Genomic DNA, 57,662 nt, shown 5'->3' with positions numbered 1-57,662 from the left:
GCCCTATTACAATGCATCTCAGGTGATTGTATAATTGAATCAAGCTGTTACAAAAAATATTGCCAAAAACCTGTCAAGCATTTTCTTCATCCCCATAAATTATTTTTAAAGGGGGGGAAGCAGTTACTCATCAAGAATAAATTTAGCCTTACCGCCCCCATTACCACGCTTGGCCATCTCACTGAACAGCTCCGATGGTTTGAGGAAGTACCCAAGGCTTTCCAGTGCCTCTTCCTGTATGGCTGCAAGATATTCCTGCCCTTGCTCCGTGGCTTCATCGATGTCACCATAGGCGATCCCATCGGGCTTCAGCAGTTCATCCCCATAGAGGTGCATCTTTTCGGAGAGGTACTTGTAAAAAATGAATCCGAGTATGTAATCTCTGAAATCATCAGCGCCCATCTTACCCCGCAGGGTATTGGCGATATTCCAGAGCTGTTGTTCAAGTTTTTCTTTTGCTGTCATCTGCTCCCCTGCAAATAAAAAAATTATACAGAAAATCTGAAATCTGTAAATGCGGAACTATAGTAGTATTAATATGTTAGAGATACAAGAGTTTTGCTTTTCCCATTCAAGAGACAAGCACATTTCTCCCCCCATTAACAATGACGGAATCAATCGTAAACGACAGGTTGTAGAGAAATTCCATGGCGTTTTTCCTGATAGTGTGCTTTTCATCAAAATGCTGGAAGCTGCCGGAAATAGTGCCGGGAAAAGAAAAAGGGCCTACAGCTTAAAAACTGTAGGCCCCTTAAATCACTGGTGGACGAGGCGGGATTCGAACCCGCGACCTTCGGCTTCGGAGGCCGACACTCTATCCAGCTGAGCTACCCGTCCGGGGTGAGGTATTACTTGGATAAGTGAGAGCTAATTACCACCAATGCCTTACCAGTGCAAGGTTTAACTGAGGCGGAGGATAGGTATTTTTGTCATTGTCTCTTTTTCAACCGCAACCGTTGACCAGTTCAAACCCTTCATGAAATCCAGCATAAGTTCCATACTGTTTTCATATAATTTCACGTATTCCAGGTTGTTGTTTGCCCATCCCTGAAAGAGACTCCCGGTAAAGAATTGCCTACGATCAAACCAGAGGAAGAAAACGAAAAGCCCCACTTCTTGTGAGAGATATTACTCTTTTAACAACTGTAAAAGTTCAATACTATCTTCAACTCCAAGCCGTCCGTTACCGTCCAGATCTCCGTTCCTCTCCGGACATTGGCTGATGTCAGGTGTACCACCTGCAGAAATATCCAGCAGGTTTATGACATCTTTCAGGTCTGTTGCACCATCACAATTCACATCACTATCAGCGTATGTCGCCTCTATATCGAGGTAATTAATATAGCCGATCTGCTCATACTTACCCATGACCAGAGTGAGCTTTTTATCTTTGACCTCGACCTTTTTTGTCCGCGTAATCCAGCTGTTATTTGTCACTTCATCGTCCATAAAGACAACGCCTTCAATAACAATATTCTGGTATCTCGTGCTGCTTCTTGAGCCCGCACAGGCGGTGACGTTATACGTCCCGTTGGGAAGGTCAAACTCAAAGACATCCTCCCGTCCCCAGTTGTCAATCACGGAACTCCCAAGGAGGGTTTTAGGTTCCGGGTCAATCCACTGATCCCAAAATGGATAAAAATCTGAGTCAGGTACTTCGGCGGCCTTCATCCAGCCATACCCCTGCGACGCATCATAAAGGCCATCGCCAATTTTCATATACGTATGACCGTTATAGACGATATTTCCGGTGGGCTGACCTTGTGGGTCCTGAAAATTGATGTAGTAGTTTCCAGGAGTACCATCTGATCTTGGATGCACGGAAAGGGGTGCGAGGTCTTCGATAGAGTTACTCTCCCCTCCCAGCTTCATACCGATCAGGCGTCTGAGATTATACATGAACCCACTGTCTCTATTATAGGCAACGGCTGCGCCGATAATCTTATCCACCTGACTATCGGCCGGGTTAACCTGATCTGCCTGCGGCAGACTGCTGTTATTGAGGCGATAAAAGTATTCATAATCTTCCAGACCATCTCGCATAAGTTCAAGACGGATGGACGGAACAAATCTGTGGTTATTTGCCCCGTAACTGATATTGTCGTTTGTCACCGAAGGAGGATACATCAAAAACAGATTGCCATTTTGGCCCGAGTTCAGAGGCTGGGTCCATGGATTAGTCTCCCAACCGTTAAACGCATAATAGGCAAAACCACGCAGCCTGTATTTCCAGAGAAACCAGCCCATCAACTTGGCATCGGCCCCAGAGCGATCTATGGTGATTGGATTAAAACGTGGAAGACGGGTGCCATGCAGGAAATAGATCCAGGTCTCTTCGTCGTGATGAAGCATCCTGTCAAAGGACATCTCTGGATCAAACTGCAGCCCCAGATGGGCAAGCCAGATATCGATTTTTGAATCTGTAAAGCTTGGGTGGTTATAGATTTCAGGCTTCGGCTCCTCTGACACCATCAGCTTTAACTGTGGTGCTGCCTTTTTAAGCTCCTGGGAATACCAGGCCACCGCATCATAATCCGCCTGATCCTGGGGTTCATTGGCGATGTAATAGTAGGCCTCATCAAGATATCCAAGGCCCTGCAAATAGTCCTGCATTGAGGTCATGTAGGAGAACCATTTTTTATTGAAAACAGAATTCGGATTATTTCCCGAATACCAATCCGAAGCCGACCGTATTGTACCACAAAATGTATTTGGCCGCGGATCAAGCGAGGCATCATTATCTTGAAAAGTTGCTGCCATAAAAGAGGGAAAGCCAACGCCAGCATTAAAGGGCGTGGAGAAGGTAGTACCCATGAACCCTGTACCATCAAGATACCTGGACGCGGGTTCTTCAAATCCCCAGATCCCGTCACCATCTGTCCAGGTTCCTGCAGCACAGTCATAATCGATATAAGGAGCACCACCTGTCGAGGTGAGACCGCCGGACCAGAGGACACCTTTTGGTGTCATCCTATGATCGACCATAAATTGCTTTATCTTATCCACGTACGACCAGTAGTCAGCCTTTGTTCCCTGCACTCCATATTTTGAGAGGATTGCTTGGTGATCAACATTCATCTGAGATTTGACGTTCAGGGTCTCAGGCAGGCTAAAGTTGAAGACATGCAGACGAACAGGGATGGACGTTGAGCCTAGCTGAACGGAGCTTATATAATCGCCTGGGCTTGTATTTATGGGGACATGGACGGAAAACCAGAAAGCTGTATTTTGACCAGCCACAACACTTACAGTATCCCCGTTTGCAATGGGCCATAGGGGGTCTGGATTTTGACCCGTTTTTGACAAATAGTCGGTGGGCGTTGAGATATTTACATATTTTACCTGAAATATCTCTGTTGTAATACCCCCACCAAAATCACCCACACTGACGGCAACAGTACCCGAGGCCTTGGGATTTATGACAATCTGAAACGGTTCAAATTCATTGCCAGCGGCATACACCTTTACCTCTGATCCGGTTAAACTGGGGACAGCAGTATCCTTAAACACTTTTTCCGCCGGGAGAGTTGTCCAGAAGGTATGGTTGGCCGTGGATTGGCTCAGACGGTAGGTATAGGATTCAAAATCGGCTATGGCCAGGAAAGGACGAAACAAAGTGGTGAAGAAAATAGCAAATAAGAGATAGCCTGCCAACTGATGGCCCTTGTATTTAGAGTTCATCATATCTCCCCACCAATAGCCCGTGCTTATTTGATTGATTGTTGCTCCAGATATTCTTCCCACTCAAGAGGCATCATGCTCTTTTTCAGGTTGTTACAGTTTTTGCAGCAGGGCACCAGATTATCCTTTGTTGAGCGTCCCCCTCGGGCAAGGGGGACCAGATGATCCATGGTAATATTTTTGTAGGCGACCTTTTTTTTACAATAATGGCAGAGGCCAGATGACGTCTTCTGCTGCCACCATCTGGTCTTTCTCAGCGTCTTGGCTTTTTCCCGTTCTGCTCTGATCTCTCCGTCTGCGGGGGCATCAAAATCAAAAAAATCGCGGGACATTACACCAGCTCTCCACAGAGCATTTGACGAACAGCTCCAATAAGATAAAGAGAACCGCCCACCACGATGAGGTCGTCTTCCCTGGCAGCATCCTGAGCCGCCTGCAGCGCATCTTTCACTTCTGTGAACCCTTCAGTTCTCGCTCTCTGCTCCTCTGTCATCAGAGAGCAGAGATGTTCCGGGGTTGCAGATCGCTCAGAATCGGGCCGGGTAACAAACACTTTTGAGAACAGGGGCATCATGCAATCAAGGGTCCCTTTAAGATCCTTATCAACCATGGAGCCCCAGATTCCTATAAGCCTGGAGCCGAAAAAACGCTCTTCCAGAGTCTTTGCCAAATTATTGACACCAGCGACATTATGCGCCCCATCAAGGAGATAGGTAAGATTTTTCATGCTTTTCTGTCCATTTTTGGTATTGGGAGAAGAGTATTCCTTTTGAAAATACTCCATCCTTCCCGGCCATTTCATCCGGGAAATACCGGCAATTATTTCAGGCAGATCCACATAAAAATCAAACTTCTCCAGGAGAAGCAGGGTAGCTATTGCAACGGATTCGTTTTCCTGTTGCACAAGGCTTGGGCTGGAAGACAGGAGCGGACCGATATGCAGAGCATCAAACGCATCCCCGCCAACCCAGACCCAGGTACCATCTTCATTCACATCGTAATCAAATTCCTGGGTAAAGCTATAGAGTGGTGCATTGCGATTGTTACAAGTCTCCAGAATTACCGCGGCGGCAACCGGATCAATCGCAGCCGAAACAACGGGCACCCCGTTTTTGATAATGCCTGCTTTTTCTCTCGCTATCGCGGTAAGGCTATCCCCCAGATACATCTCATGATCCATACTGATACTGGTAATCACAGAGATTAGAGGTGTGACCACATTGGTGGCATCCAGGCGCCCGCCCATGCCGGTTTCCAGCAGAACAATATCAACATCTGATTCGGCAAACCAGAGAAGACCAAGGGCTGTGGTAAACTCGAAATAGGTTATCTGTTCTTCACCCAGAACCTGGCAAATCCTGGTGCCGATCTCGGCAAAGGTCTCTTCGCTGATGAATTCACTACCAATTTTAAAACGTTCCCGAACAGAACTCAGATGGGGAGAGGTGTATACTCCTACACGGTAACCTGCCAGCCCCAGGGCACTTGAAAGTGCAGCACATACAGAGCCTTTGCCGTTGGTGCCTGCAATGTGAATACACTTCAGAGTTTTTTCAGGTCTTCCCACCTTGGCAAGAAAATCCTGCATGGCCTCCAGGCCCAGTTTAATCTTGTGCATCTGCAAGGCATCAAGGTGGGCTAAAATCTCATCGTATCTCATTTTGTCGTCCAATCATCAAATGGATGGTACGGGATGCAAGTGTCATAAAACGCTTCATCCACAATCGTTATTACACAGGTTTAAAAAAACACATGTCACTGTTCATCGTGCATACTCTGATGCACCCCAGTAATTGCTTCTTATTATACCGTTACCTTTGGGCTTTTTCTTTATAAATTCAGGCCTCAACTGTGTTTGCCTGGGATTGCTAAATAATAGTCAATTTTGCATAGTCCAGGTGGAGCGTTTTCAGGCCATGACGATCAAAGTGAATGTCAAGAGACCGGGTTTTCGACAACTTCGTCACCACCCCGGGACCAAAAAACGGGTGGGAAACCCTTAACCCAACGCTAAAATCTGCCATATCGAGTTTCTTGACCTTCTTTTTTACCGGCGGCGGCCCATAGGATTCTGACCTTGTCTGATAGCTCTGGAAACTGTCGGTTTCAACCTCAGCAATTCGATCGAACAGACCACCGCTGAGTTCACTTAAAAACGGGGACATGCCGGTTCTTTTGAATTGTCGGTCCGGAGTCATCAGCTGCCGTGGATAGGTCAGATAAAGATATTTTTTGGCCCTGGTTGCAGCGACATACAAAAGACGTCTTTCCTCTTCCCACTGTTCACCATAGACCGCAGAGCCATGAGGAAATCTGCCATCGGCAAGGCCAATGACAAAAACAGCTTCAAACTCGAGCCCTTTGGAGGAGTGTATGGTGGAGAGGACCAACCGCTCACCAGCCACCTCACCGGCGCTTGCTTCGTCGGGTGGATCAAGGGTTGTATCATCGATAAAGCCCTGCAACTCTTCATACCCGTCCATAATGCCTTTGAGCTGATCGAGATCTTTTTGTCTCTTGGGCCAATCATCTGCATAAAGCTGTTCAAAGATCGGCTGGTAATACTGCAGGGCGCGCTCAAAGAGTACAGCAGGTTTTTGATTGCCCGAGAGCAGGTCCTCAAACAGCGTGATCAGTCTGGCATACGCGGGCTGCCAGGCCTTTCCGGCGGAGTAATTCTTCAGGGCGGCAAACCAGTCCTCTGTGGCTGCAATAGTGTTCGATATCTTCTGGGCGGTGGCCGGGCCAACTTTTTCAAGCTGCAGGAGAATTCGATTCCATGACAAAGAGTCCTGAGGATTTACCAGAATACGCATAAAGGCAATCATATCCTTCATGTGAGCCGACTCTGTAAGTTTGAGCCCGCCCCTCTTCTCATAATCAAGGCTCTGCTGGCCCAGTTCAAGCTCTATCTTATAGGAATGAAAACTGGAACGAAACAGCACTGCGATATCACTGAGTGCTATACCACGACGAACCAGTTTGTTAATGGTCTGGACCACGAAGGCGGCTTCTTCCCGTTCATCTCTCCCGGCAAAGACCTTGGGCCGCCAGTCCCCTTCGATGCTGGTAAAAAGAGTTTTCGTATATTTTTCCGCCGCATTCTGAATGATGTCGTTGGTGAGTGAAAGAATGGGCTGCGTGGATCGATAATTCTCCTCAAGCTTAATAACCTTTGTGCCATCAAAGACTTTAGGAAAACGCATGATATTGTAAAAATCTGCCCCCCTGAAAGAATAGATAGACTGGGAGTCATCACCCACAACCATTACATTATCATGGGTATGGGCGGTCAGCCTGACAATGTCAGCCTGAATCAGATTGGTATCCTGATACTCATCCACCATAATATGGGAAAACCGTTCAGAGATTGTCCGTTGTGCCTCGGCAGATTCTGTCAGCAGACGCTTCCAGTTGACCAGGAGATCATCATAATCCATGAGCCCATGGTCAAACTTGAATTCCTGATAGTGTTTTTGCAGGATGAGAATATCATCAAGGTGATCAATGAGATGGCCATATTGATCCGCCACAAGATCCTCAATATCCATGGCCTTATTAATACAGCCACTGATCATATTGATAATGGCCCTCTTGCTGGGAAAACGCTTATCTTTTTTACCAAGCCCCAGTGAGGACTTGAGCAGATTGACAATCCCTTCCGCATCGGATCTGTCAATAATCGTAAAAGAAGAACCATAACCGAGCTCTCCACCATAGCGACGCAAAAGCATATTGGCCACGCCATGAAAGGTACCACCTAAAACTCTGTTACAGTTGTCGTTAAGAAGCCGGCCTGCTCGCCAGAGCATCTCCTGGCTTGCTTTTCTGGTGAAGGTAAGAAGAAGGATCGACTCGGGAGGCACACCACTTTTTACAAGATGGGCAACACGATACACAAGGGTCCGGGTCTTTCCACTGCCCGCACCGGCGATCACGAGGACCGGTCCATCCGTCGTCGTCACAGCCTCATACTGTGGTTCGTTGAGATCGTGGAGATTAATAATATCAGTGCTTTGGGCCATTGGTTTGAAAGGGTCGTCTGTAATCATGGCGGCTACTTTAACACAGTGTATTTGAGGTGGCAACGCTGGTTGACAAAATTGGGCTTCCTGCTATATATTGTTCGGGTTGCTAACCATACTGGTGTTTGATGTTCCCTGTACAAAAGCAAGACAATTTTGCCCCGCCACCTTAAAACAAAGGGGTGGCCGAGACTATTTATTGACTTTGAAAACTTGTCCACTGTCCCAAGAGAGACTATGAAAACAGACATTATATCCACACGACTGACTCAGGAAGCACTGGCTCAAATTTTTCCAAAAGAAAGAAGTAATGAATTTTTTGAAGCCCTTTTCGGGGATGCTTCAGAAGGTGCCTATGATATAGAACTTGCCTATCGGGGGATTAAAGACAAGACCCTGACCATGGATCTTCTGCTGCACGAACGCCCCAACTGCTGTCTTGCCTGTAATCTTACCCAGGGGCTTCCCCAGGTTTTTTCAAGACATCCAATTATTAATGTTGCAGGGATTGTCCGGGAAATCGATACACTTTTAGGGGACGTAGCAAGCTGCGGAGAGTGGAAACTGGGACACACGGAACAGCAGCAACGCAACATGCATGTTATCCCGCTGCACATTACTCTGACTGCAGTATAAAGCAGGGCAGCGCAAAGAATTACCCAACAAAAAAGGCCAGCTGATAATATCAGCTGGCCTTTTTTGCTCGTGTTTTAGTGGTGCCTTAAGACTCTGAAACTCTGGCGCGCCCCTCAGCTTTTGCATGGTAGAGGATATCGTCTGTTCTTTCCATCCATTGCTGCAAAGTCTCAGTTTTTTTCATTTCAGAAAGGCCAATGGAGATGCCGAGCTTGGTTGCATCATCGGCCCAGATTTCCAGAGAATCTATTGCAAGACAGAGTCTCTCGGCCAGTATTCGTGCGCTTTTCTTATCTGTCTGGTCTAAGACTATAAGAAACTCATCGCCGCCCATCCGCACAAGAAGATCGGTGGATCGTACTGCCCTTTTGAGTACACCTGCGACAGTCACAAGAACATTATCACCCACCTGATGGCCCAGGTTATCATTGATTGCTTTAAATTTATCAAGATCCATGGAAATCATCGACAGTGGATGGTGATATCTTTTTGCCCCATCCATCATGGCATGGATACGTTCTTCGAACACCCGCCGGTTGGACAATCCCGTCAGAGCGTCGTTACTTGCCTTTTCAAAAAGGTCTTCATACTCGAGGCCACGCCGCAAACATTCCGCCAGGATTTCAAGGGAATAATTTACCAGACTAACGTTATCTTCTGAGAGTTCACGTCCTTCTCTTAATATAAGAAATATACCCTCGTCACTGGCAGTCTCAAAAGTCCATTTATAGGCATACCTGCCATCTTTTTTGCTAAAAGAACCCAGGGCCAGTGATTTTTCATCAAAGAGTTGTTCTGCAAAGGCGATGGCGCTTCTTCGCTGGGGGCCATGTCCTGAACAAAACAGGTGTCTTTTCTTTCTGCGACTGTTGTTGTACCCTATGAGTTCATGGTTGACGAGTGGCATGAGCCAGACAGAATATGCTTCGATCATTCCGGTCAAGCTGAGAACACCAGCCATTCTTGCATGAAGTTTATTCGCGAGATTGAGTCGTTCCGACTGTTTTTTCAGATTATCAAGCTCCGCCATTATCTCCGCAAGCTGAGACAGTTTGCCTGCGGAATTGCTATATTGATATTCACTTGTCGAAATGGTCATATTGTGCATCCTGAGTGTGTTACATGGGTTAAAAAGTATCTTATAGTCTTTTATCGTCCACTCGAGAGAAAATCTTAACTATTTTTCTCTGTTTTCTCTTTTGCATAATGCATGCCAACAACAAACTGGCCCCTTGCCAGCAAAACATGTACTTATTTTTACGAAATATTTACCTCTGTTACAGCAAGGCCTCATATTTTTGACACTATGATTGCGGATACATCTTTTTTTTCAACCCCCCTCATCCTTTCTTTTGTCATTTTATTGACACACCAAGGTTAACCGGTTAATTTCACCCCATATAATACAGTTTATAGCTAACCTACCTTTTTGGATATCACCATGACGTTCCCCTCACTTGAGCAAATGCTCGGGCAGCTGTTTATCATCGGATTTAAAGGACTGCATCTCTCAGAATGTCCCAATATCGTTTGTGATATCGAGAAAAGATACCTTGGTGGCGTGATTCTCTTCGATCGACACCTCGCCACAAAAGCTCCAATCAACAATATTACCGGTGCAGTGCAGCTTCACCAGCTGACGGATGATTTGCAGAGCCTCGACAATACAAAACTCCTGATTGCAGTGGATCAGGAAGGCGGAAAAGTCAACAGATTCAGGGAAGAGTTTGGTTTTACGCTCTCTGCCAGTGCCAAAAAACTTGGGGATACACCAGACACTGCAGAAACAGCACAAATGGCCCGCCAGGTAGCACAAATGCTCAAGAATGTAGGGGTTAACTTCAACCTTGCCCCCGTCGTTGACCTGGACAGTAACCCGACTAATCCGATTATAGGCAAGGTCGAGCGCAGTTTCTCTGCCGACGCCGGGGAGGTTGCCCGGCACGCGTCAGTCTGGATAGCAGAGCATCGAAAGGCAGATATACTCACATGCCTTAAACATTTCCCCGGTCATGGCAGCTCGGAAAAAGACTCGCATCTTGGTGTGGTCGATATCAGTAACAGCTGGAAGTCGGACGAACTCGATCCCTATCAACAACTTATTAACACGGGGCTGGTGGATGCAATCATGGTGGGCCATCTTTACCACAAAGAAATGGACCCACATTTTCCTGCAACGCTATCCCGGCGGATCGTCACCGACCTTCTGAGACACGAGATGCACTACACAGGTATCGTCATATCCGACGACATGCAGATGAAGGCCATAACCGACAGATTTGGCCTTGCCAAGGCGTGTGTCATGGCAATAGCTGCTGGAGTTGATATGGTAATTATCGGAAACAATATTGATTATGATGCGGAAATTTTCAGCAGGATTCACACCTCTGCTTTGCAAGCCATTGACAATGGCACACTTAGTGAAGATAGAGTACGAAGCGCCTGGACACAGGTGAACACACTTAAATCACACATAAAATAACGATTATGCATACAGAGCAACAGACCAGCCACTCTCTTGTGATAGGCTACGTCTTATGGATTTTTGGTTTTCTGGGAGCACACCGCTTCTATTACGGGAAACAGATATCCGGGACCATTTACTTTTTTACTCTCGGACTTTTCCTTATCGGCTGGATTGTTGATCTTTTTCTTATTCCAGGAATGAATCAGGAGGCAGATATTCGTTATAATATCGGAGAAATTGACTACAACCTGGGCTGGTTACTTCTCACCTTTCTCGGTACATTCGGAATCCATAGAATGTATATGGGCAAGTGGATTTCCGGACTGATCTATCTCTGCACCTTTGGGCTGTTTGGTATTGGCTATATTTACGATTTCTGGACCCTCAACGATCAGATCAGCCTCCTCAACGGGACCAGTAACTATAGAGAAGATTAGCTCCCGTACCGTTTATCTGCACATACTTTAACTCAACGATCATTGCAGTACGACTCTCAAGCGGGGTCGTACTCTTTTTTTCTTCACAGCCCGCCTCCAGCCAAAAATTTAGCCAGTACAGTGGAGAGATCCCGCATGGAGATAGGCTTCATGCAATACTCATCTATCCCGGCTTCTTTGGCCTCTTCCTTTGAAACCAGATCAGAATATCCGGTAAAAAGAACTATGGGGATATCCGTCCGAATACATTTTATTCGCCGACTCAACTCCAGACCGGTAAGACCAGGCATCGTCAGATCGGTTAAAACAAGGTCAAAATCATCTGGAGAAGAGGAAAACAGTTCCAACGCTTCCTCAGGAGAAGTCTTTCCCACCACCCCATAGCCAAGGTTTTTCAGGATTTCTCCCGTCACCTGGACAACCTGGGCCTCATCATCAATGAGTATCACCCTTCCCTGGCCCCCCTTTAGCTGACCAAGATCAGCCATTACCGGAGAAGGCTCATAGGTGACCATGGGAAGGCGGATCCTGAATATCGTTCCTTTTCCCACTTCACTTTCCACATCGATGTGCCCTCCCTGGGCATTAATAATACCATGGACCATCGCAAGGCCCATCCCGGTCCCACGGGTCTTTTCTTTGGTTGAAAAATAAGGTTCAAAAATTCTTTCCAGATCTTCAGGTTCAATGCCACTGCCACTATCGGCAACGCTGAGTTCCACCCATTTTTTCCCGTCGCCTGAGGGAGGCAAAGCTGCGAGCTTTACCACAAGTGTTCCATGCTTTCCATTGAGTGCATGGGAAGCATTGGTGCAGAGATTGATCAGCACCTGGTGAATCTGCACAGGATCGATCAGCACGCGACCGCAGTTCTCATCCACATCTTCAATGATCGTCAGAGTGGAAGGCAGGGTCATCCGCATAAGCTTCATAACTTCTTTTATAATCGGATGAAGAAACTGATGGACTGCCTTCTTTTCAATGCTCCTCGAAAAAGTAAGAACCTGTTCAACCAGTGATTTTGCCCGCTTGGAAGCCTTTAATATCTCCGCGAGATAACTGTAAACGCGCTCTCCCTCGTAGCCGTCCTGCTCAAGTTTAAGGCGGATAATCTCGGTATAGCCCATGATGGGCGTCAGGACGTTGTTGAAATCATGGGCGACACCACCAGCCAAGGTTCCGATGGCCTCCATCTTCTGGGTGTGTCGAAGCTGTTTTTCGAGATTGTATTTTTCTGTTACATTCTGGGCAATTAGTATGATTCCGGTGGTTTCTCCCTCTTCATTGTTCACCGGAGAGGCGGTTATATCAAAAATAATTTCTTCACTCTGGCCGCCACTTACCTCTACTCTCTGGGTGGAGGTTTCAATCAGTCCGGTTTCAAGGGCTCTGGTAAACGCACAACCTTGACATTGACTATTTTTCGCGCAAAAAATTTCATGACAATTCCTGCCTATGGCATCTGGGAATGCAATACGTGTGGCCTCATTGACCCACTGAGCAACCAGATTGGTGTCAAAAAGAATCAGGATTCCTGAAAAGCCGTCAATTATCGCTTTTTTTTGAGCTTCGTTGTCTTTAAGTGCCGCCAGTAACTCAAGTTTATCTGTTAAGTCCAAAACATACTCTCTCTTGTTTATGTATGTACTCCAGCCCAGATCTTTTTCGGTAAAAGTCCATGTTAACGCTATGTTAGATATATCCTATTGAAAACACATCCCACAACCTGCGCCTTTTTCAAAATTGTACCACTGTCTCTAGCTGATTACAAAAAACTATTACAGATAGTTACGATATTTTTGATTTTTCTCCACAATAGCTATACCTTTCTTACCCTTGACTCTTTGAGCTGCATTCATTATTAATTGTGGAGTAAATGACACAACTCCCTTTTTATCAGTCAAAAAATTATTTAAACAGCTATGTTACTGAACAATAAACCATCCGAGAATTGTATAGAGCGGCCCGAAATTGAATACCCGTGCACCTGGAGCTACAAGGTTATTGGAGAAGACTGCACCTTACTCAAAGAGGTCATCACCTCCGCCTGTGCTCCACTGGATGTCTCCATCAGCCACTCCCATATGTCTTCAAAAGGGAAATACCACAGCCTCAACGCAGAGCTTGTGGTGACAAGTGAAGAGGTACGCCTCAGTATCTATGAAACTCTGAAAACCGCAGCGGCGGTAAAGATTGTCCTATAGGAAGCAGACCCATGATGGAAGCAGGACAGAGTGATAAGAAATCCCAACTGCTGCTCTCTCTTCGAGAAGCTGTGGGCCTTGTGCAGATGCTCCTTTTTAAAGCACTTCGAACCCGTCTTGAGAAACAACAGACAGGCCTGGAAAAAGCGGAGATTTCAATGCTTGCGGGATCAATCACCAACGAAGTTTTTGGTACGCCCAACCCTGAGCCTCGCTTTACGGCATTTAGAGCAAACAACTGGGGGACAATAGAGCAGGAACTGCTCGGCTTAAAAGACAGTTTAGGTTTTCTCTGCAGGCATTTAACAGATGCCCTGCGGATCCAGACCTTGTGTGACAGTCAGGAAGGCGAAGACAGTTCAGCAACCTTGCTCAAAGCCGCCGAATACGGCTATTTGATAGAAGAGCGTGAAATTCCTCTGCCATCCTCATTTATGACCATTATTCGTGAACTTGGAAAAGATCACGGCCTGATCATTCCACCGGTGCAGATCTCACCGGAAGACGACAACACTCTGGTCCACTAGCACAGACTCAAACACCACGGAATTCCCGAATCACTCAATATTTTGACCAGGATCAAGACCTATCTCAAAATCTACCCGGTGCCTTATGGAGTGGCCATTAATCTTGTAAGAACTACAAGGCAGGAGATTGGGTTTTATCCGGGGTCATTAGAGTTACACGAACCACTCCCCGCACCGAATTACAGATAAAGACAGCATCCGCCTTCTCCACATCACCTCTTGTCAAAACCTGCTCAAGAAGGGGCGGAGAGCTCTGCGAACGAGCCAGCAACTGTGCTCTCATAACCCCTGGAAGTATTCCACAGCTTAGGGGGGGAGTGAAATAGATGCCATCTTTTAAAATAATGATGTTACTGATACAGCCTTCGGTAACCTCTCCTCTAACATTGCAGAAAATTGCATCAAGTTCTCCTCTTTTTACCACCCTCCTGTACTCACTATCGTATTCAGGTCTACAGGTGGTTTTATAAGATCGGAATGGGCCACTATCAGAAACGGGAGCATCTGCAAACCGTATACGCTGAACAGCTGGCCGCTGCAGGGCATCTTCAGCAAGAGGCAATGTGAGAAAAGGAGGAAGCTCCCATGGAGTGGCCAAAACAGAAATCCGGCCATCTTTTTCAAGTACAAGACGGACACGCTGGTTTTCCGTTGAAAAACCCTCACTTTTGTTTTCCAGTTCAATGATCACCTTTTCGAGATCAACTGAGAACTTAAAAAACCGGGCTCCATTTTGCAAACGTCTGAGATGCTCGTCCAGCAAAAAAAAGCCAGACCCTTTACTCCATAAAATCGTTTCAAAAAGTTGAAGTTCTTCCTGCATTTGGTTAGAAACCTCCCTGTTAACCCCAAACAGCCTCGAGGCTGTGCATATTGGCTTGTGCCTGCCAAACATTCTTTTTTATACAGTTGAACGAACGCATCCTGTTCTGTATCAGGCTGAAACTAATACACAACAAAAGCTGGTCTGTCTGCTCAACGAAAATCCGGGTAACCGGCTTGAGAACTACATTTTCCCGTAGAATGGTTAAACTTATACGGTTTAAAAAAAACCCAGTAATCTGCAAAGATGACCAGCTCTTGAGAAAACGATTCGCTCTCCCGGCAGCAGCTTCCCTCAAGGAGCACTCCATAGGCTTAACCAACAAAACCTGCTAAACAATACGCCGGAATTCGTTTCCCATCGATTGTTTAAAGATGTATTCCCTGGTAGATCTCTGCCTGTAAATGCGACGAACAAGATATTTAACAGAGAGTAATAATTCACTATTTTAACACTCAGAACGGGATTCAGTCTTGATGGTAATTTATTTTTCAAAAGAAAAAACCAGCCACAAATCGACAAGTACAGACTCCTGAATCTGCTTTGTTATACATTCTTTTCAACAGACAAAAACGAGGGCAAAAGTTACCGGAAAAAATGGACATTACAGAGCGTTTCCTCCAGCCACTGTTTTGTTTTACTTATAATACCAATCAATATTTCTCATCCATTGCAGGACTAATGGAAATATCCTATACTTACCGGCGTTAAATTACTCTGTATATGTTGTAATTCGGTGAATTCTAGACTAGTATCACGGGTTGTTTCTTGCACGACAGAACACGCCTTTCAGAGTCATTTAATACTATTCATGCGGTTTTCGCCACCTTACAGGCACAACTAATAGTAAAACAAAGGAGAACACATCATGTCGCGAAAGATGGTAACTATTGACGGCAATCAGGCATGTACCCACGTTGCCTACGCCACAAGTGAAGTCATCACTCTTTACCCTATTACTCCATCGACCCCACTTGCAGCTGAAGCTGATACTAAATCAGCGACTTTGCAGAAGAACATATGGGGCACCGTACCCATTGTCAATCAGATGCAATCTGAAGCTGGTGTTGCCGGTTCCATCCATGGATCACTCACAACCGGAGCCCTCTGTACCACTTTTACGGCCTCCCAGGGCCTGCTCCTGATGATCCCCAACATGTACAAAATTGCGGGCGAACTGACCCCAACCGTTTTCCACGTTACTGCGCGTGCCATTGCCTGCCAGGGGCTGTCCATTTTCGGCGACCACAGTGATATCTATTCAGCCCGTGCAACCGGCTGGGCCATGCTTTGTGCTGAAAATGTGCAGCAGGCAATGGATATGTCACTTATCGCCACCCAGTCAACTCTCGCTTCACGCATTCCTTTTGTTCACTTTTTTGATGGTTTCAGAACCTCCCACGAAATTCAAAAAATTGAAGAAGTCAGCTTCGATCAGATGCGTGAGATGATTGATGAGGATCTGGTTGTTGCGCACAGATCGAGAGCCCTGTCTCCAGATCACCCAACCATTCGCGGTACCGCCCAAAACCCTGACGTTTATTTCACTGGTCGTGAGACCGTCAATAAATATTACAACGCCGTACCAAATATCGTTCAGGACACCATGAACAAGTTCGCGGCCATCACCGGTCGCCAGTACCATCTCTTTGACTATCATGGTGCCCCCGATGCAGAGAACGTCATTGTCATGATGGGTTCAGGCTGTGAAACCGCCGCTGCAACCGTGGATTACCTGATCAGCCAGGGAGAAAAAGTCGGTATGGTCATGGTTCGTCTCTATCGACCATTTGACTGCAAGGCTATGGTGAACGCCCTGCCTGAGACAGTTGGCCGGATCACCGTTCTTGACCGAACAAAAGAGCCCGGAGCACCTGGCGACCCACTCTACCTCGATGTACGTGCAGCAATCGGCGAAGCAGCTGAGACCAACAGCACCGTTTACCCACCAATTGTTCTCTCTGGTCGCTATGGTCTGGGGTCTGCTGAGTTTACCCCTGCAATGGTTAAGGCAGTCTTTGACAATATGAAGTCCATGGCTCCAAAGAGCAAATATTGCGTTGGACCAAACGACGATGTCACCTTTGCAAGCCTTGATTACGATCGTTCCTTTAACATCGAAGGTTCCGATGTCTACCGTGCGATGTTCTTTGGTCTCGGTTCCGATGGTACCGTTGGTGCCAATAAAAACACCATCAAAATTATTGGTACAGAGACACCAAACTCAGCGCAGGGTTACTTTGTTTACGACTCCAAAAAGTCTGGTTCTATCACAACCAGTCACCTGCGTTTTGGTAAGAACCCGGTAGTTGCTCCTTATCTGATCAATAAAGCAAACTTTATTGCCTGCCATAATTTCACCTTCCTCAATCAGGTTGACATGCTGAAAAACCTTGAAGATGGTGGAACCTTCCTCCTGACCACAGGCTTTAACAAAGACCAGGTATGGTCTGAGTTACCAGGTAAGGTTCAGCAGGATCTGATCAATAAAAAAGCAAAACTCTATATCATAGATGCTGTTTCTCTTGGACTGGCGTTAGGTCTTGGTGCCCGTATCAATATGATCATGCAGACCGCCTTCTTCCTCATTTCAGGAATTCTTACCCAGGAAGAAGCGATTGCAGCGATCAAAGGTGCAATCAAGAAAACCTACGGTAAAAAAGGTGACAAAGTCGTTGAAATGAACTACGGCGCGGTGGATGGTGCTGTTAAAAATATCGTGCAAGTTCCTCTTGGAAACACTGTAGACGGCAAACAAATTCCATCTGTTGTACCAGAGAACGCACCCAAGTTCGTCAAGGAAGTTACCGCAAAAATCATTGAAGGTAACGGCGACAGGTTGAAAGTTTCTCAGATTCCTGCTGATGGAACCTGGCCTACAGGCACCACCCAGTACGAAAAGAGAAATATCGCGGTATCCGTTCCACAATGGATTCCTGATAACTGTATCCAGTGTGGTCAATGTGCGCTTGTCTGCCCACATGCCGCCAACAGAATTAAGATTGTTCCTGAAATAAAAGATGCACCGGAATCATATCTTGCAAAAGATGCGGTTGGTAAGCAGTTCAAGGATCAAAAATTCACCCTGCAGATTTTCACCGAAGACTGCTGTGGCTGTACCCTCTGTGTAAGTGTTTGTCCTGCGAAAACAAAAGCACTCGTCATGATTCCAAACTCAGAGGAAGTCAAACAGCGTGAGTCCAAGAATGTCGAGTACTTCTTAAGCCTGCCTGAAATTAATCCTGCTGACATTAACGTTGCCACCATTAAAGGCAGCCAGTTAATGCGTCCACTTTTCGAGTTCTCCGGAGCCTGTGCCGGTTGTGGTGAGACTCCTTACGTGAAGCTGGTATCACAGATGTTCGGTGACAGACTGATGATCGGTAATGCCACTGGTTGTTCCTCCATTTATGGCGGTAACCTGCCAACAACCCCATACTGCAAGCGTGACGACGGACGCGGTCCTACCTGGGCAAACTCTCTGTTTGAAGACAATGCAGAGTTCGCAGCAGGTATGAGAACGACTGTTAATAAGCTTGCCGCTCAGGCGAAAGAACTTATCGCATCAGGTGTTGAAGCTGGAATTATCAGCCAGGAACTTGCTGACTCCATCCTCAAGGCTAGCCAGGCCACGCAGACCGAAATCGAGGCACAGCGCGTGCGGGTAGCAGAATTAAAGGCAGTTCTGGCCAAGAGCAGCAATGCTATAGCCAAACGCCTCGTGCCCGTCACCGATTATCTGGTGAAGAAATCTGTTTGGGCATTTGGTGGTGATGGCTGGGCCTATGATATTGGCTACGGTGGTGTTGATCATGTTCTGGCATCAGGCGAGAATGTTAACATTCTGGTACTCGATACAGAGGTCTACTCCAATACCGGTGGCCAGATGTCAAAATCCACCCCACGTGCAGCGACTGCTCAGTTTGCTGCAGGCGGCAAGAAAATGCCCAAGAAAAATATGGGTATGATCTTTGCCACCTATGGCAACGTCTACGTGGCTCAGATCAGTATAGGTGCCAACCCAAGCCAGGCTATCAAGGCAATTGCTGAAGCCGAAGCCTATGATGGACCATCACTGATTATCGCCTACTCACATTGTATTAACCATGGAATCAACATGGCTCTTGGTCTTGAGCAGCAGAAGAAAGCTGTAGCCTGTGGTCACTGGCCGCTCTACAGATACAATCCACAGCTTGAAGATGAGAATAAGAACCCACTGATTATCGACTCAAAAGCAGAGCCATCAATCAGCTTTGAAGAGTACGCACTGGGTGAAAACCGTTACAGAATGCTCAAACGTGTGAATGCTGCATCTGCTGATGCGCTCCTTGCTGAATCCCAGAAAGATGTTCTCAAAAGCTGGAAGTTCCTCAAGAGCCTCGCGGCAGCACTTGAGCCAGAAGCTGAAGAAAAAGAGTAGTCAGTACAGAACCTCCCATCTGGTACATTTCAGATGGGAGCATAGTTTATAAATAAAAAAGGGTGTGTGGAAAAATTTCCACACACCCTTTTTTATTTGATACTTATGTGATGACGGTTATTTGATGCCGGTCTCTTTTTTCTCTTTTTGGCTTTGCGCTTTCAATTCCTCGTATTCTTTGACAGAACGTTTAACTGATTCATCCTGCTCTTTTTTCATTTTGGCGACTTTATCCTTGATCTTATCTTCCCTGATCTCAAGCGCCTGGGCACCGAAAAGGGTTGCAGCCAGATATTTAAAGGAAAATAACATCAGCTCAACATCATCTTCTTTAAGTTTTTGAATCGTTTCCTCATCAAGCACATAGGTTTCGAGGAAGGAACTCTCAAAGATGAATCTGCGAAACGTTGCAAGGTCTGTCGACGCCATAAAAAACATGCGTTTGGCCTGCTCGGAAAGAGTCGCCTGAAGGCCAAAGGATTTCCGGCGCATGACAAGACGCAGCCAATCCTTGTTCATTTCATCTCTTACATCAACGCCCTGATCTTCTCTCCATTCGCGTACGGTCCATTCTTTATCTTCCTCAAAGCCTTTGCAGTGGTCTTCCCGGACGGTAAAAAAGAATTTTTCCTCCTGGGCAGTATTTTCCTTGCCGTCCGCATCTCTGCTTCCGCCTTCATGAAAATCTGCCATTCCTACGGGATAGTATCTGCAGGCAGTTGGCCTGTCCGTATAGACAGTGCAACCTTCCGGCGTAACAAAAGGACACTTATTGTCTTCCTCTCGCATTTTTATCATAATACCTGGCATATCTGTTTTTTCAAGATAGGTCGGCAAGGTATACTTGTGCAGAAATTCATGAGCAGGAATCCCCAATCTTTTCGTAAGCTGGAGGATATCGTACGGTGTCAGAATTATCTTGATACCACCGCAACAAGCTGTAAAACAACTCACGCCCGGATGACACCGGAATTTGATATGACTGTCCAGAGTAAGCTTTTTCGGTTCGATTGAAGATGGATTTTTGTCTTTGCCAAAGAGCATCTTCTCTTTTACGTTATTTGTTTCATTACTCATTACACCACCTAGATAAAATATTATTTTGGACCCCGCACGGGAGTTTCGATTTTTCCATATAGCCGCGTATAATAAACAGATGGTACGCTCGTGTAAACCTAATTCGATCTACCAACAAACCGATGCATCCGACTTTCACTACAAAGTGCTTCTTCCTTCAGTTTTCCTGTAGAATTGCTGCATCCCAGCCACCTAATCTCTTGCAGTTTTACGTTTTTTTTCGTATATCACAGACAGTTGTACCACATTATTAACCTTCAGCCAGTAACTTGGAGCAGTAAAGATTTTGCATAAACCAAAAATATTTTATAGAGCCATAGACTTAACCCATGTTGATACGGTAATTTATCATCTTCATGACGGGCCGGCAATTTCCCTCAAGATTGAAGGCATTGAGGAATACCTTGATTTCGAGCTCGAACGCGGTCATTTTTGTGACACTTCTGACATCGATGGTACCCTGCATTTTTTCCCAAAAGGAAATGCCTGATATTACAGCACACCTGCACCCCCGACCCAGATCATGACAGGTTCGGGGTCCGCACTCAATCTCCCTTTTTTTTGTGATACCCACGTCCACACGAGTCTTTGCGGGCACGCGGAAGGCAAGATGGAAGAATACGTACAGGCAGCTGTACAAAAAGGATTACAACACATTATCTTTCTTGAGCACATGGAGGAAGGTATTGTTACCCCCCACCCTTCCTGGCTGTCTGAAAAAGATTTTGACTTCTATTTCAGCGAAGGTCTGCGCCTGAAAAATAAATACCGGAACCTCATCAGGATCGGTCTTGGGGTCGAATGTGGCTACAATCCCGATTGCAAAAAAAGACTCCAGTCAAGACTGTCTGCCAGAAACTGGGATCAGATCGGCATTTCCTGCCATTTTCTAAAAATCAAAGACGAAGAGCAGCACCTCAATCTTCTCAGTAGAAGACCTGAGCATATCGAAAGAGCGCTCAGGCTTGGTCCAGAAAAGCTTTTTAGCATGTACCTCGAGACGCTGCATGAGGCGATTAGTGTTCTGAGCGGCTCGCTGCTTTGCCACCTTGATGCTGCTTTACGCTGGGTACCAGGGCATCATCTCAACGACCAGCATTATCTGAAAATAGATGAGATTCTCAGGACAGCTGCAACAAAAAACATGATCCTTGAGATCAACACCTCAGGGATAAAAATCAGGGGAGAACCATTTCCAGACACCAGGATACGCTCTCTGGCCCAGGCACATGGATTATCCTTTCAGCTGGGATCCGATGCACACAGGCCAGAAGATGTCGGAAACGGTTTTGAGCGGTTTACTGAGCCACCTTTTTGAGAAGCTTTTTAATAGCCTCTCCAAGCGTTACAGCATTAAACGGTTTATGCAGAATTGCATCAACTCCAGCCATATGAGCTGCCTCGTTGTCTTTGCTTTCATTCTGGGTAGTGACCATAATGATGGGTAACAATTTTGAACTGTACCTTTCTCTTACTTTTTCTGTCAGCTGTATGCCGGTTATCGCTGGCATATTCAAATCGGTGAGCAGCATGAGAGGCTTTTCTGTCGCCAGCCATTCTAAAGCTGAGGCTGGAAACTCAAACAGTACAGGATCGTAACCAAGTTCATGCAGGGTTGCCTTGTAGATATTAAGGATCATTCTCGAGTCATCAACCGCCACAATTTTTGGCCGTACAGTATGTTCCTCTTCACCGGTAATTTTCTGGGCAAAACTGTTTTTACCATGCTCCTTGAGCAGTTGATAATAGTGGTCCCGAATATCTTTATGGGTATGGGGCAGGTACACAAGAGCCAGTTCTTCAAAGACCTCATCGTCTGCCAGATTTAAAAAGATATTGTCGACCTGGGCGTTGACAATAATCTTGGCGATGTGTCTTGCCTCGTTTTCAGGACCACGCAGAAGGTTTTTAATACCCGCACCAAGAATCGGTGAAAAATTTTTATCGATTGCCCGGGCGGCTGCCACACAGACATGATCCTCACGGTCCGTCAGACCGGCAGTAAGCGTATATGCACCTTTTTTCAATGGCAGAAGAGCAAGGGCCTCATAGGCGGCAAAACGAACATTTGCGCTCTTAGGCTCATTCCCAAGAAGTTTTCTAATGGGTACCACCGCAGACTCATCGCCAATATCCCCCAGCACGTTTAAAGTATGAATCAAAAAATCAGGATCGTCCCGATGAAGATTTTCTATAAGAACAGGAACTGCTTTGGGTCCGATTTTTACCAGTTCAGATTTCGCAAAGCTCCGCATGTGGGCATAATGAGAGCGGATGGTATCATTGAGTTTTTCCAGTGAGATCTGATCCTGCACTTCAGCAAAGATAGAGAGAATCATATAATCAATTTCGTTGTCTGTACCCATTCTTTCGGCCAGCCGGTGCATCGCAGTCGGTGTTCCGACCTGACCGAGTGAAAAAACAGCGGCGGTGATAAGCTCCCGATTGGCCGCATAGAGATAATCTGTCAGGGTATTAATCGACTCCGGATCGCCAATGAGACCAAGAGTCTCTATAATGGTGTGAATCTCCGCCTCATTATCGCAGGTAGTAATTATTTCTAAAAGCTTAGGGACTGCTGATTCGAATTTTAATTCTCCCACCACCCGGATCAACTCGGTTCTATCGCCGATTGCAGGAGAATCGAGGAATTCAACCAGCTTCTCAGGATAGGCAAGCAAAATAGAGAGCAGGGTGTCACGTATTATGGGCATCTCTTCAACTATTTCAGGATGCTCCTGCAAAATAAAGAGAAAAAGAGGTACAGAAAAATCAACGTCAGCGCGGGAGAGCAGATAAATAAGGCGGTTTTGTGATTTCTGGTCCACGCCTCCCATATGAGACAGAACAAGCCGGGCTTTGAGAGCGTCACCTGTTTTAATGTTATCCTGAATTTCTTCGATCATGTGCTGTGCGTTCAGTTCAGCCATTCTAACCTCTGAAGAGAAAATTTTGTATTTATGTTGAACATATTGCTGGGTCATCCCCATCAGTCGGCTTATAATAGCACAGGCCCCTATCACTTGTCTAATTCAGCAAAGAATTTTACCTGTAAGACCAGGTCGACAAAGTAGTAGGGGCCTAAAAGACAGACTACTCTACGCTCGAATAATTATACGGGAAGCCAGTCTACACCCATACGGCGGATTACGTTAAAGCCTCCCGGTACCACCAGGGTGTCTTTAATGTCTACAGAGTTGAGAAAAACCTGCACTTCAAACGATCGTGATCCCGCATTACAGAAAATGATCATTTTCTTGTCTTTTGGCAGTTCAGTATACCGAGCCCTGACCTGATCATAGGGAAGAGATATCCACAGGTCGTCGCCAAATTTTTCGGCAAAAGGCGTCGCTTCCACGGCATGGCGTACATCGATCACAACCCAGTCCTTATTGGTTTTAGGTGCATTCAGCCACTCATTGAAGGTATCTATCTCGATCTGGTGCATTCTATTGCCACACAGGTTGTCTGCAATATAGGCGGCAGCATTGATCGGGTCAATGGCTGGGGAAAATGGCGGAGAGTAAGCCATTTCTATGGTACCAAAGTCGTCAATAGTTGCACCCGCAGAGATAGCTACAGCCGCAGCGTCAAGACGCACGGAGAGCCCGTCATTTACGGGGCCTGCTCCTTGCAGTCCGAGGACGCGACGGGTCTTTTTATCAAAGACCAGTTCTATAATAATAATCGCCTGTCCCGGATAAAAATGCGCCCTGTCTGCAGGGGAGGAGAGGGAAAAACCGGCGTCAAATCCCTCTGCAAGTGCCATCTCATAGCTCAGTCCAACTGAACCAACAGCAACATCAAAGGCTTTCACAATAAAACTTGCTACTCCACCCTTAAAAATTGAGGGAATCCCTGCCATATTATCTGCAGCAACCCGGCCTTCTCTGTTGGCCATGCTACCAAACGGAGCAACAAACTTTTTCCCGGAAACAAGATGAGTAATCTCAACGCAATCGCCTGCCGCATAGATATTCGGGTCGGAGGTCTGCATTCTTTCGTTTACCGTAATAGCTCCACGGTCGGAAGTCTGTAACCCTGCTTCTTTGGCAAGCTCTCCTCTTGGTCTGATTCCAGCCGCTATGATGACAAGATCAGCGTCAAGCGTCCTTTTACCGGTACGTACTCCGACGGCCAGGCCATCTTTTACCAGGATCTCTTCTGCACCTTCCCCCAGAAAGACTTCCACGTTGCTATCCCGGAGATTCTTTTCCATCATCCTTGCCAGAGGCTTATCCACAATTCTCGGCAACACCTGATCCATATATTCAATGAGCGCGGTCTCAACCCCCCAGAGATCGGTAAAGGCTTCGGCCATCTCTATACCTATGGCTCCTCCGCCGATAACCACGGCCTTACCAACCTTACCTTTGGCAATCATTTCTTTGATGGCAATGGCCTTGTGGAGATCACTTACGGTAAAGACATTTGGCGCATCGGTCCCAGGTATTGGCAAATCTATCGGCTTACTTCCTGTGGCAAGCATCAGGGTATCGTAGGGAAGATGTGTTTGTACCCCTGTTGCAAGACTCTCCACGAGAACCGTTTTAGCCTTGCGGTCAATGGACAAAGCTCTGGTTGAAGTCAAAGTTTTGACTCCTTTGGCATTTTCGAAAAAATATTCATCGCGAACCATATGGAAACTTGTCGATCGTAATTCTTTTTCGTCGGAAACATCACCTGCAACATAATACGGAATGCCACAGCCACCGTATGAGATGAGATTATCCTGATCCACGAGTGTCACCTCAGCATCAGCCATTAATCTTTTTATCCGACAGGCAGCTTTTGGCCCTGCGGCGACTCCACCAATGATCACTATCTTTTTGCCCATTGCTTTCCCTCTAAAAATACAAATTAGTAATTAGAAAAATAAAACGGAGTTGTTCTGTTTCACCGTGTAGTTATAATCATATGTACAATATTGACTCTAAACCTCAAGCCCTTTTGAACAAAATCGACACTTTATCGATTACCGGATCGGATAAGATCGAGTCGCAACCGCTCCCTGTTGTCAAAAAGTACCTTGCCCGACGCCCAGACAGCTGAAATAACCCCAAGACCTGTACCAGCGGCAATCAAAAACATGATCAGAATCTGGTATTTCACCGCCTCAACAGGTGGGGTTCCTCCTAGAATCTGACCCGTCATCATGCCGGGTAAACTGACAATACCTGCTGCAGCCATCGAATTAATGATGGGGACCATGCCGGTACGGATACAGTCCCGGCGTATATCAATGCTTGCATCTCTCCAGCCCTGGCCCAGGAGTAATCTCTGTTCCACTTCACTTTTACGACGATAAAGCTGATCCGTCATCTGATCTACAGCCAGGGCAATACCTGTCATGGTATTCCCCAGCAACATACCAAGCAGGGGAATCGCATATTGGGGACTATACCAGGGCTGGACATCAATTATGACCCAGAGTGCAATGAAGGTTACAGAAAAGGAAGAGACAAACATGGCACCGGTATTGATCATATAGCCGGCCAGACCTTTAATTTTTCTCTTTTGTCTCGCATAGACTTCACGTCCAGCGGCACAGAGCATGAAGAAGGACATGAGGAACACCAGCAGAAAGCTGGTGCTTGAAAAAAGATAGCGTAGAACAAGGCCGATCAGAAGAAGCTGTGCCGTCATTCTAACAGAAAATACAATGATTTTCTTTTCAAGCCCAAGTTTTAAAAATAAACTGAGAAGGGCCAGAACTATCATGAGCAAAGAGGCCAAAAGCAGATCAAAACTGCTCAAACTTATGACACCGCCTGTATGTACCACCGACTAATCTCCCACGCCTGGTGCTACTGAAGTCATTTTGTCTTTTGCCATATAAAGGATTCTATCGCTGACACGTGCAAGTTGACTCTGGTCATGGCTTACCCACAAAAGGGTGAGCTGCTCCTTATTTTTCAACCTCAACAGCAATGTCTCAACCAACTGGGTGTTATGAACATCAAGCGCTGAGGTGGGTTCATCAAGAAGAAGAATATCAGGACGAATCTGCAGGCTTCTCAGCAGAGCAAGCCGCTGCTTCTCACCGGTGGATAATTGACTCACCTGCCAATCCGCTATTTGCTCAGATAGGCCCAGTTGCGGGCTCATCTCCTGCAAATAGGCCAGGCTTTCAGGAGAGGTAAAATGAGCACCAACCTCATCATACCACCAGACGGAATCTGTCGGCAGCATAGTAACTTGAGAACGCCACCGAGGGGCGGCGAGCTGAGCCTTTGAAACCCCGTTTACAAGGACTTCCCCCGTTGAAGGAATCAGATCGGAGAGGGCACGAAACAGCTGGGTCTTGCCCACACCTGACGGACCACTGATGCCAAGACATTGTCCCCTTTCAAGAGAAAACGAATAGGGACCACAGTCTAAAAAAGACAGCCCGTGAACGTCAAAAAATACACTCATCAAACCACAGGAAAGGTAATGGTGAAGGTTGTCCCTTCTCCTTCGACACTTTCAACGGTAAGTTTGCCACCATGACTCTCTATAATGTTCTTGGTAATGGCAAGACCAAGTCCGGTTCCTTTATTCTTGTCGGTAAAAAAAGGCTCAAATATTTTTTTTGCTTTTTCCATGGACATGCCATTTCCGGTATCACGTATGGTGATTTCATTCGCCCCTTCGCCGTTCTTTCGAGTCGTAACCTGAAACTCCCCCCCCTCCTCCATTGCCTGCATGCCGTTCACAAAAATATTCAACAGCGCCCTGTAGAACAGATCATGGTCGATATCGTTTGGTGAGAGATCTGGTGAAAGATCAGCTATCAGATCGATATTCTTACGTTTGAGTTCTGGGGAAATAAACTCCAGTACCTTGCGCACGATATCGTTGATTCCTCTTTGCTGCAGATTCGGTTGCTGAGGCCTTGCAAAATCCAGAAATTCAACGACAATATTGTTGAGTCGTACGGTCTCATCCACGATAATCTTCGCGAGGTGTTCATTTCCCGGGGCTATTTTCTGAATCCTTTTGCCGAGTATCTCCGCGGTACTTCTCACGATACCAAGGGGACTTTTGATCTCGTGACTGACTGTTGCCACCATCGTCCCCAGATGTGCAAGACGTTCAGCCTGATTAAGTTTCTCCTCAAGTCTCTGACGCTCGATTGCACGTTTTTCGATTTTTTCGCCAGCCCTGGAAACAATTGAGCGCAGTACAAGAAAAAGAATCCCCATAACCAGACTGGAAACAACAATGATGCGGCCCTGGAATTTTATAATATGAGAATAGTTCCTTGAAAGGTCTTTTTCAATCTCAATCACCCCCATGATCAGCTCCCCTTCCCCATCATTTCTTACCTGTTTGAAGGGGATGAAGGTCTTCAGATCACATTTGACCTCATCCATAAGATGCAGGAGACTCAGTACCGAACCACTGTAGATGAGCCGGGAATTTGGCACCCCTTCAAGAGCCATCTGGTACTCAAATTTGCCCATATCTTTTTGGCCGATCAACTCTGGTATAGTGGAATACGATATGATGTTTCGAGAGGAATCATAGATGGTCACGGAGCGGATCTTCATCCCCTGAGTGACACTTTTTATTACAGAATCAAGCAGCTCAAACTGCTCAGGTTTTCGAAGGGCAATACCACCATAACGAATAACGGCGGGCAGGACAAAGCGTCTAAAAACCTGCTGGTTGATATTTTCAGCAAGAAGCAGCGAGTATTCCTCATTCTGTTCCAACATAACTTTACGGGCGTTGTCGGAAATGAGCCACGATAAAATGAGAGTGAAGAGCAGGAAGACCCCAAGACTTGAAAAAGAGAAGTATTTTACCAGCTTAAATGACCCCAGGCCGGAGCCTGGGTCAGCATCTTTGATGACGTTAAAGGAATATTTCTCAGTCATCGGTTTGGCTCCAGTCGGAAAAACAGATATCGAAACCGGCGGGTGTTGTTCTGCGGACAGATAACAAAAGAGGTGGAAGCTTGATAGGTGCCCATAGGAAAACCGCTGCCAATTATGCCATTGCAGTCTACGGCATTAGGGTCAGGTGTAACAATCGGTGCCGCTTGAAAAGGAGGTAAAAGAGTCGGCCTGCCCCGTCTCTTTTACCCCGGTGCCTGGAAAAGATCACCTCAATTAGCTTTTTTCCTGAGGTAGGTTGGTGTCTCAAGGTACTCGTCATTCCAGTTGAGCGAGTTCGAGGTCTTACCTTCCGGAACATTTGATGCCCCAAGACTATCCAAGGCATCAAATTTTGAGCCTGGAAGACGGGCCACCCGTGGATGATTGTTTGGAGAGGCAGGAGTACCCTTCATGACCGGCTCCGACTCTTTTTTTACAGGAACAGGTTTACTCATACGGTCCTGAACCGGATTTATCGTATCCTGCTTATCAATCATATTACCAACACCTGTGGCGATAACTGTCACATGGAGTTCGTCACCCAGGGCATCATCGTAGAGAGCGCCGATAACCACCTTCGCATCATCATCAACTTTGTCCTGAATAAGGGCAGAAGCCTCCATAAACTCAGCCATGGTAAACGTTTCTTGAGAGGCGGAGATATTGATGAGAAGACCTCTTGCACCATCAATACCAAAATCTTCAAGGAGCTGGTTATCGATGGCCTTTCTTGCAGCCTCCGCAGCGCGCCCCTCACCAACAGCCACTCCCGAACCCATGATAGCTGGACCAACTTCCTGCATAACCGTTCGTAAGTCGGCAAAATCGGCATTAATAAGACCTGGCACATTGATAAGGTCGGTAATACCTTTAACGGCTTGCAAAAGAACGTTATCAGCCATGGCAAGCATATCAGAGAGCTTGCTGTTTTTCTGCATGATGGAGAGCAGACGGTCATTGGGAACCGTTATTATGGTATCAGCATATTTTTGTAATTCAGCCCAGCCCGCATCTGCGTTTCGAGCGCGAAATTTACCCTCGAAACTAAATGGTTTGGTGACAACAGCTACGGTCAGAGCTCCCAGTTCCTTACTTACTTTTGCCACAATGGGTGCGGCACCAGTTCCAGTCCCCCCGCCAAGTCCTGCAGTGACAAAGACCATATCACTGCCTTTTAAGGCTTCTTTGATCTCTTCCACGGATTCCATAGCAGCCATATTACCGGTTTCCGGATCCGCTCCGGCACCGAGCCCTTTGGTAATACTTGGGCCAATCTGCAGACAGATATCTGCCTTGGATTGATTTAACGCCTGCTTGTCGGTATTGGCTGCAATAAATTCAACGCCCTGCAATCTATTGGCAACCATTGTATTGATGGCATTTCCCCCTCCACCACCAACACCAAAAACCTTGACTACGGCTACGCCTTCCGATTCTGGTATTCTAAACGGCATAACAACCCCCTCATCTATTCCTTAAGCAACCACTTTCATGGATATAAAGTTCAACAATAATCCCATAAATACTACACATCTTAAAATCTCCACTCAAACACTAAAAACTATTTACATAATTTTTTTGAGCCAATCTTTCACCCTGCTCAAAACCGTGCTCTCAGGTCGGCCAGCAACATCATTATTTTTTCTTCCATAAAGAACCAGCCCTGCTGCCGTGGTACATCTTGGCGAATGGAGGGCGCCTGTCTTTCCTGTAATACCGGTAGGATAGCCAATTCTAACGGGTAAATCAAATATTTGTTCTGCAAGATCGACAAGATTTGCAAGAAGCGCGGTGCCCCCTGTTATAACAACACCACCATTAATCTTATTTTTCTGTCCAGAAGCCACTAATTCACTGTTCATCATCTCAAGGATTTCTACAACACGTGCCTCCAGGATGTCCACGAGAACCTTCTGAGTCACCTTTCTGGGCTCTCTATCACCGACGGTTGGAACATCAACAACAAGGTTTGGTTTTATAATCGAAGAAATAGCTCCACCATAATCCTCCTTCAGACGCTCTGCTTCCTGAAGAGGCGTTCGAAGGCCAACTGAAAGGTCGTTGGTCAGATTATGGCCTCCCAGACCAATCTCACAGGTGTGGCGTATAGTTCCGTCACAAAAAACGGCAAGATCAGTCGTGCCGCCACCGATATCAATAAGGGCAACGCCAAGTTCCATTTCATCTTTACTGAGAACGGCGTGGGAAGACGCGATGGACTCAAGAACAAGATCGGCCACCTCAAGCCCCGCCTTATTACAGCAGGTGACAAGGTTGTGTACTGCTGCGATATCAGCCGTCACAATATGCACATTTGTTACAAGACGAACCCCGGTCATCCCTATCGGATTTTGTATTCCGGTATGATCATCCACCATGTATTCCTGGGGCATGACATGGATGATTCGCTGATTTTCAGATATTTTAACTGTTCTGGCAGCAGCAATCACCTCGTTGATGTCGGCCTGTTTAATCTCACGATTATTTACCGCAACAATTCCAGGACTGTTAAATCCTTTTATATGGTTACCTGCAATTCCCACATACACATACTCGGATTGAAGGTCATAACCCGCATCCTCTTCTGCTAAATGAACGGCCTCCCGAATGGATGCGACAGTACTTTCGATATTGACTACAATACCTTTTTTCAGTCCTTGAGAGGGTACAGTTCCAACGCCAATCACGTTTATACCGCTATCAACAACCTCTCCCACCACACAACAGATTTTGGTTGTCCCAATGTCGAGGCCGACAACCAGCTCACCGATGTCTTTGACATGTTCGATGGGTTCCTGGGAGACTTGTATGTCCATATTATCTACATCGAGATCTAATTTTTTTTCATCCATTCGTTTTACTCAACCCTGACCGCTTTGTGCTACAAGCACTTTATCCTGCAGATAATCCATCTGAATATATTTAACTTCTGAAATCAAATCCTTGCCTTTCTCTTTTTTATACAGTGCTTTAAGAACCTCGACAAGTCTTCCATACTTACGTTTAGTGTTACCATTTCCAAAGAAAATTGGAAACGGATATTCTACAAGATACACAACCAATTCACCCTCCTTGGTTACGTGAATCTCAGACAATGACTGAACAGGAAGATGGGGATCATTTCTTCTTGCCTTGTTTAAAAAGATAAGGACCTCCTGTAATGCCGCATCACGAGTTTCTTGTTTTTCTATATCAGACAAGCCCGTGATCACCGGAAAATCGACCTTAGAGCCAGGGTTTACAGAGAGGAAAGACCTGCCCCTCTTATCGATATAAAATAATTCTGTCCCCTCCGTGGTCTTCTGGTGAAGAATGGCAAGAGGAATATTTTCTACGACATCAATCACAATTCCAGAAGGCCAGTTACGCCGAACTTTTGCCTGCGCCACCCAGGAGTTTGCAAGTAATTTTTTTTCTAACTCTTTGGTATCCAGGCCAATCAGACTTGTCTGATGAGCGATTACCCCGGCGGTCGACCTCAACTCTTCCCTGGAAAGAACCGATTCCCCAGATATGCTGATTTCAGCAACCTTAAAGTATTCAATTCGCTGCAGCCTCTTTTCTATACGCCCCGTCCCCCCGGAAATAACAAAAACAATCAGTATACTTGCAAAGACCAGCAGTCGAACAAGATTTTTATAACTTTTCGTCTCATCCCGGGATGAATACACGTTTTTTTCTGCGGGAGCGTTCCTTTTTATAAAACGCCGCAGACTCGACCGCCTGGTTTTAGGAGTTCCATACTCTCTACTTTTGCCGGGTATATTCCGAAGGGAGATATCCCCCGCCTGGTATTTACTCCTTTTGTTCCCTGGCGTTGCTGCAAAAATCTGTTTTATACGAGCGTACATATTCATAGCGATCCGCGGTTACAATTTAACAGAGACAGTCTTGACTTGATCGTAACTGGCACTTTGGAACAAGTTCTGGTTCATTATAGTACCTTACAGATTGAATTCCTGCTGGGTAGTTTAGATGATCTGTATTTCCGGCTCAAGAGTAAAACCAAAACGTTTTTTCACTTCCTGGGACACAATATCCGCAAGTTGAAGTACATCCGCAGCCGTTGCCTGCTTGGTATTAATGATAAAATTTGCATGCTTTTCGGAAACCATCGCACCACCAACCGCTCTCCCTTTCAGTCCACAGGCTTCTATCAATCTTCCTGCACTGTCACCAGCCGGATTTTTAAAAAAGGACCCTCCACTGGGATGCTTATGAGGATGGAGTAGGTTTCTTTTTTGCAAAAGGTCATCAAGTTTTTCTCTGATGGCCCCAGAATCACCTGGCCGAAGTTTGAGGCCCACATCCACTATAACTGCCCGACCAATATAGGACTGAAAACCTGGCCATTTTCTATAGCAAAAATCAAGGGATTCTGCGGTAAGTTTTTCGTAACCGTCTATGGTGACCAGGCCGACATCTGTCACAAGCTGAGACATCTCCCCGCCCCAGGCACCAGCATTCATGAAAACCGCACCACCCAAACTTCCAGGAATTCCATAACTGAACTCCGCTCCCGTCAGGCCCATCCTGCAACAGTGTGTATTGAGTCTGGTTACACTACATCCTGCTCCGACAGACAACCTGAAGATATCCTCTCCAATCTGCTCAGGCGTGCCGATCCTGGTAAAACTCCCCTTTAATACAATAACTACTCCACGGTACCCAGCATCACTCACCAGCAGGTTACTTCCCTTACCTATCACTCTCCAGGGGAGAGAAGCCCCCCGCAATAATTCCAGCAGGGAGATGAGCATTTCTTTATTTTGAACAGATACCAGGGCGTCTGCAGGGCCACCTATGGCAAAGGAGGTGTATGGTGCAAGCCTGCTGGCAAACCGAACCTCTCCGCAGGAGATGTCTTCTAGTCTTTTGCGAAGATCGGGAGTTATCATATTACATCCAAAGGTCCATCAAGGAGTTCAAGGAGTTCTTCCCCGACCCTGACAATATTGCCTGCTCCAAGGCTCAGCACCAGATCCCCCTCTTTTATTATTGGCAAAAGATTGCGTGCCATGGCTCCGACATCAGCCAGATAGTGTGCATACCGCTGCCCATGTTGCCGGGTGGCTTCGAGGAGCGTCTCACTGGACACCCCCTCAATGGGCGCCTCTGAAGCAGCATAGATATCACACATAACCAGGACATCTGCCTTGTGAAAGCAGGTTTGAAAGTCCTTAAACAAAGCTTTGGTCCTCGAATAACGATGGGGCTGAAAAAGGACGACGAGTCTTTTTTCAGGCCATGCCTGCTTTATTGCGTCGAGAGTTGCTTTGATTTCCGTAGGATGATGGCCGTAATCATCAACGACGGTAATTCCTTTTTTCTCCCCTTTCTTCTCCATTCTTCGCTGGACGCCAGCAAAACCTTCAAGGCCTGTTTTGATCTGAGCAAAACCGAGCTCGAGTTCCAGTCCAACACAAACTGCAGCAAGTGCATTGTACACATTATGAATGCCGGGAGGAGTAATTGACAGCTCACCAAGCTCACCTGTACTGTTTTTGACAACAAACTGAACCCGACCTTCCCGCCAGATAATTTTTTCGGCAAAAATATCAGCCTGGGGCGTTAAACCATAGGTCAGGGTCCTTTTTTTGATCTGCGGAAGAATATCCGCAATATTAACATCATCGAGACAAAGAATTGCCGCTCCGTAAAAAGGAATCTTGTCGATAAACTGGAGAAAAGTGTCCTTTATATGTTCAATATCATTATAATAATCAAGATGTTCCAGATCAATGTTTGTGACAACCTCTACCACGGGAGAGAGTTTCAGAAATGATCCGTCACTTTCATCTGCTTCTGCAACCAGAAACTCACCCTGGCCAAGTTTTGCATTCCCCCCAAGGGCATCGACTTTACCACCGATAACTATGGTCGGGTCAAGACCCGCTGAGGCAAGCATGGAGCTGACCATGGATGTCGTTGAAGTTTTACCATGGCTGCCCGCTATCGCAATTCCATATTTTTTAAGACGCATCAACTCTGCAAGCATCTCAGCTCTCATGATAACCGGTATCGCCTCAGCATTGGCTTGAACGACCTCGGGATTATCCTTTGAGATGGCCGATGAGGTCACCACAACATTTGCACCTTTAACCCATCTTTCATCGTGGCCTTTAAAAACTGTTCCGCCCAGCTTGACGAGCTTATCGGTAATCGGTGACAGGTATAGATCAGAGCCGGATACGGTGTATCCCAGGTTTAACAGCAGTTCTGCAATACCGCTCATCCCGATACCACCAATCCCGACAAAATGAATATGTTTGTTTTTCCGGTACATTATCTGCGACCCTTTATTTGCTCCAGACAGCATGCGACAATACGTTCAGGCGCATCCGGAAACGATAATTTTTTCATTGCAGCGGACATATTCATGAGTTTTGTCTCATCAAACAACAGCTCTGCCACGACATCTCCAAGTTTTTTGGCAGTGAGCGATTTCTGTTGAAATTGCAGGGCGCCTCCTCCTAAAACATAGTATTGACCGTTTTTTTCCTGATGATTATCTGCCGCATAGGGGTACGGTATTAAAATAGCAGGTTTGCCTAGAACAGACAATTCTGCAAGTGTCGTCGCCCCGGCCCTGGATACCACCAGATCAGCCTGGCTGTACACAAGCTCCATCTTCCTGAAAAAAGGTTCAACGACAGCTTCAACACCACAAGCCTTGTAAGCATCCCTTACTCCATCCACATCTTTATCACCGACCTGGTGGATAATTTTGACAGAGCCTATACGCTCTGCGCCAAGTAAGGCAATAGCTGAAGGAAGTATCTCGTTAATAGCCTTTGCTCCCTGACTTCCCCCGAGAATAAGAATGGTCCGTTTTTCTCCTCGAGCTTTAGTCCTTTGTCCTGCAAGAGCCCTGATATCGGAGCGAACTGGATTTCCGGTATAGACTATTTTGCCCTGATCAAAATGATCACCGCTTCCAGGTAGCGATAGACAGATTTTATTGACGATTGCCCCGAGTTTTCTATTGGCAAGACCGGGTACAGAATTTTGTTCGTGGATCACAGCGGGAATCCCCATGGATTTTCCAGCGGAAACGACCGGCCCCGTCACATAACCACCGACACCTAAGATTACGTCCGGTCTGAACTCCTTGATAATTCGCAATGCCTGCAGATATGCCCTTGGAAGGGTTACGATGGCTTTGATCAGCTGAACAATATTTTTGCCCTTCACCCCGTGACAATCAATGGTCTTACTCTCGTAACCATAGTTCAGAAGAGAGGCTGTATCAACTTTTCTCTTGGTTCCGACAAAAAGCACCGTTGTCCCAGGGAACTGCTTTTGAAACTCCTGGGCCGTCGCCACTGCAGGAAAAAGATGGCCTCCTGTTCCTCCACCAGTCAGCAGGAGACGTATATTGTTTCCTCTGGTCAACTCAGCAACCTCCATGCATTTGTCTCTGACTGTTAAGTTCCTGCACTGCGGCCTTAAAAACATTACCTCTGTGACCATAACTGTTAAACATGTCAAAACTTGCACATGCCGGAGAAAGTAACACCGTTTCTCCGGCAGCAGCAGCAGCAAAAGCCTTGCTCACGGCCTCTTCCATTGTTTTCGCCTGCAGACATACCGTGACGTCAGCAAGGCTCTCTCGTATTTCTTCCGCCGTTTCCCCTATGAGGACCACGGTATGCACTTTTTCCGCAACACTTTTTCTTAAAAGACGGTAATCATCACCTTTACCACGCCCCCCTGCAATAAGAACCACACCCTGGGGCATTTTCTCCAATGCTCCAACAACGGCGCCGGTATTAGTGGCTTTGGAATCATTGACAAAGGACACCTCGCGATGCTTTGCGACAAACTCAAGACGGTGTGGCAGAGTGCGAAATAACCGAAAACCTTTGTCAATTTGTGGTTGGGTCAGTCCCAATCGCCTCAGAGCCAGAAATGCAGCCGCAAAATTATAAGCGGCAAAGCCTCCTGAATCTGCAAATTCATAGAGAAAATCTTCTCGGTTTCCAGTATCTGTTGCAAGCCTGAACATCCTATCGGTGATTTGCAGTGAGCAATCATCAGAGGTACTGAACCGCTCCACCTTTACACCTTTAGGGACAACAACCTGTCCGCAGTACGGATCATCTCCATTTATAACCGCAAGCTGCCCCACCGACTGCTTTGAAAATACCATCTCTTTTGCGGCAATGTAACCTGCCATGGATTCGTGACGGTCAAGATGATCTGGTGTAACATTGAGCAGGATTGCTATATCCGGGGCAAAGTCGCCTGAGGCTTCGAGCTGAAAACTTGATACTTCAACAACAACAACATCATAGGAATCACTGGCAAGACAATATTCATACAGTGGTGTACCTATATTTCCTCCGACAAAAACCTTCTTGCCATTTGCGGCAAGGACTTCTCCTATGAGAGTGGTGACTGTGGTTTTTCCATTGGTACCCGTAACAGCCACCACGGGAACATTAAACTCATGAGCGACAACGGCAAGTTCTCCCGCGATTACCACTCCGACCTGTCGAAGGGATGCATATAACGGTCCTCTCAGGTCCACCCCAGGACTTGGCAACAGCACCTTACTCTGTACAATGAAGTCGAAACTGTGCCCCCCAGCCTCCCATTCCAGCGCATGTTCCTGTATAAACTGGCTCTCATCCAGCAAAAAACGCTCCTCAGACCTTGCATCAGAGACTCTAACCTTAGCCCCTCTTGCCAGACAGTATCTGACAGCGGCTTTGCCGGTAACTCCAAGACCGAGGATACAAACAGATTGCCCAGGATATATGAGTTCTTTATCTGCCATCAACGTAACTTCAATGTCGCCAGAGCCAGAAGCCCCAGAATTATAGAAACAATCCAAAATCTGACCACAACCTTGGATTCATGCCAGCCCTTTTTCTCATAGTGATGATGAAAAGGTGCCATTAAAAATATTCGCTTCCCTTTTGTCCACTTAAAATAACCAACCTGCAAAATAACAGATATCGCCTCCATCACAAAAACACCTCCAACTATGGCAAGGAGAAATTCCTGCTTGATAATGATGGCAATAGCACCTAAAGCACCGCCAAGAGCCAGGGAACCGACGTCTCCCATAAACATCTGGGCTGGAAAGGCATTGAACCATAAAAACCCAAGGCAGGCACCAAAGATTGTGCCGCAAAATATTGCCAGCTCTCCACTGCCCGCCACGTATGGCAACTGTAGATAATCAGAAAGTACCATATTTCCGGCAAGATAAGAAAACATCAGATAGACCGCCGTGGTGACGATAGTGGGGCCTGCTGCCAGGCCGTCAAGCCCGTCTGTGAGATTTACCGCATTTGAGGCGCCGACAATTACAATAACAGCAAAAACCACATAGAACACCCCAAGGTCAGGTCTGAAATTTTTAAGAAAAGGAAGACTCAAGTGGCCATCAAAACCTGGATGTATATAGATAAAAAGTCCTACCACAGAGGCTCCGGCAATCTGCAGGATCAGTTTTCCCCTGGCGCTTAATCCAGCCGAACTTTTCTTTGTAATCTTTTTCAGGTCATCAATTGAACCAATACAACCATAAAACAGGGTGACAAAGAGGCTCAACCAGACAAGAGGGTTATCAAGCCTTGCCCAGAGAACCGTCCCTACGGTTATGGCCGCCAGAATGAGTAGCCCTCCCATGGTAGGCACTCCCTGCTTGGCCAGATGTGTTGCCGGCCCATCATCACGCACAACCTGACCAATCTGGAAATGGCGCATGGTACGGATAAATATGGGTCCGAGCAAAAGCATTATGATAAAAGCCGTCACGGCTCCACCAATGGTCCGCAGGGTTATGTAGCGAAAGACATTGAAGCCACTAAAGCTTGTATGCAATGGATAGAGAAGATGATACAACATAGTTTGATTTCATACCTGTTTTTTAACTCCCAGAGGGTATACCTCGGAGATTTTTCTACGACAGTGAAGATTGCGCCATGGAGAAGCGTCTCACTGTTTAAATGTATCGACCATGGTTTCAAAACGTAGTCCACGGGATGCCTTAAAGAGGACAAGATCGCCATCGCCCAACTGTTTTGCTGCGATGAGGCCATGAAGATATTTTTCAACCTCGCTCTTGTCTTTTACGCTCAGAATCAAATTTCTAGCCCCACCGTTTTCTGTCATTCCTTTTACTATTTCTTCTCCCCATTCCCCACAAAAAACAACAAAGTCCAATCCTAAATCTGCAGCGCACTTGCCAATCTGGTAATGCGCCTTTGCCGATTCATCACCTAACTCGAGCATATCACCGATCACTGCGATCTTTTTGCCTGAGCCAATCTGTACAAGGGCTCGCAAGCCTGCCTCCATTGAAGAGGGGTTGGCGTTATAGGTATCATTGAGAATTTGAAAACCAAACTTTGAAGCCACAAGTTGCATGCGCTTATCAGGGGCTCGAAAATCGGCAAGACCAAGGGCAATCTCATCTATTGAGCAGCCCGCAGCAATGGCAGTCGCTGTGGCACAGAGTGCATTGATGACATTGTGCGTACCCGCAATATAAAGATGTATCTCCTTTTGCAGGTCATGGCAGTGCAGGGTGAAAGTCAGTGCACCTCCATCAATCAAGCGGATATCAGAAGCATATACATCCGGCACAAGGCCTTCAACCAGGCATCGAACACCAAAGGTAATTTTCTTTTGTCTGTATTTCTCTGATCGTTTTGTGATTCTTGTATCATCCAGATTTACGATAAGTGTACCGGTTTCTTTTGTTGCCTGAAAAAGTTCCTCTTTGGCGTCAGCCACTCCTTCTATGGAGTGAAGACCCAAGAGATGCGCTCCATGGATATTGGTGATACAGCTGATATCCGGATCCGCTATTTGAGCCAGTCTTTTGATTTCTCCCGGCACATTCATTCCCATTTCAAGCACTGCAGCCCTGTGATTCACACTGAGCGGTAAAAGTGAAAGAGGCAAACCGATCAGGTTATTGAAATTTCCTTCGGTTTTCAATACACAATTTTCCGGGTAGTTTTCGCCCTCAGGATATCTACGCTTGAGAATTGCGGCAATCATTTCTTTTACAGTGGTTTTGCCACAACTGCCGGTAAGACCGATTACCGGTAGATTGTTCTCCGATACGACTCTTTTTCTTCGGTAAGCGGCTAAATCTCCCAAGGCTTTCAGGGTATCAGTGACTATAATCTGCGTGATTTCGGAGTTTTCGTCAAGTACCGGATGATTGAGGATAAGACATTGTGCACCATTATTGGCAGCCTGGCTGGCGTAATCATGAGCGTCATGATTATCCCCCTGAAGTGCCACAAAGATACCTTTTGTGGTTTTCAACCGACTGTCTGTCACCACCGGACCAAGGAGGCGATCACTCTTCGTCCCCGAGAAACATTTACCCGAAACAGCATCTAAGATATGGGGTACAGTCCAGGAAAACAGAGCATCTTTTGCCTGCATACTGTCATCAAAATACTTTTTCCCTTTAATGGTCAGTTGGTACGGCTCATGCCCTTTTCCGGCAATAACCACAATATCACCTGCAGTCGCTGTTCTTACAGCGGTTTCAATAGCCTTATGTCTGTCACGTATCACCACACAGCCGCTTTCATTTTCAGTTCTCGTCATAAGCCAGTCAACCGGACGTATTACGCTGCCTGCAGACCTCACGCCTTCCAGAACCTGACTTACTATAAAATCAGGGTCTTCAGTTCTCGGATTATCATCCGTTATAATTGAGACATCACAGGTTCCAGCACCAATGGCTCCCATCAAAGGCCGTTTTCCTTTATCCCGGTCTCCACCGCAACCAAAAACCCCGTAAAGCTCCTTATGAGGCAGCTCCTTTGCTGTGGACAGAACCTTTTCCAGTGCATCCGGCGTATGTGCATAATCCACAAAAACTGTCGGCCCCGCAATTCCCCACGATTTTGTAAATATACGCTGCAGACGGCCCGGTGCCCCGGCAGTTTTGGCTACAGCTGAACACATTACCTTATCAGCCACTCCCAGAGCGCGGCACAGCCCCATGGCGACCATAATATTTTCGATATTATAGTATCCAACAAGCCGGGTATTGACCGAGACCGTATCCCCAAAGATATCCAGATGGAGCGTCGTTTCTTCCAGTGATGAATGGTGAGACAGTAATCTGATTTCTGCAGTTTCCGCAGTTCCCCAGCGGATGACATCTATGCCCAAATCTACACAGCACTGATGAAGCTGTGTAACCATTTCAGCCACCTCACCTTCATGCACTATTGCAGGAATGACCGCCGTCGCTTCAGCCTCCAGGTGTTGCCTGAACAGAAGCATTTTTGCCTGAAAATACTCAGCCATATTCCTGTGGTAGTCCAGATGATCCCTTGAAAGGTTGGTGAAAGCGGCGGCTCTGAATTTCAGGGTTCCCACCCTAGCCTGGGCTAGGGCATGGGAGGAAACCTCCATAACCACATTTTCAATGCCTGCGTCAACCATTTCTGCGAGAAGCTGTTGCAGAAGAAAAGGTTCCGGGGTTGTGAAACGGGTTGGTAGAATAGTCGTCAGCCCACCCGAGGTAGTATATCGGTTGTTGACTGTACCGATAACACCGACACTTTTCCCGGCCTCTTTGAGTATATCTTCAACGATGTAGGTAACAGTGGTTTTACCGTTAGTCCCTGTCACCGCGGCGAATGTGAGTTTTGTCGCAGGCTTGTCAAAAAAATTGGCAGCAATACTGGCATACGCCTTGTGGCTGTTCTCAACCTCGAGAAAGATGACTTCCGGATATGAACGTGAAGCTTCTTCTAAACGACCTGTTACCCCAAGGACGACTCTGGCACCACCACCAATAGCGCTGTTGATAAAACTATGTCCATCCGCGCCAGACCCTTGCAGGGCAACAAACAGGAAACCAGGCCTAACCTGCCTTGAATCAGAAGTAATCCCGTTAACACGTACTGCACTATTTTTTTGTGCATCGGTATTCAGCATCCCAGTACAAGGCACACCGGAAAGCAACGATGCGATACTGTGTTCTCTATGAGTTATTGTCATCAGACTCTACCTGCAAAATAAGTTTGCTGTTTACTGCAATGAACTGAAGTTACTTCTTTGACGTGCCTTCAGACAATTTGTCGATACTGAGGTCTTCCTGGCTCTCAAGTACTAACTTGCATTCCATATTGTCCTTAAGTGGGGTCCCTGGCGGAGGAGACTGATGTACGATTCTCCCCGTTCCTTCTATACTGATTACTATTGGAGAGCCTTCGAGTAAACGCAACCCTTTTCTCAAACTCAGGCCAACCAGATCTGGCATTGCTCCCGGAATCGAGATTATTTTTGCGGAAGTCTCTCCAGGTTCTTCAAAGGATTCTTCAGGGCTCTGCCCCTGAAAATTCCCTATTCTCAGCTGTTCAGGCTCCAGGACATCAGCTACGGTTGAGGAAATTTGCTGAAGCACCGATATCCGCTCAACCTTCTCATCAATGATTTCTTCAACCCGACGACTCTTGGTCTCTTGTTCCTCAACAGTTTCCGGATTACGCTGAACGACAAGCAGCAGATTTAACTCATGGCTGTCCGCAGGAATGGTAACGAAAGTGAGTTCATTTACCAGATATTGTTGCAATTCCCCAGCAGAATCTGTGGTGAGAAGAACACTATCATGCAAATAAAGTGAGGAGGAGTCTTCTTTCACCGCCATGCTTTCAAAGAGTTTTCTCACTTCAGGCAGAGGCTTGTGGGGAAAGCTGTCAACATAGCCCTCATCGGCGGTCATCCCTTCAAGCAGCACTTCTTCGCCACTTTCAATATCAAGAATTTTTTTTACAACGAAGGGGGAACGATCGCTCACCCCATTTAAAAGAACGGAATACCCGGCAAGCAGACTCATGGGTGTAGTGGATTCCGGGATCAAACCAAAAGAAATATCACTTTCTCCCAGCCGTTGGCTCTTTTTTACGATTTTGCCGGAGGACGTCTTGGTTGCAAAAAAATCTGTTCTTGCCTTATCCCCAAGCTTCAACCACTCCCAGAGACGCAACTGACCACCAAGACTCCCCGCTTCCTCAATCAGGCTCCAGGGCAGCTGCCCCCTACTATTATCTGCCATTTCATACAGGACAGCGCTTTCACGTAAAAACAGCCGGAAGGTATCGGGCAAAAACACCGGGGTAAAAAAAATGTTTTCTATGGCTCTCTGTGTATATTTGGTAAAGCTGTTCGGGTCGAATCCCGGATACTGGGCTCCACCAATAAGCTCCCCTGTACCACTCTCGATCACATAGGCAGCCGCCTTGAGCACTTCTTGGTTTTCGCCAATTGCTGCAACAAGATCTTCCAGAATTTTTTGAATTTTCAGATCAATTGTTAAAACAAGATCCTGCGTATTACTGAGAGGTTTTTGTGCTACCTGTTGCTGGTTTTTTCTGGTGGCAAGAAGACGATCATAGTAATATTCGACACCTGAGAGACCTATGCCGTCTTCGACATAACCTATCAGATGGGCGGCGTCTTTACCGTTGGGATAGTATCTCTTCTCTTCTTTTTGCAGATGGATACCCGGGAGGTCAAGATCTTTGATTTTCAGCTCCTGCTCCAGGCTGATGTCTTTAGCAACCCAGAGCCGGAGTACACCACTTTCTAATTGCCCTTTGAGCTTGTCGCCATCAATGGATAATATCGAGGCAAGCGAACTCGCGGTATCTGCAATAGAATCAATCTCACGGGTTCTGACATAAACAGCCACCCGCTCCATGGTAACGGCCAGCTGTTTAAGATTTCTATCGTAGATAGTCCCCCGGTCAAGGGCATTTTCAGCAAATTTTTTCTTCGCCTGGGATAACATTTCCCCAAACTGAGACGATAAATGATAGTGCTGTTCACACTGATAGAAGAAAACACAAAGCAGCCCAAGAAAAAAAATCAGCTTGCGGTTCTTTCTTGTCTTCTGAACCCGAAGCCTTGACTGCTTGGTCATATCAACGGTTAACGATAATCAAAAGTGCCAAACTGGCGATTAAAGACTCCAACCTGCCCGCGTTTCACTTCTGCCAGACCTAATTTCTCAGCTGCAAGATTTTTAACGCTAAGTTCAGATCCTAAAATCGCCTTTTCAGCAAGCAATTCTACGTTTTCCGTCTCCAGGAACCGGGTGGCCACACTCATCTCTGTGATTGAATGATCCATAGAGCTTATAGCTGAACTACACAACACGTTTAATATGAGGAGTACCGGAAGGATCCAGATAACAATTTTCCCAGCCTGCTTCCACTCAGCCAGCCTGGCAGCAAGGTTTAGCCCTTTGCGGGATCTCACATGCTGTCGAACACCTATTTTTACGGTTGAACGCGTATAGGACCCTAAGCTGTTATAATTTTCCATATTTCCCCCTCCATCTGACTATTTTTTCTCAGCAACCCTCAGTCGTGCACTGCGCGAGCGTGGGTTACCTGCTACTTCCTCTTCTGTGGGCAAAACCGGTTTACCGGTCAGCACCGTAAGAAATTCATTGTCTCTAAATTTTCGCTTTACTATCCTGTCTTCCAGTGAGTGAAAGGATATCACACAGAATCTGGCTCCCGGTTTGAGGTATTGCACACCGTCGTCCAGAATTTTTCCTAGATTTTCAAGCTCTGTGTTCACTGCAATGCGCAGTGCCTGAAACACCTTGGTTGCAACGTGGATTCTTTTTGGGTGAAATCGTTTTGGCACAGCCCTGGCAACAACCCCCACCAGTTGTTTGGTTGTCTCAATTTTTTCAGTTTTCCGATGGGCAACTATAGCTGCCGCAATTGGTCTTGCCTGCCGCTCTTCACCATAATAGAAGAAGATGTCAGCCAATTCTTCTTCGGATGCCGTCTGAAGGATTGAACCTGCAGTTACACTCCTGCGGCCATCCATACGCATATCAAGAAGTTCATCCTGCTGGAAACTAAAACCCCTATTGCCCATATCCAGCTGCAGAGAAGAAAGGCCAACGTCTATCATCATCCCGTCAACCTGCTCAATACCGACACTGTCAAGCCCTGCACTGATCTCAGCGAAATTACGGCGTTGAATCTGTAGCCGATCCTTAAACCCCTGCAATCTCTCTGTCGCTTTTGCTAGAGCATTCTCATCCCAGTCAAAGGCAATGACTTTTCCATCGGGCGCAGATAACTGCAGAATCCTTTCCGTATGCCCTCCCAGACCTAAGGTACCATCAACATAGGTCTTGCCACTGGTCGGAAGAAGATACGCCATACATTCATTGAGAAGCACCGAGGTATGAATCTTTTCTACGGGATGGATCATCAGAGTATTCCCAGTTTTGCAAGATTCGCCTTATGATTTTCAAAGCCCTCTCTTGTGGTCGCCGTTTCTCGGTACCACGCGTCTTTGTCCCAGATCTCGATCCAGTCAAGCATTCCGGTTAAAACCACTTCTTTATCAAGATTTACATCGGTTCTGAGATCGGGTGGAAGACGGATTCGCCCCTGTTTATCCAGTACACATTCACTCACACCACCAACAACATAGCGGACAAAGCTCCCAAGCTCTCCACCATGGGTCAGCAATTTCGTCTCAAGAATTTCCCATTCTGCAAGGGGGTAGGCACGGAGATGATCTTTCCAGGGCGCTATCATAAGGATGTCCGACCCGAGTTCACGCAGCACATCGCGAAAACGAGTGGGGAGATTTAATCGCCCCTTCGCATCCAAGATATGCTCTGTTCTGCTTCGGAATCTACTTTGCCCCATGACACCCCTTTTAAAACTACTCTAAACCATTCTGCCCCACTTTGCACCACCATACTCCTTTTTATATCAGTTCGAATCGTAGTGTCAAGAAAAAAATAGCCGCAACTTCAGGACGATAGGCAGAGAGAGAGGATATGGTAAACTTACCACATGTTGTAGGTTAACTGCGTCGACACACACAACATAGTGTATTATTCAAAGAAAACAGATAAATATACCCTAGCTATAAATAGGTTTGACTATTGAGAATACTTCTGTATTTTCAATACATTCACGTATAATGAAAAAAAGATAAAAAAATAGACAAAATGAGGGATGGTGCAAAGTGGGGCAAAAGGATGGTGTAAAGTGGGGCGAAGGAATGAGTCCTGAAAAGCACTAAGGCGAACTGAGTGGTTTCAGTTCGCCCGGTTGGTCTCTATTACTCTTATTTTGGATATATGCGCTTCTGCAGCCGTTCTAGTCAAGCAAGGTATTGTAATCTGTCTGACTGGTAAAGCTATGCTCTATACCCGGATAGCTTCCCTTCTTCACCTCTTGTCCATATGTGCGAATCGATTCTTTAATGAGCGGCGAGAGATCGGCAAACTTTTTCACAAATTTTGGCGTAAACTTCTCAAACATTCCAAGTAAATCATGGGTTACCAGCACCTGCCCGTCACAATGGACGCCAGCCCCAATGCCAACTGTCGGCATGGTCAGGGAAGCACTGATAACCTTGGCGAGGGTGTCAGGGACACATTCTAAAATAATACTAAAGGCTCCAGCTGCTTCAAGGGCCTTTGCTTCTGCCAAAAGTCTCCTGGCGTCTTCAATCCCTTTGCCTTGTACTTTATAGCCTCCAAGCTGACTTGCCGTCTGGGGGGTAAGGCCAATATGGGCCATGACGGGAATCCCCGCACCTACCAGAGCCTCCACGATACCGCAGACATTCAGGCCGCCTTCGAGTTTGATCGCATCACAATCGGCTTCTTTTAAAAATCGCAGGCCATTGTTAATCGCATCCCGCACACCGGTCTGATATGAACCGTAGGGCAGATCCCCCACGATAAAACTCTCCGGCGCACCACGGCGAACCGCTTTTGCATGATGAATCATCTCATCCATGGTAACGGGAACAGTTGAGTCATAACCGAGCATGACCATGCCAAGAGAATCTCCAACAAGAAGCATATCAACATCACACCCGGAAAGAAGACGAGCCATTGACGCATCATAGGCGGTCAACATGGCAATCTTCTCCCCCCTGCTCTTCATTGATCTGATTTCCGCAAGTGATTTACGCATGAGCTCCTCGCATACCTAAAATGGATCTTAGAAATTCAGGTTTAGTCTTTTCACTCAATACTGTGAAAACAACTTCCTTTGACAATTCTCTAAAACTTGCCGACCATAAGAAAACCTTTCAATCGCTTGTTCACTCATCAAAAAGTGACTGCTGAACTGCAGCCCGACGGGGCACTTTCCGTTTAAAATGTTCATAGGCCACCGCTGTTGCCACCCTGCCGCGTGGCGTTCGCTTTATAAAGCCTGATTGAATGAGAAACGGTTCGTACACATCTTCAAGGGTGTTTTTTTCTTCGCAGACTACCGTTGCCAGGGTCTCAAGTCCAATGGGCCCGCCTTCAAACTTGTCTATGATGGTCAACATGATCCGCCGGTCCATGTCATCGAGACCAAATTGATCAACACCAAGCATGTTCAGAGCATCGTCGGCGACCTTCTTGTTGATAATTTTGTTACCTGCAACCTCGGCAAAATCCCTCACCCTCCTCAGCAGACGATTAGCAATCCGAGGAGTTCCTCTGGAACGCCGCCCCAATTCCAGGGCACCACTGTCGTCTATCTGCATGCCTAAAATTCTGCCTGAACGCTGGACAATCGTAACAAGCTCTTCCGCTGAATAAAATTCGAGCCGCAGTATGACACCAAATCGATCCCGCAGAGGCGGTGTCAACAAACCTGTCCGGGTTGTAGCCCCAACAAGGGTGAAACGGGGCAGATCCATCTTCACGGAGCGGGCTCCTGGCCCCTGGCCGATGATAAGATCGAGCTGGTAATCCTCCATGGCGGGATAGAGCACTTCTTCCACGGCATGATTCAGGCGATGGATTTCATCAATAAAAAGGACATCACCCTCCTGCAGACTGGTGAGAATAGCGGCCAGATCTCCCTGTTTTTCGATAACAGGCCCAGAGGTTACCTTAATCCCTGCCCCCATCTCACTGGCGATAATATAAGACAACGTTGTCTTGCCAAGACCAGGGAAACCATGAAAAAGAACATGATCAAGGGGCTCGCCGCGACCGCGGGCCGCCTGGATAAAGATGGAGAGACTTCTTCTAACCTGCTCCTGACCGATATACTCATCAAGACTCTTCGGCCTCAGCGAATTGTCGTTGCCCGGCTCTCGAGCCTGAATTTCGGGACTTACAAGTCTGCTTTCTGCGCTAATATCTTCTTCAATATTCATGCAAGTGACCTCAGTGCCAGACGAATAAGATCTTCAACCTTGAGTTTTGCAAATTCTTCGTCACCAACCTGCTTTTTCACTGCTGAAAGTGCTGATTGAGCCACACTATCAGGATAACCAAGGTTTGATAAAGCTGAAAGTGCATCGGAGACCTCAGAGCCACCCTGAAGAGTTACCGGAGCGGTAATGCCCACGGCTCCTCCACCATAGGCCAGGTGTCCCACTTTTTCCTTGAGATCGACACAGATACGCTCGGCAGTTCTCTTCCCCACCCCCGGAAGAGTGGTCAACCGCTTTATATCTCCCGCACTGATGGCCTGACAGATATCGGCGACCTTCAACCCGGACAATATTGACAAGGCAAGCTTTGGACCGATACCGGATACCGTTTTCAGTATGAGAAAAAGCTCCTTTTCCTCTTCTTCCAGAAATCCATAGAGGGTAATGGCATCCTCCCTCACATTGGTGTGAATAAAAAGAAAGACCTGCTCATTTTTTTCTGGCATCCGGGCAATGGCATCCGTGGTGACGATCGTCTCATAGCCGACACCCCCGACATCAATCACGGCACGATCGGTTGTTTTATACAGAACTTTTCCGCTCAGGGTGGCAATCATATTGATTCAGAGGTTGAGTTGATTGGCGTGACAAATAGCCACTGCAAGGGCATCGGATGCATCGGAACTCGGGGTGCCGGAGAGGTTCAGTAACATCCGGACCATGTGCTGCATCTGGCCTTTTTCCGCCTGCCCATAGCCGCTTACCGCCTGCTTGATCGTCCGCGGGGTGTAGTCAAAGACCTGCATACCGTTTTGCATGGCAGCAACAATTGCAGCCCCACGGGCTTGACCAAGTTTTAAGGCAGAGCGGGGGTTGTCCGCCAAAAAAACATCTTCCACAGCAGTAACGACAGGGTTATGAACCTGGATCACTTCATTTATACCATCAAAAATCTCGTTCAGCCTGAAGTTGAGCGGGTATTTAACAGTGGTCTTCACCACCCCGCAGGCAACAAAATATAAGCGCCCTCTATCCGCCTCGATAACGCCATAACCTGTGACCCGGCTCCCTGGATCTATACCTAAAATCCGCTCCACTCAAATCCTACTGAGACAACAATTCCATCAGATCATCATCAATATCAAAATTTGCATAGACATTTTGCACATCATCATGATCCTCCAGACTGTCCATCAGCTTCATCAGGGATTTGCCGATCTTTTCATCCGTCACTTCGACCGTATTTTGCGGAACCATGGAAATATTGGCCTCCAGCACAACGACACCCGCTCCTTCCAGTGCTTCCCGAACATCATTAAAGTCTTCCGGTGCGGAAAAAATCTGGAACTCGCTTTCCTCTTCAACGACGTCTTCGGCGCCAGCTTCCAGCGCCATATCCATAAGCTCTTCTTCGGTAATTCCTTCTTTACCTACCAGAAAAAGACCTTTTTTATCAAACATCCAGCCAACACAACCTGTTTCTCCAAGGTTACCGTTATTTTTGGAGAAATAGTGACGGACATCCGCAACGGTTCGGTTACGGTTATCGGTCAGACACTCCACGAGAACTGCTACACCGCCGGGGCCGTAGCCCTCATACATAATTTCATCGTACACTTCGCCTGCAATTTCACCGGTACCTTTTTTGATCGCCCTGGTGATATTGTCCTTTGGCATATTCTCAGATTTGGCCGTGGCAATGGCAGAGCGTAGACGCGGATTCCCTTCGGGATCACCACCACCGCTCCTTGCGGCCACGGTTATTTCCTTGATCAGACGGGTAAAAACTTTCCCGCGCTTTGCATCGATAGCGCCTTTTTTTCTCTTAATTGTTGACCACTTAGAATGTCCTGACATATATCACACCCATTTTTATTTATTATTCATGTAACAAATTTTCTACTTTTGTAACCAACTAACAACGTTTTTTGAACTCCATTCCCAACAGAAAGACTTCACGACTCTCTACCCGCGAACTTTTCGGTTTTAAGACCTTGACCATTGTGAACCGCTTTTTCACATCTTCAACAAATTGAGGGAAATCTTCACCCTGGAACACCTTACAGAGATAATGCCCGTTATTCAGTAGCAGTTCTTCAGTAAGAGACAGTGTATGTCGGACAAGATTGAGTGACTGCTGGGCATCCGCCCACTTGCTCCCGGTTGTCTTTGGCGCCAGATCGGAGACAAGAACTTTGAATGCCGGCCTGAATTTCCGTACAGCCACCAGCAGTTCCGGTTCCATGATATCCTGACAGAGCCAGTGAATCGGGGCACCATTTTGCCTTGGGCTCTTATCCGCCTGCTGAAGATCCACCCCTACGACGATCCCTCTTGGCCCAATCACCTCGGAGGCAAACAGAGACCAGCTCCCGGGGTAACATCCCAGATCCAGCACGCTATCCCCATATTTCAAGAACTTATACTTCTGCTGAACCTCTTCAATCTTATATACGGAGCGGGCCGGGTAATTTTCTTTTTTTGCTTTTTTCGAATAGTAGTCGTTTATTTTACGCACGTTTTAGTCCATTTATTTTTCTTTGACAAGACGAAAACCGGGATCGACCTGCCAGCGGGTTATTCCCGTATCTGACGATCACCTTCAGACTGAAGAAACTCTTTAATCCATTGAAGAGCGCCCGCTTTATCGTTCACGCTGCCATCCACCCGGGCTATTTCCAGCTCACTCATGATGCGGCCAAAAAGTGGGCCTGGGGTCAGTCCAAATTCCACAATAAGATCGTTGCCTGTGATAAGCTTTGGCCCCTTTACAACCGGCTCAATGGTTTCAATGTATATTTTCTGAACCTCAGCAAAGAGGTGAGACAGTTCCTCTTCCATTTGCTGTGGCTTTTTCTCTCCTTCACTGGCCAGACTGTCTGCCATGGCAAGAAGAAACAGGCCTGCGAGCTTTTCTCCCGCCCGCTGACTCAGTTTCAGGGCCGCTCTTGGAGACAGTTCTTCACTCCTTTGAACATTACACAGATGAAAGGGGTGCATATGCATGCCGATCAAGTCACCGACAAGCTCGGTATCCACGTGGCTCCACTTCGATTTTCTGGCATATGATTGAAAGATCTTTTTCCCGGATTCATCATGACCATAAAAGGTCACTCTGCCATCTTTATCCTCTCGAACAGCTCTGGTTTTGGGCTTTCCCACATCGTGCATGAGAGCCGCCCACTTCAGCCCTCTGACCACCTGAGGATTGTCAAGATATTCAAGGAACAGTTGCCCGTGGGCAGGGTAATAATTCTCGGGTGCAGCTATAATTTTCTCCATCATCTTTAACGCGAGAAAACTGTGGCCCAGTACGTCAAGATGATGAAACTCGGGCTGTTCCACCCCGTCGCCTGCATAGAGTTCCGGCAATAACAGTGGCAGCAGCCCATCTTCGGCCATCAGTTCCAGGGTCTGCGATGTTCTGGAGGACTGGAAAATAGCCTGTAACTCATGACAGATTCTCTCCACTGCAACCGAGGTGATACCACTTGCACAGCGGGTCACATCCATTCTGGTCTGTTTCTCCAGCTCAAAGCCAAAGACGGCACAGAGCCGGTATCCACGGATGAGTCGCACAGGATCGTCAACAAAGGCACGGGGAAGAGATCTGACGACACCCTTTTGCAGATCAGCCCGGCCTCCTGTTGGATCGATGAGGGAAAGTTCATTTTTTATAACAAGCCCTGCAAGATCTGCTGCCATGGCATTTACAGTAAAATCTCTCAGATGTAAATCTTCTTCAATGCTTACAGCGCCACCACGATAAGAAGAAAAGTCCACCTGCTCCCCATCCGCCACAACCCTGACCGCAGGTTCATCCCCTTCTGCCAGAGCAACAATAGTGCCGGTGCCGAGCTCTTCACACAAAAACGCTGCACAACGATATGGGTCGTTTGCAACGGTAATATCCAGATCATTTGAGATTCTTTCAAGCAGATAGTCCCGTACCGTCCCGCCTACCAGGTAGAGTGGCTGCGCCGTTCTCAGCCCCACTCTCACAAGAGCGTCGAGCAGGTGAGGTGAATAATTTGCACTGAGGAGAAATCCCATATTAAATCAACTCTGTTGCACAGTAACTTTTATACCAGTTTTTCTCTCGACGTTTCCAAAGCAGAGTAACCATTGACGCACCACAACATAACTACTATAACCAGAAACCCCAAAGGATACCAGACCACATTCGTTCAACCGGCATTGCCATTTCAACCAATATGCAGACAGAATCCCTATCACCTTATATTTATCTGGCCCCCTTACGCGGCCTCACCGATGCCCTCTTCAGAGAGGTTCTTTTTAAACATTTCAAAGGGTTCGACGCCGCAGTAGCGCCATTTATCAACCCCCAGGGAGCCTCCGCCTACGATGACAAAATGCTCAGTGATGTGTTGCCCGAAAACAATCGCGGGGTAACAATCATCCCCCAGCTGCTCAACACCCACCCGGATCACTTTCTCCTGCTCGCCAAAAGACTCACAGATATTGGCTACACCCACATCAACTGGAATCTTGGCTGTCCGGCACCCATGATTGCCAAGAAAAAGAGAGGCTCGGGTCTGCTCCCCTACCCCGACGAAATTATCAATCTCCTGGAAAAAGTCATGCCTCAGCTGGAAATTGAACTGTCCATCAAGACAAGACTTGGATACTTCGACCAGTCCGAGATAGAACACCTGCTCCCACGACTTGCCGACTTTCCTTTGAAAGAAATCATTATCCATGCACGCCTTGGCAAACAACTCTACAAAGGTACAACCTCACCCTCAGGCTTTCGCCAGTGTCTGAGGCTCAGCCCGCATACTCTCACCTATAACGGGGATGTAAACGATCTGGCCACCTACAACGAGCTGAACCAGACCTTACCAGAAATAAACCGCTGGATGCTGGGCAGAGGGGCACTTGGCAACCCTCTCATCGCTGAAGAGATTAAAGGTATTTGCACAGACACCGATACAGAAAAGAAGGTGCGGCTGCAAAAATTCCACGAGGAACTCCTCGACCGCTATAAGATAAGACTCTCTGGCGCAAGCCATATTCTCGGCCGCCTGAAGCAGCTCTGGGCCCGTTTGATTTATTTTTTCACCGGGAAAGAAAAACTGCTCAAGAAAATTCTAAAAAGCCGTACTCTGGAGACCTATCAGGAAGCGGTGGATCAGGTTTTTTCTTAAAGTTTACCGGGTCAATGATGCAGACATGCACCCCAAAACAAACAGCATTTACTGCAAGACCCAATCCCTGTAGGCATCACCCTGCATGGGTTCCGTCACCATAACACTCGTGCCAGAGGCGCTCACACAGGTGACTTCTCTGGTTGTCATATGCTCCGGCAATTTTCTTCCATATCGCACCACTAGAGATGCAGCAATAGCAAGATCTCTTTGTCTTGCCGCCTCATCTGCATACTGGTCAACTTTCTTTAACACCGCCGTAGGCCCCGGCCAGTCTTCCATACGCAACATCGCATCTCCGGCCTGAACAAGTCTTTCCAGCCGCTCATTGTCCTGTGCATCACGCCCCAGAATCAACCATCCGCCACCTGGAAGAAGCAGTTGCCTCCCAACCAGCAAACCACGCACATCCAACACAGAGACCTGGGCGGCTTCTAAAATCGACTGGTCCGAGTAGAGCTGCTTGATGCGTCTACTGAGTATCGGATCAGCAAGAATACAGCCACCCGCCGGGGTGGGATAGTCGCGAATACCAAATTCTTTTGCAAGAGCAATCTGAGCAGAACGGCCCCGCCCGCTCATTCTAAGCAGCTTGCTCCGATCCACCCAACCTCTTAGCTCTGGCTCTGTTTCTTTCATAAGTTGCGCACACAGTGGCCGAAGCAAAAGAGACTTGGTCTCGGAATCCCGCTCAATCACATTCATCGTATCCCGGCGCTGTGACATGGGACGCTGTCCGAGCACTTCACCCGAGATAAGAAAAGAGGCTCCGCATTCATCGAGCATGGCTTTTGCTCTTTTGAACATCATTATCTTACAGTCGATGCAGGGATTGAAATTCTTGCCAAAACCATGCTCCGGGTTGTGCAGCAGCCTTAAGTAGCCCTGACTGATATCTTCTACCTGGACGCAAATCCCATATTTTTTAAGCATCAACGCTTTATGAGCGTCAACATCGGCGAGAATGTCATAATTAAAAAAGGGGGTTACAAACTGTACAGCCAACACTTCAACACCCTGAGCCATCACGACACGGGTGGCCAGGATAGAATCAAGCCCACCTGAAAACAGGGCGAGCGCTTTTATATTTTTCAACAGACTTCAACTCCTTTCGCGAGTAAATCTTTGGCCCAGGCCTGGGTCTGCTCAGTTGCCGAATCACCCGCCAGCATGCGAACAATTTCTGCCACCCGCTGGTCACTGGATAACCTGAACACCCTGGTCTGGGTCCGTCCTTCCTGCACTCCTTTTGCAACCTGGAAATGCAGATGTCCTCTTGCAGCAATCTGCGGCAAGTGGGTAATACAAAACACCTGATGGTGCGTTGCCAGTTCCTGAATCTTCCGGGAAACCGCCTCTGCGGCCTCACCCCCGATTCCGGAATCAACTTCATCAAAGATAACGGTCTCTACCATATCTTTTTTGGCCAGCAGACACTTCATTGCCAGCATCAATCTGGAGAGTTCTCCCCCCGAGGCGATTTTGGCAAGGGGTTTCGGTGACTCACCAAGGTTAGCCGAGAAATAAAACTCTCCTCGATCCCAGCCGGTAGCGCGCATCATCCCGGAAGTCTGCTCAACGTCTGTCCAATGCACAGTAAAACGGGGCCTGTCAAAAGCAAGGGAGGTCAGCTCCTTTTCCATTGCTTTCTCAAGCTTTTGGGCAGTAGCCCGTCGTTTGGCGGAAAGTGCTGCAGCCATGGCACACATCGTTTTTTCAAGGGAGAGGACTTCAGCCTCAAGGGCTGCTATCTCTTTTTCCATGTTTTCCAGCTGCTTCAGTTCGACCTCTCCACTCTCAGCAAACTCAAGAATCTGGCCGATGGTCTCCCCAAATTTTCTTTTTAACTGCTGGAGCAGATTAAGACGTTCGTTCACCTGGTCAAGGCGATAGGGGTCCGTCTCAAGAGAGTCTTTATATGCACGCAACTCCGCCACATAGTCTTCTGCCATAAAGGTAAAACCACTGATCTCTTCGGCAAGTTTGACCACCCCGGGATCAAGTTCTGCCAGCTGACTGACGTTTTGTCTGAGCTGAGTCAAGCCGTCCATTAGATCGTAGGAGAGAAGCTTATAGCTCGCTTGACTGAGATTGATAAGGGCTTGAGCATTTTTAAGACGCTTCTTTTCAGCAAGAAGCTCTTCATCTTCACCTTCCATAAGACCTGCGTCACGGATCTCAGCCACCTGAAACCGTAAAAAATCCTGTCGCTGTTCTTTTTCCCGTTCTTTTACCTTCAACCCTTCCAGACTCGCCTTTTTTTCCTGCCATTTCTGGTACTGCCCTTTTAAATGAGCGCGTTCCTCCAGATGGTCACCAATGGTATCAAGGTAATCAAGATGAAGGCTCGCCTGCAACAGCTGTTGATGGTCGTGCTGACTGGCCACATTGAGCAGTTCCTCGGTTAAGGCTGACACCGTTTTGGCCGTTGCAAATGATCCATTCACATAAAACCTGCTTCTTCCGGCCACATTAAGGATTCGCTTGATAACAAGAGAATGTTCCCGGCCAAAGCCTCCTTCATCGAGTTTATCAAGGAGTTCCGTGTGTTCAGGTCTTATTTCAAACAATGCCTCAACCTCACAATTCTCCTCCCCACTGCGAATCCAGTCCGATGAGGTCCTGCCTCCGGAGAGCAAGTGAATAGCTCGGAGCATTATAGATTTACCCGCACCGGTTTCACCGGTCATCACCACCAGACCGCCGCTAGAATTTTGTTCAAAACTCAATTCCAGCGTTTCAATCAAAGCAAGATTTTTAACTCTTAGTTCACAAAGCATCAGTTCTTTCGCCGAAAGTTATAAAAAAAGTCCCCGCTTGACTCCAATGCAAAAGGACTGTAATTTATCAGAGATTCCCGAGGCCGAATCGCGACCAGACAACTCGCCGTCCGTCCATTCTTTGTATCCTTTAATGCACAAAAGTCCAACATGAAAGAAAAAACAGACCTCAGTGCCAGCCTGGAAGATTACATAGAGGCTATCTATCATATTATAGAAGAAAAGCTCGTGGCCAGGAGTAAGGAAATCGCCGCTCGCCTCAAAGTAAGTCGCGCCTCAGTCACCGAAGCCCTCCGCGCACTCTCCAAAAAAGAGCTCATACACTACGCACCCTATGAGGCTATCACCTTAACAGAGAAAGGTAAAGAGGTCGCCGAGGACGTTATCTTTCGCCATGAAGCCCTCAAGCGATTTTTCATTGAGGTCCTTGCCATAAACCAGTCAACGGCAGAGGAAGGTGCCTGTAAAATTGAACACACAGCACCTCCTGAAATCATTGAAAGAATGATCAATTTCACTGAATTTATGCAAATTTGCCCAAGGGGTGGTGATGTGATGATCAAAGGTTTTGCCGAATACTGTAAAAGTGGCAAAACCAGTGACAGCTGCAACTCCTGCATCTCCAGTTGTGGGGAAATGCAGGATGATTCCTGACGTATTGTAACAGATAACCAATCTGTTTATCCGTTACCAATAATACCCTCTACCTCCCCATCCTCTGGGAAGCGGTTCAGCGCTTTTTTGGAGTAAATAAGGTTATTGTCTACAACAACCTCAAAGACTCCACCCTCTGAAGGGATAAGTTCCACGTTGGCAGTATATTTTTCTTTCAGCAGCGCCCCCAAACTGGAGGCTCTTGGCTCGTAGTTTCACTTAGTGCAATATTCTATTGTAACTTTCATTGTCGTATCTCACTTTCATGGGGCAGATTTTTTTGTTCAGACCTCATTACCCGTAGCCGCCACCATGCATATATTAAGGGTTTCAGGTACATTGTGTGTCTGATGACAGTAGGCATTTTAGTAATGGATATCAACTCAACGTATTAAATAATGAAAAAAATAGAACCTCCAGACAACCTTTTGCAGCGCCTCAACAAACTCAACGAAAACGAGGAAAACAGACTCAATCCACTTGCAACATTTTCCAGGAACTGCAGAAGAAGAAAAGAAGAAACGGTAACCGGCTATCGCCAAAACTTCGCCCTTGATGCAGACCGTATTCTTCACTCCCGTGCCTACAGTCGTTACATAGATAAAACCCAGGTCTTTTCACTTATCGAAAACGATCATATCACCCACCGAGTCCTCCACGTACAGCTTGTGGCCCGGGTGGCAAGAACTATCGGCAGATTCCTGCAGCTTAACGAAGATCTGATTGAGGCCATCGCCCTTGGCCACGATATCGGCCACCCGCCCTTTGGCCATGATGGTGAAAAGTTCCTCGCAGATATCTGCATTGACCATGGCCTCCCCGCCTTCCAGCATAATATCCAGTCGGTTCGATTTCTCGATAGACTCGAGCGTAAAGGCCGTGGCTGGAACCTCAGCCTCCAGGTACTCGACGGCATTCTCTGCCATGATGGTGAGGTACACTTTCAACATGTCGAGCATGTTCCCCTTGTCTCTTTTGATGCTTTTGAAGAAAAATTGAAAAATAAATCAAAAGACCCAAAACTCTCACTCTCTCCAGGGACCCTGGAAGCCTGCGTTGTCCGCATGGCCGATACCATAGCCTACATCGGCAGAGACATTGAAGACGCCATTATACTCGGGCTTATTACAAGAGAAGATATTCCTAAAGAATGTAGCAAAAAGCTCGGTAACACCAACGGCAACATTGTCTATAGTCTTGTTACCGACATTATTGAAAACAGTGAGATTTCAGGGAAACGTCCGTTTGTGGGCTTTAGTGCAGGAACTTCAGAGATTCTGCTCAGATTAAAGCGTTTCAATTACCAAAAAATCTATCTGGCGCCAGAAACAAAGACCCAAACGCCTCTCATTGCCAACTGCTACAAGGCACTTTTTGACCACTACCTGACCTGTCTTACAACAGAGCAAAAAACATTACCGGATGATGTGGACATCATGCTGGACATCCCGTCATCGCCGAGCTCGACCTACACCCCAGAAGAAAGGGTCAGAGATTTTATTTCGGGAATGACAGATGACTTTTTTATCCGGCAGGCAAAACTGATCGGCTGTGAAGTTCCTCAGAAAATGAAACACCCTTAACTCAACTTTCGGGATTAAGTTTCAGGCACTCTCAATTCACTTTTTGCGATGCCTACTGAATCAAGTGCTGTGTCCATTAACGTTGCAAAGAATATTTGGATAGTCTTCTCACAAAATGCTCCCAGTTCCTGAATCTGCTTTACAGCCAATGTTAAGACGC

The 57,662-nt window shown here is 46.9% G+C and carries 46 protein-coding genes, 1 tRNA gene and 2 pseudogenes; 11 read left to right on the top strand and 38 right to left on the bottom strand.

The window, feature by feature from the left end; genetic code table 11:
- Positions 1 to 126: 126 nt before the first annotated feature.
- The 6 genes and pseudogenes from FCL48_RS21800 to FCL48_RS21775 form a co-directional block, all read right to left on the bottom strand.
- A pseudogene (locus FCL48_RS21800) lies at positions 127 to 465 on the bottom strand (type I restriction-modification system subunit M N-terminal domain-containing protein); the annotation flags it as partial.
- 295 nt (positions 466 to 760) lie between these two features.
- Positions 761 to 837 (bottom strand) — tRNA-Arg (locus tag FCL48_RS21795).
- 291 nt (positions 838 to 1,128) lie between these two features.
- Positions 1,129 to 3,684: a glycoside hydrolase domain-containing protein gene (locus tag FCL48_RS21790; RefSeq protein WP_136875654.1), complete on the bottom strand. Its 2,556-nt coding sequence runs from the start codon at positions 3,682 to 3,684 to the stop codon at positions 1,129 to 1,131.
- Positions 3,685 to 3,707: 23 nt separating this feature from the next.
- Complete coding sequence (locus FCL48_RS21785) at positions 3,708 to 4,013, bottom strand: HNH endonuclease (RefSeq protein WP_136875652.1); 306 nt, start codon at positions 4,011 to 4,013, stop codon at positions 3,708 to 3,710.
- Complete coding sequence (locus FCL48_RS21780) at positions 4,013 to 5,341, bottom strand: folylpolyglutamate synthase/dihydrofolate synthase family protein (RefSeq protein ID WP_136875650.1); 1,329 nt, start codon at positions 5,339 to 5,341, stop codon at positions 4,013 to 4,015. Before FCL48_RS21780 ends, FCL48_RS21785 begins: the two co-directional genes overlap by 1 nt.
- A 208-nt stretch (positions 5,342 to 5,549) precedes the next feature.
- A complete protein-coding gene (locus FCL48_RS21775; protein WP_136875648.1) occupies positions 5,550 to 7,733 on the bottom strand; it encodes an ATP-dependent helicase in 2,184 nt (727 codons plus the stop codon).
- A gap of 210 nt (positions 7,734 to 7,943) precedes the next feature.
- Here FCL48_RS21775 and FCL48_RS21770 point away from each other — a divergent pair, with 210 nt between their 5' ends.
- Complete coding sequence (locus FCL48_RS21770) at positions 7,944 to 8,342, top strand: pancreas/duodenum homeobox protein 1 (protein WP_136875646.1); 399 nt, start codon at positions 7,944 to 7,946, stop codon at positions 8,340 to 8,342.
- An 85-nt stretch (positions 8,343 to 8,427) separates the two neighbouring features.
- Here the strand turns inward: FCL48_RS21770 and FCL48_RS21765 are convergent, their stop codons facing one another.
- Positions 8,428 to 9,441 (bottom strand): diguanylate cyclase, encoded by a 1,014-nt coding sequence (locus tag FCL48_RS21765; protein WP_136875644.1) that lies wholly within the window; start codon positions 9,439 to 9,441, stop codon positions 8,428 to 8,430.
- Between the two features lie 342 nt (positions 9,442 to 9,783).
- Here FCL48_RS21765 and FCL48_RS21760 point away from each other — a divergent pair, with 342 nt between their 5' ends.
- Both FCL48_RS21760 and FCL48_RS21755 read left to right on the top strand, forming a co-directional pair.
- Positions 9,784 to 10,824 (top strand): glycoside hydrolase family 3 protein, encoded by a 1,041-nt coding sequence (locus FCL48_RS21760; protein WP_136875642.1) that lies wholly within the window; start codon positions 9,784 to 9,786, stop codon positions 10,822 to 10,824.
- A 5-nt stretch (positions 10,825 to 10,829) separates the two neighbouring features.
- On the top strand, positions 10,830 to 11,246 hold the full coding sequence (locus FCL48_RS21755; RefSeq protein WP_136875640.1) for a TM2 domain-containing protein: 417 nt from the start codon (positions 10,830 to 10,832) through the stop codon (positions 11,244 to 11,246).
- A gap of 83 nt (positions 11,247 to 11,329) precedes the next feature.
- Here the strand turns inward: FCL48_RS21755 and FCL48_RS21750 are convergent, their stop codons facing one another.
- Positions 11,330 to 12,865, bottom strand: coding sequence for an ATP-binding protein (locus FCL48_RS21750; protein ID WP_136875638.1), 1,536 nt, complete (start codon positions 12,863 to 12,865; stop codon positions 11,330 to 11,332).
- A 303-nt stretch (positions 12,866 to 13,168) separates the two neighbouring features.
- On the opposite strand from FCL48_RS21750, the gene FCL48_RS21745 reads away from it, so the two are divergent.
- Positions 13,169 to 13,450 (top strand): YbeD family protein, encoded by a 282-nt coding sequence (locus FCL48_RS21745; RefSeq protein ID WP_136875636.1) that lies wholly within the window; start codon positions 13,169 to 13,171, stop codon positions 13,448 to 13,450.
- 11 nt (positions 13,451 to 13,461) lie between these two features.
- Positions 13,462 to 13,977: a hypothetical protein gene (locus FCL48_RS21740; RefSeq protein ID WP_136875634.1), complete on the top strand. Its 516-nt coding sequence runs from the start codon at positions 13,462 to 13,464 to the stop codon at positions 13,975 to 13,977.
- A gap of 112 nt (positions 13,978 to 14,089) precedes the next feature.
- On the opposite strand, the gene FCL48_RS21735 is transcribed toward FCL48_RS21740, so the two are convergent.
- Complete coding sequence (locus FCL48_RS21735) at positions 14,090 to 14,800, bottom strand: aminotransferase class IV (protein ID WP_169309321.1); 711 nt, start codon at positions 14,798 to 14,800, stop codon at positions 14,090 to 14,092.
- An 868-nt stretch (positions 14,801 to 15,668) separates the two neighbouring features.
- Here FCL48_RS21735 and nifJ point away from each other — a divergent pair.
- Positions 15,669 to 19,220: a pyruvate:ferredoxin (flavodoxin) oxidoreductase gene (nifJ, locus tag FCL48_RS21730; RefSeq protein ID WP_136875630.1), complete on the top strand. Its 3,552-nt coding sequence runs from the start codon at positions 15,669 to 15,671 to the stop codon at positions 19,218 to 19,220.
- 117 nt (positions 19,221 to 19,337) lie between these two features.
- Here nifJ and FCL48_RS21725 read toward each other — a convergent pair whose 3' ends face one another.
- Positions 19,338 to 20,297, bottom strand: a complete 960-nt coding sequence (locus FCL48_RS21725) for a YkgJ family cysteine cluster protein (protein WP_136875628.1) — start codon at positions 20,295 to 20,297, stop codon at positions 19,338 to 19,340.
- Between the two features lie 286 nt (positions 20,298 to 20,583).
- Between FCL48_RS21725 and FCL48_RS21720 the strand changes: the two genes are divergently transcribed.
- Together FCL48_RS21720 and FCL48_RS21715 are read left to right on the top strand one after the other, a co-directional pair.
- Positions 20,584 to 20,787 (top strand): hypothetical protein, encoded by a 204-nt coding sequence (locus FCL48_RS21720; RefSeq protein ID WP_136875626.1) that lies wholly within the window; start codon positions 20,584 to 20,586, stop codon positions 20,785 to 20,787.
- 33 nt (positions 20,788 to 20,820) lie between these two features.
- Positions 20,821 to 21,615, top strand: a complete 795-nt coding sequence (locus tag FCL48_RS21715) for a histidinol-phosphatase HisJ family protein (RefSeq protein ID WP_136875624.1) — start codon at positions 20,821 to 20,823, stop codon at positions 21,613 to 21,615.
- Here FCL48_RS21715 and FCL48_RS21710 read toward each other — a convergent pair.
- The 25 genes from FCL48_RS21710 to FCL48_RS21590 form a co-directional block, all read right to left on the bottom strand.
- Positions 21,596 to 23,227: a HEAT repeat domain-containing protein gene (locus FCL48_RS21710; RefSeq protein ID WP_136875622.1), complete on the bottom strand. Its 1,632-nt coding sequence runs from the start codon at positions 23,225 to 23,227 to the stop codon at positions 21,596 to 21,598. The two genes, FCL48_RS21715 and FCL48_RS21710, sit on opposite strands and share 20 nt — an antisense overlap.
- Before the next feature lie 182 nt (positions 23,228 to 23,409).
- On the bottom strand, positions 23,410 to 25,134 hold the full coding sequence (locus FCL48_RS21705) for an FAD-dependent oxidoreductase (protein ID WP_136875621.1): 1,725 nt from the start codon (positions 25,132 to 25,134) through the stop codon (positions 23,410 to 23,412).
- Between the two features lie 131 nt (positions 25,135 to 25,265).
- Entirely contained in the window at positions 25,266 to 26,081 is an 816-nt protein-coding gene (gene fetB / locus FCL48_RS21700) for an iron export ABC transporter permease subunit FetB (RefSeq protein ID WP_240744917.1), read from the bottom strand.
- Between the two features lie 3 nt (positions 26,082 to 26,084).
- On the bottom strand, positions 26,085 to 26,714 hold the full coding sequence (locus FCL48_RS21695) for an ATP-binding cassette domain-containing protein (RefSeq protein ID WP_136875619.1): 630 nt from the start codon (positions 26,712 to 26,714) through the stop codon (positions 26,085 to 26,087).
- Positions 26,714 to 28,162, bottom strand: coding sequence for a nitrogen regulation protein NR(II) (locus tag FCL48_RS21690; protein ID WP_136875617.1), 1,449 nt, complete (start codon positions 28,160 to 28,162; stop codon positions 26,714 to 26,716). The genes FCL48_RS21695 and FCL48_RS21690 overlap by 1 nt, the downstream gene beginning before the upstream one ends.
- Before the next feature lie 230 nt (positions 28,163 to 28,392).
- The gene (gene ftsZ, locus FCL48_RS21685) at positions 28,393 to 29,616 is read right to left on the bottom strand and encodes a cell division protein FtsZ (RefSeq protein ID WP_136875615.1); all 1,224 of its coding nucleotides are present in this window, start codon (positions 29,614 to 29,616) and stop codon (positions 28,393 to 28,395) included.
- A gap of 111 nt (positions 29,617 to 29,727) precedes the next feature.
- A complete protein-coding gene (ftsA, locus tag FCL48_RS21680; RefSeq protein ID WP_136875662.1) occupies positions 29,728 to 30,978 on the bottom strand; it encodes a cell division protein FtsA in 1,251 nt (416 codons plus the stop codon).
- A 45-nt stretch (positions 30,979 to 31,023) separates the two neighbouring features.
- A complete protein-coding gene (locus FCL48_RS21675) occupies positions 31,024 to 32,019 on the bottom strand; it encodes a cell division protein FtsQ/DivIB (protein WP_136875613.1) in 996 nt (331 codons plus the stop codon).
- Positions 32,020 to 32,133: 114 nt separating this feature from the next.
- Positions 32,134 to 33,060 (bottom strand): UDP-N-acetylmuramate dehydrogenase, encoded by a 927-nt coding sequence (gene murB / locus FCL48_RS21670; RefSeq protein WP_136875611.1) that lies wholly within the window; start codon positions 33,058 to 33,060, stop codon positions 32,134 to 32,136.
- On the bottom strand, positions 33,057 to 34,448 hold the full coding sequence (murC, locus tag FCL48_RS21665; RefSeq protein WP_136875609.1) for a UDP-N-acetylmuramate--L-alanine ligase: 1,392 nt from the start codon (positions 34,446 to 34,448) through the stop codon (positions 33,057 to 33,059). Before murC ends, murB begins: the two co-directional genes overlap by 4 nt.
- Positions 34,448 to 35,572 carry an undecaprenyldiphospho-muramoylpentapeptide beta-N-acetylglucosaminyltransferase gene (gene murG, locus FCL48_RS21660; protein ID WP_136875607.1) on the bottom strand — a complete coding sequence of 375 codons (1,125 nt, stop codon included), beginning with the start codon at positions 35,570 to 35,572 and terminating at the stop codon, positions 34,448 to 34,450. The genes murC and murG overlap by 1 nt, the downstream gene beginning before the upstream one ends.
- Positions 35,559 to 36,944, bottom strand: a complete 1,386-nt coding sequence (murD, locus tag FCL48_RS21655; RefSeq protein WP_136875605.1) for a UDP-N-acetylmuramoyl-L-alanine--D-glutamate ligase — start codon at positions 36,942 to 36,944, stop codon at positions 35,559 to 35,561. Before murD ends, murG begins: the two co-directional genes overlap by 14 nt.
- A complete protein-coding gene (mraY, locus tag FCL48_RS21650; protein WP_136875603.1) occupies positions 36,944 to 38,023 on the bottom strand; it encodes a phospho-N-acetylmuramoyl-pentapeptide-transferase in 1,080 nt (359 codons plus the stop codon). The genes murD and mraY overlap by 1 nt, the downstream gene beginning before the upstream one ends.
- A 90-nt stretch (positions 38,024 to 38,113) precedes the next feature.
- Entirely contained in the window at positions 38,114 to 41,158 is a 3,045-nt protein-coding gene (locus tag FCL48_RS21645) for a UDP-N-acetylmuramoyl-L-alanyl-D-glutamate--2,6-diaminopimelate ligase (protein ID WP_136875601.1), read from the bottom strand.
- Positions 41,159 to 41,207: 49 nt separating this feature from the next.
- On the bottom strand, positions 41,208 to 43,082 hold the full coding sequence (locus FCL48_RS21640; RefSeq protein WP_136875599.1) for a PASTA domain-containing protein: 1,875 nt from the start codon (positions 43,080 to 43,082) through the stop codon (positions 41,208 to 41,210).
- Positions 43,083 to 43,090: 8 nt separating this feature from the next.
- A complete protein-coding gene (locus FCL48_RS21635; RefSeq protein ID WP_136875597.1) occupies positions 43,091 to 43,486 on the bottom strand; it encodes a hypothetical protein in 396 nt (131 codons plus the stop codon).
- A gap of 18 nt (positions 43,487 to 43,504) precedes the next feature.
- A complete protein-coding gene (rsmH, locus tag FCL48_RS21630; RefSeq protein ID WP_136875595.1) occupies positions 43,505 to 44,398 on the bottom strand; it encodes a 16S rRNA (cytosine(1402)-N(4))-methyltransferase RsmH in 894 nt (297 codons plus the stop codon).
- Entirely contained in the window at positions 44,398 to 44,844 is a 447-nt protein-coding gene (locus tag FCL48_RS21625) for a division/cell wall cluster transcriptional repressor MraZ (protein ID WP_136875593.1), read from the bottom strand. The genes rsmH and FCL48_RS21625 overlap by 1 nt, the downstream gene beginning before the upstream one ends.
- A gap of 459 nt (positions 44,845 to 45,303) precedes the next feature.
- Positions 45,304 to 46,131 (bottom strand): 3-methyl-2-oxobutanoate hydroxymethyltransferase, encoded by an 828-nt coding sequence (gene panB / locus FCL48_RS21620; protein WP_136875590.1) that lies wholly within the window; start codon positions 46,129 to 46,131, stop codon positions 45,304 to 45,306.
- Positions 46,132 to 46,261: 130 nt separating this feature from the next.
- On the bottom strand, positions 46,262 to 47,317 hold the full coding sequence (ruvB, locus tag FCL48_RS21615; RefSeq protein ID WP_136875588.1) for a Holliday junction branch migration DNA helicase RuvB: 1,056 nt from the start codon (positions 47,315 to 47,317) through the stop codon (positions 46,262 to 46,264).
- Complete coding sequence (ruvA, locus tag FCL48_RS21610) at positions 47,314 to 47,934, bottom strand: Holliday junction branch migration protein RuvA (RefSeq protein WP_136875586.1); 621 nt, start codon at positions 47,932 to 47,934, stop codon at positions 47,314 to 47,316. Before ruvA ends, ruvB begins: the two co-directional genes overlap by 4 nt.
- Positions 47,935 to 47,940: 6 nt before the next feature.
- A complete protein-coding gene (gene ruvC, locus FCL48_RS21605) occupies positions 47,941 to 48,414 on the bottom strand; it encodes a crossover junction endodeoxyribonuclease RuvC (protein ID WP_136875585.1) in 474 nt (157 codons plus the stop codon).
- Between the two features lie 7 nt (positions 48,415 to 48,421).
- Positions 48,422 to 49,174, bottom strand: coding sequence for a YebC/PmpR family DNA-binding transcriptional regulator (locus FCL48_RS21600; protein WP_136875583.1), 753 nt, complete (start codon positions 49,172 to 49,174; stop codon positions 48,422 to 48,424).
- A gap of 58 nt (positions 49,175 to 49,232) precedes the next feature.
- Positions 49,233 to 49,835, bottom strand: coding sequence for an RlmE family RNA methyltransferase (locus FCL48_RS21595; protein WP_136875581.1), 603 nt, complete (start codon positions 49,833 to 49,835; stop codon positions 49,233 to 49,235).
- A gap of 59 nt (positions 49,836 to 49,894) precedes the next feature.
- Positions 49,895 to 51,370 carry a CCA tRNA nucleotidyltransferase gene (locus FCL48_RS21590; protein WP_136875579.1) on the bottom strand — a complete coding sequence of 492 codons (1,476 nt, stop codon included), beginning with the start codon at positions 51,368 to 51,370 and terminating at the stop codon, positions 49,895 to 49,897.
- Positions 51,371 to 51,531: 161 nt separating this feature from the next.
- On the opposite strand from FCL48_RS21590, the gene FCL48_RS21585 reads away from it, so the two are divergent.
- Positions 51,532 to 52,485, top strand: coding sequence for a tRNA-dihydrouridine synthase family protein (locus FCL48_RS21585; protein WP_136875577.1), 954 nt, complete (start codon positions 51,532 to 51,534; stop codon positions 52,483 to 52,485).
- A gap of 48 nt (positions 52,486 to 52,533) precedes the next feature.
- On the opposite strand, the gene FCL48_RS21580 is transcribed toward FCL48_RS21585, so the two are convergent.
- Both FCL48_RS21580 and recN read right to left on the bottom strand, forming a co-directional pair.
- A complete protein-coding gene (locus FCL48_RS21580) occupies positions 52,534 to 53,580 on the bottom strand; it encodes a thiamine biosynthesis protein (protein ID WP_136875575.1) in 1,047 nt (348 codons plus the stop codon).
- The gene (recN, locus tag FCL48_RS21575; protein ID WP_136875572.1) at positions 53,577 to 55,265 is read right to left on the bottom strand and encodes a DNA repair protein RecN; all 1,689 of its coding nucleotides are present in this window, start codon (positions 55,263 to 55,265) and stop codon (positions 53,577 to 53,579) included. Before recN ends, FCL48_RS21580 begins: the two co-directional genes overlap by 4 nt.
- Before the next feature lie 150 nt (positions 55,266 to 55,415).
- Between recN and FCL48_RS21570 the strand changes: the two genes are divergently transcribed.
- Positions 55,416 to 55,919, top strand: coding sequence for a metal-dependent transcriptional regulator (locus tag FCL48_RS21570; RefSeq protein ID WP_136875570.1), 504 nt, complete (start codon positions 55,416 to 55,418; stop codon positions 55,917 to 55,919).
- 26 nt (positions 55,920 to 55,945) lie between these two features.
- On the opposite strand, the pseudogene FCL48_RS21565 reads toward FCL48_RS21570, so the two are convergent.
- Positions 55,946 to 56,122: pseudogene (locus tag FCL48_RS21565) on the bottom strand (Rdx family protein); the annotation flags it as partial.
- Between the two features lie 195 nt (positions 56,123 to 56,317).
- Between FCL48_RS21565 and FCL48_RS21560 the strand changes: the two are divergent.
- On the top strand, positions 56,318 to 57,502 hold the full coding sequence (locus tag FCL48_RS21560) for a deoxyguanosinetriphosphate triphosphohydrolase family protein (protein ID WP_136875566.1): 1,185 nt from the start codon (positions 56,318 to 56,320) through the stop codon (positions 57,500 to 57,502).
- Positions 57,503 to 57,662 lie beyond the last annotated feature (160 nt).

The sequence above is a fragment of the Desulforhopalus sp. IMCC35007 genome, from assembly GCF_005116575.1.
Classification (GTDB): Bacteria; Desulfobacterota; Desulfobulbia; order Desulfobulbales; family Desulfocapsaceae; genus Desulforhopalus_A.
Note: the sequence above shows the minus strand (reverse complement) of the source record. Positions and strands in the feature narration are given on the sequence as shown.

Bases quoted from the DNA above. Each gene is read 5' to 3' on its own strand.
- FCL48_RS21675 (WP_136875613.1), bottom strand. From the start codon at position 32,019: ATGAATATGTACGCTCGTATAAAACAGATTTTTGCAGCAACGCCAGGG.
- ruvA (WP_136875586.1), bottom strand. From the start codon at position 47,934: ATGATTGCCACCCTGAGCGGAAAAGTTCTGTATAAAACAACCGATCGT.
- FCL48_RS21705 (WP_136875621.1), bottom strand. From the start codon at position 25,134: ATGGGCAAAAAGATAGTGATCATTGGTGGAGTCGCCGCAGGGCCAAAA.
- FCL48_RS21585 (WP_136875577.1), top strand. From the start codon at position 51,532: ATGCAGACAGAATCCCTATCACCTTATATTTATCTGGCCCCCTTACGC.
- FCL48_RS21770 (WP_136875646.1), top strand. From the start codon at position 7,944: ATGAAAACAGACATTATATCCACACGACTGACTCAGGAAGCACTGGCT.
- FCL48_RS21760 (WP_136875642.1), top strand. From the start codon at position 9,784: ATGACGTTCCCCTCACTTGAGCAAATGCTCGGGCAGCTGTTTATCATC.
- ftsZ (WP_136875615.1), bottom strand. From the start codon at position 29,616: ATGCCGTTTAGAATACCAGAATCGGAAGGCGTAGCCGTAGTCAAGGTT.
- murB (WP_136875611.1), bottom strand. From the start codon at position 33,060: ATGATAACTCCCGATCTTCGCAAAAGACTAGAAGACATCTCCTGCGGA.
- FCL48_RS21780 (WP_136875650.1), bottom strand. From the start codon at position 5,341: ATGAGATACGATGAGATTTTAGCCCACCTTGATGCCTTGCAGATGCAC.
- FCL48_RS21640 (WP_136875599.1), bottom strand. From the start codon at position 43,082: ATGACCAAGCAGTCAAGGCTTCGGGTTCAGAAGACAAGAAAGAACCGC.
- FCL48_RS21560 (WP_136875566.1), top strand. From the start codon at position 56,318: ATGAAAAAAATAGAACCTCCAGACAACCTTTTGCAGCGCCTCAACAAA.
- FCL48_RS21715 (WP_136875624.1), top strand. From the start codon at position 20,821: ATGACAGGTTCGGGGTCCGCACTCAATCTCCCTTTTTTTTGTGATACC.
- murC (WP_136875609.1), bottom strand. From the start codon at position 34,448: ATGTACCGGAAAAACAAACATATTCATTTTGTCGGGATTGGTGGTATC.
- murD (WP_136875605.1), bottom strand. From the start codon at position 36,944: ATGGCAGATAAAGAACTCATATATCCTGGGCAATCTGTTTGTATCCTC.
- FCL48_RS21635 (WP_136875597.1), bottom strand. From the start codon at position 43,486: ATGGAAAATTATAACAGCTTAGGGTCCTATACGCGTTCAACCGTAAAA.
- FCL48_RS21735 (WP_169309321.1), bottom strand. From the start codon at position 14,800: ATGCAGGAAGAACTTCAACTTTTTGAAACGATTTTATGGAGTAAAGGG.
- FCL48_RS21775 (WP_136875648.1), bottom strand. From the start codon at position 7,733: ATGATTACAGACGACCCTTTCAAACCAATGGCCCAAAGCACTGATATT.
- FCL48_RS21740 (WP_136875634.1), top strand. From the start codon at position 13,462: ATGATGGAAGCAGGACAGAGTGATAAGAAATCCCAACTGCTGCTCTCT.
- FCL48_RS21725 (WP_136875628.1), bottom strand. From the start codon at position 20,297: ATGAGTAATGAAACAAATAACGTAAAAGAGAAGATGCTCTTTGGCAAA.
- FCL48_RS21590 (WP_136875579.1), bottom strand. From the start codon at position 51,370: ATGGGATTTCTCCTCAGTGCAAATTATTCACCTCACCTGCTCGACGCT.
- panB (WP_136875590.1), bottom strand. From the start codon at position 46,131: ATGCGTAAATCACTTGCGGAAATCAGATCAATGAAGAGCAGGGGGGAG.
- rsmH (WP_136875595.1), bottom strand. From the start codon at position 44,398: ATGATCCATCCCGTAGAAAAGATTCATACCTCGGTGCTTCTCAATGAA.
- FCL48_RS21695 (WP_136875619.1), bottom strand. From the start codon at position 26,714: ATGAGTGTATTTTTTGACGTTCACGGGCTGTCTTTTTTAGACTGTGGT.
- FCL48_RS21785 (WP_136875652.1), bottom strand. From the start codon at position 4,013: ATGTCCCGCGATTTTTTTGATTTTGATGCCCCCGCAGACGGAGAGATC.
- FCL48_RS21790 (WP_136875654.1), bottom strand. From the start codon at position 3,684: ATGATGAACTCTAAATACAAGGGCCATCAGTTGGCAGGCTATCTCTTA.
- FCL48_RS21645 (WP_136875601.1), bottom strand. From the start codon at position 41,158: ATGACAATAACTCATAGAGAACACAGTATCGCATCGTTGCTTTCCGGT.
- nifJ (WP_136875630.1), top strand. From the start codon at position 15,669: ATGTCGCGAAAGATGGTAACTATTGACGGCAATCAGGCATGTACCCAC.
- FCL48_RS21755 (WP_136875640.1), top strand. From the start codon at position 10,830: ATGCATACAGAGCAACAGACCAGCCACTCTCTTGTGATAGGCTACGTC.
- FCL48_RS21600 (WP_136875583.1), bottom strand. From the start codon at position 49,174: ATGTCAGGACATTCTAAGTGGTCAACAATTAAGAGAAAAAAAGGCGCT.
- mraY (WP_136875603.1), bottom strand. From the start codon at position 38,023: ATGTTGTATCATCTTCTCTATCCATTGCATACAAGCTTTAGTGGCTTC.
- FCL48_RS21745 (WP_136875636.1), top strand. From the start codon at position 13,169: ATGTTACTGAACAATAAACCATCCGAGAATTGTATAGAGCGGCCCGAA.
- FCL48_RS21570 (WP_136875570.1), top strand. From the start codon at position 55,416: ATGAAAGAAAAAACAGACCTCAGTGCCAGCCTGGAAGATTACATAGAG.
- FCL48_RS21710 (WP_136875622.1), bottom strand. From the start codon at position 23,227: ATGGCTGAACTGAACGCACAGCACATGATCGAAGAAATTCAGGATAAC.
- ruvB (WP_136875588.1), bottom strand. From the start codon at position 47,317: ATGAATATTGAAGAAGATATTAGCGCAGAAAGCAGACTTGTAAGTCCC.
- FCL48_RS21690 (WP_136875617.1), bottom strand. From the start codon at position 28,162: ATGACTGAGAAATATTCCTTTAACGTCATCAAAGATGCTGACCCAGGC.
- FCL48_RS21625 (WP_136875593.1), bottom strand. From the start codon at position 44,844: ATGGGGCAAAGTAGATTCCGAAGCAGAACAGAGCATATCTTGGATGCG.
- murG (WP_136875607.1), bottom strand. From the start codon at position 35,572: ATGGAGGTTGCTGAGTTGACCAGAGGAAACAATATACGTCTCCTGCTG.
- ftsA (WP_136875662.1), bottom strand. From the start codon at position 30,978: ATGGACATACAAGTCTCCCAGGAACCCATCGAACATGTCAAAGACATC.
- FCL48_RS21765 (WP_136875644.1), bottom strand. From the start codon at position 9,441: ATGACCATTTCGACAAGTGAATATCAATATAGCAATTCCGCAGGCAAA.
- recN (WP_136875572.1), bottom strand. From the start codon at position 55,265: ATGCTTTGTGAACTAAGAGTTAAAAATCTTGCTTTGATTGAAACGCTG.